The organism is Paenibacillus allorhizosphaerae (genome assembly GCF_042659105.1).
GTDB lineage: Bacteria > Bacillota > Bacilli > Paenibacillales > NBRC-103111 > Paenibacillus_G > Paenibacillus_G allorhizosphaerae.
In genome coordinates this window covers 1,153,427-1,210,451 of record NZ_JBHSRV010000001.1, presented here as the reverse complement: position 1 = coordinate 1,210,451, position 57,025 = coordinate 1,153,427, and the positions used below count along the sequence as shown (strand labels likewise).

The window sequence follows — 57,025 nt, the reverse complement described above, 5'->3', positions numbered from 1 at the left end:
GACGGCTGCCGGCCAATCGCCGCTGGCTTATGTACCGCTCCCTGCGCCAACGCGATGAACGGAGGAATGAACGATGCATACATTTTACCCGGAATCGTACTTTCAGAAGTTGAACGATTACCTGGCTTGGCAGACGGAGCGGATCCGGATGTTGGAAACGCGGCTGAATCAATTGGCGCAAGAGGTGGAGACGCTCAAAAGTCAACGAGCCGTACATATCGACAGAATCGAGTACAATTTCGACCAATTAAAGGTAGATACTCTCGAAGGTACGCTCAATGTAGGTTTGTCTCCTGCGGGTCTCGGCGATAAATCGCTGGACGACCTAAGCGTAGGAGGGCAATTGATTCGGACGAATACGGCAAAGTCCGAAGCGTATGCGAGAATTTATGCGGCGGTAGATGAATACTTGAATACGCAGGGCCCTGAAGAGCTGGAGCAGTTTGAGAATCAGTACCAGATCCAGTTAGGCGATTCGTTCCGGAAGCTGATGATTGAAGATTTGCGCAGGCAGATAGGCGAGCGAATCAAGTACTATATGCAGCATCTGATCGATCCGAATCAGATGGAGCTGACGCAGGAACAGGAGCAGGGAATAACGGCACGCGTTAAAGCCGATATTCGGGAAGGAATGGTAGCGTACATTCGAAATAAGAAAGCGAATGGAGATGAGCTGAATGGACTTACAAGTAACCAATAAAGAGCTTGCGGTTGGGAGTATTCGCGTCACCGGTGTCGCGAGCTCTTCGGTGCTCATTGTCGGAGATACGCAGGTCATTAATCTTTCCTCCGTTTTCGATACGCCGCCGGAATCGCTCATTATCGGGCCGCTCGTGCCGCTTGCAGCGGAAAGGTAAGGCGTAACGCATGCGGGTGTCTGTCGTCGATGTGACGAAAGTTAATGCGGTTATCAGTGCTTCCTCCGTCTTTATTGGGGATATGAAGCAGTTTCAGCCAAAAGCCAACATACTTGCGGTACAGCGTGAAATTCCGATCTATAACGGCAATGAAGGGGATCTTTCCCCTTACCTTGTTTTCCGCAGCCCGATTACGATTCCCTCCGAAGAAAACACAGTGCCGGCCGCCATAACCAACGAGAACGGATATATCCGTGTTGGAGCGATTCGCGTCTTATCCGTATCGACCTCTTCCTTATACCAGATCGGCTCGACGGACTACATTCATGCGGAATCGCGGCTGAAACATATCCGCCAGCTGTTGACCGGCACAAGCCCTTTGCAGTAAACCATCGACCTTTTGTCGCATATTTCGTGCGATGAAAGGTCTTTGTTGCTTTCTAAATGGTATCGTTGTATTGCGAAAATTGGATAAATATAAGAAGATGAGTAATGGAATATGCAATGAATGGGCAGTAACAAAAGAGGAGGAACGGCATTTATGGCACGTAGAAAGATCGAGCATGTAGGCATTATAGTAAAAGATATTGACGCATCCGTACGTTTCTATGAAGAAATCGTGGGACTGAAGCTAAAGGGACAGCTTGATCATACGAACGGGGTGATCAAACTCGCTTTTCTCGGGTTCGATCAATCGGGGGAAACGGAGCTGGAACTGATTCAGGGGTATAGCGGTACGCTTGCGCAAGAAGGCAAAGTTCACCATGTTGCGTTCACGGTCGATGATATTGAGGAAGAATGGGAGCGCATCCGGAAGCTTGACGTTCGGCTGATCGATTCGGAGATTACCACTTTGCCGAACGGTTCGCGTTATTTCTTTTTTTACGGGCCGGATGAAGAATGGATCGAGTTTTTCGAATCGACACGTTGAGGCGCCGATGACGATACGACCGGAGTCACACGGCACAATCAATTGCTTTCACTGCAAACATTTTTATATTACATGGGATCCAAGCTTTCCCAGAGGATGTAAATCGTATGGCATCAAGACGAGCGCTCTGCCGTCGGCCGCCGTCCTTAGCGCCTCGGGGAATCCATGTATGGCTTTCGTTCCGAAAGACCGGACAACCAAGTAAGGCAGCCCTCACATCCGTTCGCACCAGGCAGAGGGACTGCTTTACGGTTGCTCGCTTTTACTTCGTAAACCACCGGATAATATACATGCCGAGCGATAATGCGACGCTGATGACAATACAGGTGACGACGGGGAAATAAAACCGAACGTTTTCTTTTTCTACAACGATGTCGCCGGGCAGCTTTCCGAGATGCAAGAATTTCCCGCCCACAGACCATACTAGGCCGACAATAATCAGGATGACCCCTCCCCAAATCAACAGCTTTGGCACAGAATCCATCGTAACCCCCCGTTCATAGTCTTACATTTTTCTTAAAGTCTATTTTACACGAAAGCGGTACAAACAAAACGTTCCCTGGGAACCTTTTCAATCGGATGATCGTCTATTGTTCAGGATGCCGCTGCAGTGGAAGGAAGGACATCCCAAGATTAGCGTCAGGGGGGGCGGGACGAAGGATGAGAAATCGGCGCTTATGCGGTTGGACCGCATTGGTTATGCTGTTTACTGGGATTGCGTGTCTTGATATCAGTCCTTCCTATGCTTGCGCTTGTGCTGGGGAGAATCCCGGCGGTTCGTTTGCCGACTGGCTGTTCGTAGGCGTCGGGGCAGTTTTATTTTGCGGCACGCTGATCGTTACGCTGCTGCTCACCATTCGCGTATGGGGACATACACACTGAAGCGGGCATAACGAACCGTGAAGCGTTCTGTTATTACCGGCAATTATTCATGGAAATTGCGATTGCAGCCTTGCAAAGGGCGGAGGGAGGAATGCTAGTTGTTGTTTAAGCCATTGAATCCGATGCTTCCGGTCTGGCGCGAAGAGCCTTTTGACGATGAAGCTTATTTATTCGAGCCCAAATGGGACGGTGCCCGCATGCTGCTGCATAAGCAGGGCGGCAGGATCGAGGCTTACACACGCAGCGGCATGAACGTCACCGGCCTTTTTCCGGAGCTGCAGGAAGCGGCGCAATCGATTCGGGCCCATACGGCCATATTGGATTGCGAAGGCATTTGCTTGCGCGGGGATCGATCGGTGTTTGACGATTTCATGCACCGTCTTCGCCTCGGCCGATCCGATAAAATCAAGCAGGCGCGCACTTCGCACCCGGCAGCCTGGATCGCGTTCGACGTCCTCCTAACCACGGGCGGCGAACATATGCAGGAACCTCTGCTTGAGCGTAAGCGACGACTCGACGAGCTGCTGGAGCCGGGACCGGCGCTGCTTAAAACGGTTTGCCTGGAAAGCAAGGGGAACGCGTTGTTCGAACTGACCGCCAAGCAGTGCATGGAAGGCATCGTGGCCAAACGAAAAACTTCCGCGTACAAATTAAATATGCGTAGCCCTGATTGGTTGAAGATCAAACATACGCAGACGATCGATGCGGCGATAGTCGGATACCGGACAAACCCGTTTCAGCTGCTGATCGGTTTGCAATTCCGGACCGTCAAAAATAAGCTTGTCGGAACGGTACAAGCCGGTCTGGAGGCGGAGCATCGGGAATGGTTTTTCGAGCAAATACAACGGGACGGCATACGGCAAGAAGGGGATACATTTTGGGTGGAACCGCGACTATGCTGCCGCATTCAATACAAAGACCGATCCGATACGCATCAATTACGGTATACCCGGTTCGTATCGTTTTTGCCGGATAAACGGGTGGAGGATTGTGTTTGGTCATATGGATTGCAATGACGCAGAAATGATATGAAAAATTGAAAGGTGCTGCACTATGGCTTCAAAAACAAACGCTTGCCGTATATTGGATCAGTTGAGAATACCCTATGCATTGCATGAATACGAGTGGGATGAAGAACAACTGGATGCAGTAACCGTAGCCGCAAAGGTGGGGCTGCCGCCGGAACAGCTGTTCAAGACACTAGTGCTGCGCGGGGACAAAACGGGCATCCTGATGGCCTGCATTCCGGGCGATAAAGAACTTCATCTTAAGAGCCTTGCGACCGCCAGCGGGAATAAAAAAATCGAGATGGTGCCGGTCAAAGAAATTCAATCGCTCACCGGCTATATTCGCGGGGGCGTGTCACCGCTTGGCTCCAAGAAGAAGTACCCGCTGTTTTTGGATCGGTCGGCGGTACATTTGCATCCGATCAGCATCAGCGCAGGGCGCCGAGGATTGCAAATTTTCATGAAAGGCACGGATCTCGAGGTCGCCGCCGAAGCGAAGCTTGCGGATCTTGCCCAGTAGTCGAAGTTCGTTCCGTGTTCAGCAATCTTAAGAGACGGCTTCATTGCTCGGCACGATCGGGGTGCAAGTGACGCTTGCCTCCTTATCGATATCGGTAACGAGAGTTAATACGTTTTTTTCGTATTTGCGCGGGAGGACCATGAACAGCTCTTGACCGCCGGTGCCATGCATTTGTGTCAGTTGATAGCCGCGACCGAACGTTTCGGTTAATTTCTTCTCAATTGCTGCCGAGCGTGTCGATTGGATTCGGATCATCCGGTACCGAAACCGATTCAATGTGTATTCCGTCGATTTAAACGTAGCGTAGTAGGCGATGGCGGAGTACATAGCCTGGTCCCAACCCAACATAAATCCGGCTAAACTGAAGATGGCAATGTTCAACAGCGTAATAATTTCCGCAATGGTAAGGGCAATGCGCATTTTCGCCAAATATCCGGCCACTTGCTGAATCCCATCCGTCAAGCCGCCGTATCGTATAATTAGGCCGACGCCGCAGCCAAGAATCATACCGCCAAATACCGCGGCGGGGAGCGGATTTTCGATCAGAGGCGGGTAAGGGTGGAGGAGGATCGTCAGCCCGGATAAAAGCATTAACCCCCATGCGGCTTTCACGACGCTGCGGTTCTTTCGTTTCTTGCAGCTGTACAGAATGAACGGAAGATTCAACAAAATCAGAAATATCCCCATTTGCATTTCCGTCATATGTGCAAGCAGCCCGGAAATCCCTTTCATTCCGCCGATGATGATCCGGTTCGGCGTAAGAAACATCTCTAGTCCGAATGCGGAAAGCGACGCGCCCAGCATGGGAAGCCATATCTTTTTCCATTTTGCGCTCTCCGTTCCATAACCGCTCAGATCGCCGGCATGCGGTGTCCGCGATTCGATTCTCTCCATATCCGACCCTCCCAGGCACATGATTTGTTAGAACTGCCTTGCGCAACCCGAAATCATTTCGCCTTATCCTTCTTCCTGCGTTTTCAGCTTCGTTTCTTTTGCGGGCGTTTTAAACTTGAAAATGGCATCAAGCGCTTTGTAAATCGTTTTCGATTCCTTCGTGAGCAGCGGGCCGAGGATCGCCAATATGAGCACGTATAGAGCGGCGAACGGCTGCAGCATGGGCAAAAGCCCTCCCGCTTTGCCGAGATTGGCCATAATGATCGAAAATTCGCCGCGGGATACGATGGTCAGTCCAATATTCGAGGAGGCTTTTGGCGATAATCCCGCACTTCGTCCCGCCAGCATGCCGGCAACAAAATTGCCGATTAACGTAATGACGACTGCGCCAAGCGACAGCCAGACCGCTCCTCCAAGCGACAGCGGATCGATCGTGAGCCCGAAGCTGAAGAAGAACAGCGCCCCGAAAAAATCGCGGAACGGTAAAATGAGATGCTCGATGCGCTTCATATGTTCCGTTTCCGCCAGTACCAGACCGACCAACAACGCTCCGATCGCTTCGGCGACATGAATCGTTTCGGAAAATCCGGCGACCGTGAACAGTGCTCCGAAGATGACGAGCGCGAATAATTCGTTCGAACGTATATTAAGCAGCCGATTGAGCAAAGGTACGGCTTTTCTACCCACTATGATTAAGATCAGCATAAAGCCTAATGCAATTAATGCGGAGAGCACGATCCCCCCCACGGAAGTAGATCCGCTAAGGACAAGACCGGACAATATCGAAATGTAAACGGCTAGAAATACATCTTCAAACATAATGATGCCGAGGATCATCTCGGTTTCCGGGTTTGCCGTGCGTTTCAAATCGACAAGCACCTTCGCTACGATGGCGCTCGAAGATATGGTCGTGATGCCGGCGATCACGAGAATCTCCTTGAAGGGAAGCGAGGCAAAGTAGGCGAATAAAATGCCGAGCGTAAAGTTGATTAAAATATAAATCGTCCCGCCGACCGCGATAGAGCGGCCCGATTTGATCAAGCGGCCGACGGAAAATTCTAGGCCAAGGTAAAATAATAAAAACAATACGCCGAGTCTGCCCATGAACTCGATCAGCGGAGCGCTTTCGATAAAGCGGAAATCGAAATGCCATATTTTCGGCGCATGCGGTCCTACGGCCATCCCCATCAAAATATAGAACGGGATGACGGAGAACCGCAGCTTGGCGGACAACAGTCCTGCTATGGCAATCAAAATAATGGCAAGGCCTACTTCAAGTACGATGTGGTCCATAAAGCTCAATCACCACCGTTCAGCAGAATCTCTTTAAGCATTTTCAAATGTCTTCGTTCACCGGCTACGACAAGCGTCGATTCGGCGATGACTTTGGAGTCCGGTCCCGGAGCGATATGCTTGGAACCGTCTTTCCCGACCATGGCGATCACGGTCGCTCCCGTTTTTTGGCGGACGTCGAGTTCCCCGATGGTTTTGCCGATGGATTTGGCATTCGGCTCCACTTTGTACCATTCGATAATCAGATCGTCGAGCGCGACTTCGATCGTTTCGAGCGCTTTCGGTTTATAGGTCATGCCGCCGATCATAGCAGCCACCTGTCTTGCTTCGTCATCGTCCAGCGAGACCATGGAAATGCTGTCGTCCGGATCATCGTTATCGAAATGATACATTTCTCTGCGTCCATCGTCGTGAATAATAATGACGAGCTTATCTCCACCGCGAGATTGAATGACGTATTTTTTGCCAATACCGGGCAAATCGGATTCACGAATATTCATTTTTTTGATATACCTCCACTGTTCTTACTTTCTGCGCCAACTCGTACCATTCAGATTGTTCCTGACCGCCATGCGGCCAATTCTCAGTATGTTAACGGAATAATGAACGAGGATGTGCGCAGGGAAAAATAAGGATGTAGTCTTGTTTTTATCATCCATCGAATGCCAGTACAATATTCGGACAACAGCAAATAAACTCTATACGATCGTTTTTTTTTAAAACGAAAAGTGAGCCTGAGCGTACACACATTTTTTGATCATGTGGCGAAATTGGTTTCATCAAATGAAGACAGCACAAATAATCCGTTCGGATATGCTTAAAAAATAGCAGTCCTGCAGAAAATGATCGGAACGAGAATTTGTTGCTATGGAAGGGGCACTACACGAAATGAGAAGTAAATTTAATAGGGGATAATAACAGGTTGGTCAGACGGCGAGCGATCTGAGGCCGGAATGAAACGTGGGATTCGCGCAATACGCGGCAAAATGCATTCATCAAAAAAAGGACGAGTAGCGATAACGCGGAGAAGAGCGCTGCAAGCAAACCGCTTTTGTGTGCGGAAGCGTGCTTGCGAACCGTTGCTTGCTGCACAAAATAGTCCGTACCTTGAGATACGGAGCGAGTCGTTTCGCCCGTATTGGCTTCTACGGTAGGGGTCGGGGTAGCGAAAACCATAAAGAACATGATCAAAATTAACGAAATCATGCGATTGAAGGAGATATCCCGAGTAAACATTCTAAATACACCCCCTTTTCAGCCAATTATAATAAAATTATACAATAAATCGTTATTTTTATCAAATAGGGGGACAGTCAGACTGATTTTCTTTGTTACATGCAAGAGAGTTTGTATCAAAATAGTCATAAAATAATTCAAATAAATTATAGTTATATGCATAACTACGCAATTTGAATGACGTTATCTTTTTGGTTGAAAATGCTTAATATGTGCGTTTAATAAAATCAACAAATGCTTCCAGAGGTTTTATGTTTGGCGGGCTTATTTTCTGCGGCAAATGCTCAATATCAAACCATTTGAGTTCTAACGTTTCGTCGGTTTCTGATACTAACTTCCCAGAAAAATCATTACACACATAAATGATTCCGATGATGTATACTTCATCGCCGTTGGGGTATGTGTACATCCTATCATCGCCTGAGAAAATCCCTAAAAGCTCAAGTTTATTGGCAATTAAGCCTGTTTCCTCAAATAGCTCACGTTTTGCGGCGTCTTCGACTCTTTCACTCATTTCCACAATACCGCCATGCAATGCCCAACACAAATTATCTTTTCGCTTCTGCAAAAGCACTTTTCGATCTTTATAAACGAAAACACCTGCACCCACAGCAATTAACCTGTCATGACCAATTTTTTTTCGTATGTTTTGTATGTATCCCATCGCAAATCCACCTTTCGACATGCGCATAATATAAATTCACTACATTTATCTTTATCCGGGATAATAGCACAGAAAAGATTTCTTTTCTATATATGAATTTCGAAGAAAAATATAAAATCTGTTGAATTATAGCTAATAAATGTAAAAGTCAGCAGCGGCTTTCATAGTATCTCTTGAACGATTCATAAGAGGCAATTGACCCGGATGCTATTGCGAGGAGATCCTAATTGTTTTATAACGGTTAGAATATGCTGCGGTCGCATCTAAGTGAAGTAAGCAATTTCATGGTCAGATTCAGTTGCTTTAGACACCCAAGAAAAGCAAAAAAGCCTTGATTTCTCAAGGCTTTTGCGTTATGACCTGTAGTGGGCTCGAACCACTGACCCCCACCCTGTCAAGATGGTGCTCTCCCAGCTGAGCTAACAAGTCATGTTATAAAGTGTTTATCGGGAACGTTTTTTATAATACCAAGGATGCATAGGATTGTCAAGCAATTGTCTGAAGTTTTTTTAAAAGAATAGATTGTAAATTTTAGGCCCTTCGTAGATGATGAACTAGCAGAGGCTGACGGTCGAGCGTTGTGCTATAATGTTGTGCAGAAGACATGCTTGGAAAGAGGGGACTTTCATGAAGGAATTTGAACGGCTGATGCAGCCGCTGAACGTCGAGATAGAGCCCAAGGGGGAGAGCTTGGCGCTCGACTGGGGAGAACATGAATACGGCACTCACCGATATCATGTACGCCAACTGGTGGAAGAGTCCGTGCAACGTCTCGCTCGAATGGAGAAAGCGGCGGTCCTGGGCGCAGGAAATCACGGGGAAGTGGATTTGCCGGGGCTTGCGCTGCATTTTCAGCAGGTAACCGTGATGGATAGCGAGGACAATATGCTGCAGGAGTGGCTTGAATCGACAGGCGGCATGGGCCACCAACGGGTAAAGTCGTTGACAGGGGTCGACTATACGGGTTTAGATCAAATCTCGTTCTACGAGACGTACGAAGAGTTGCTTCAGTCCGGGGCAGCCGCTTCGGAGCTTGCAGGATACTTGAGAGACTGCGCCTTTCAAGTTCGTTTGCATGAAACGATGCCGCACTTGAAGAAGACCTTCTCGCTGGTCATTTCATCGGGAGTGCATACGCAGCTGTTTTATTTGTATGCATTGACCCAGTTTTACAGCCATATGGGTCGTTATAGTGAACCTGAGGTGCGGCAGATCGTAGAAGCCCTCGTTTATTTGCGCAACAGTCTGGTGACGGACTACAATCAACTGCTGCTCTCGCTTGTGAAGCCGGACGGCAGAGTTGCGGCGTGGACGGAAATGATCGTACTGGATGAGGAGAAGCGCTGGATCGCGGACGAGCTGTATCAGATGAGGACGGAAGGGGAGCGGAGGCGTTTTTTGTTCGAAGCGTTCGGTAAGTACGGTTTGGAAGCAGCGGTGCTCGGTCTGAAAGACTTATACGATAAGCTCAGACCGGAGCAGCAGCTGTTTCATTGCTGGGTGTGGCATACGGAGAGCGGTAAAGCTTGCATCGCTGCAGGGATATCAGGGCTTCCGCGCCCGTAAAGGCATAAATGCCGCAAGATCCTCGTCGGAGCAAAAAATGCATTCTGCCGGAGTTTTCGACTTGCGGAGCTTGATCGCCACGCTGTTGAGCATGCTGGTCAGCGCGGCCGTTTCCGATTCCTGAAGAGAAAATTCCGAGCTATATTCGTTATGCCCTTCTTCCGGCAGGATGGAACGGACGATCGTACCGAGCGGGTTGTATTGTTTCCCGAGTACGGTAAACTTCATCTCCACAAGCAAACGATGCGCGTCGGGCAGCGGGGTCTCGGTAAAGAAGCGAGCGCCCCCGGCGCCGATATCGACCACTGCGGCTTTGAAGTTTTTGATATCCGGCTCGAAATCGCGGTCTTGAAGGCCGATCAGCTTGATTTCGGCAAGAAGCGGACGTTCAAAATGTACGCGGAAAAACTTGCGTTTATTTTCGGTGACCATGGCATGACAATCCTTTGCTTGAATGTGAAGAAATATGATCAAGCTTACTATAACGCAATAGGATTATGTAGGCAACCCTGATGTGCGCTTGTACACGCGCTCAGAAGAGCGCCAGATGAATTTTTTCGTTATCCGCAGTCGTATGAAGTATGGCTTGGTTTCCGACGACTTCGATCCGCGCGATGGAGTGAACGGAAGAGGAGTGAACTTTTGAGCTTTCCAATACGGTAATGAGCCGAGGGATCGCTTTCTGATCGCTTGAAATGAAGGTTACGGGAATTTTTTTGTCATGAAAATACAGTTCCGTCGTCATTTTCGCAAAGCCTCCTCATAGCATAATTAGACTCTAGTAATATTATACAAGATTCGGACAAACATCGGTTGAATAGTTTCCGGCACAGGCAGACAAAAAACGGGACGATTCGCCTGAAGATCGGCCAACAAAACCATAAACAAGTCGATTTGCGCATCATTTCATTGGGAGGCGATATAACGAGCATGAAAAGATTGTACAGTCAAATGTCCCGTACCGAGCTTGAGGAAGAAATGAAACAGCTTCGCGAGGAAATGGGGCGAGCGGAGTTTCCAAGCCAAAAGGCGATACTGGAGCGCAAATACTACACGGCGATGGCGTATACATTGAACCCTGACGATTTCCCGCCCGGGCTTTATAAAGTGGAGCATGTGCAGCTTCCGTTCGAGGTGCGGTACCTTAACGGAATCATGGCATGGGGTACGGTCGGCAACGACACGGAAGCCAGTTATCTCATTTCGATGCTGACCCGCCTCTGAGTTAGACACACATCGTTGCGCGGAAGCAGCAATCAGGTGGAACCGAGATCAATTTCAGACACAAAAAAGGCAATTGCAAACATTTTCAAAATACCTGCATTTCCTTAGTATGAGGGTAGCGGCAGAAGCTGCATTCAATACTTTGAGGGAGGCGGAAAGTTTGTCGCAAATCCAAGCGCATGAGCCGCGGACGGCGCCACTATCCGAGGAACAAATACGGCAGTATCAAGAATACGGTTATTTAGTTTTACCGCAGGGTTGCAGTGCAGATTTGATTCATGCTTACAACGCGCATATTCATAGCATCCGGTCGGCCGATCCGATTCCGGAATGGGCCTTTCCCCGCAAAAGGGGCCAGGAATTCGTCAGCGAAGAGGAGCGGTTCTCGGTTCGGTTGTTCAATCCGCACAAACATGACGGGTTTTCGGTACAGATGTTGAAGCTGCCGGTTGTCAGAGGTGCGCTCGCGCAGCTGATGGGGGATGAGGCTGTCGGCATTCAGAGCATGTACTTCTACAAAGAGCCGGGATCTCCAGGGCAAGCGGCGCATCAGGACTACTATTATATTCGCAACGAGCCGGACACCATGATCGCCGCGTGGATCGCCATGGAACGGGTCGACGAAGAGAACGGCTGCCTCTGGGTCATTCCAGGGTCGCACAAGCTCGGATTGCTGCCTCACGGCGCTGTGAAAAATGTGCAGGAGCATGAGCCATGGACGAAAGAGACGGAAAACATCGATCTAAGCAAAGAGCTTCCGGTACGGTTGAATAAAGGCGACATCTTGTTTTTTCACAGCCTGTTGATCCATTCCTCCACTCGCAATCGTTCGCTGGATCGGTGGCGGCGCAGCTACGTGTGCCATTATATTCGGCATGACTCGGTGATTGAGCGTGAAGATTTGAAGGTGAAATACCGTCTGGATTAAATCCGGCATCGCAAGGCTCGAACAGCTGCGGAAAGGGGGATCCGTTTGTCACAGTTACAGCCCGGGCTTGGCCCGGGAACGAAGTCTATCGGCATCGACGTGATGAAGGTGACCCCCGGTATCGTACGCTATTCGCCCGGCGGGGCATTCGGACCGAGAATTCAGGGTGACTTTCAACTGGTCATGGTAGATACCGGGGTTGCGGAGGTATGGATCGACGGCATCTGCCATGTCATTCCGCGCGGATATGTCGCGCTGCTTAAGCCGGGACACACGGAACGATTTGCTTTTGCCAAAGAGGAAGAAACGTGGCATCGCTGGATCGCCGTAACATGTACTTCGGCAAACCGCGAGCAGCCTATGCGGCTGCAGGAGCTCCCGTTTCATCTGCCGATTTCAAACGGTATGAACCGGATCACGGAGCTGCTGCTTGCGCTTCAGAAGGGGCCGGACCGCAATGATGAGCTCATGTGCGCATTGGGTTTATCAGCGCTGCTATTATTCGAAAGCGAGAGCAAGCAGGCTTCCGCCCAGCATAGCACGAATGCTTGGCTAATGCTCGCCAAAAAGTATATTGCCGGCCATTATGAGGAGCCGCTGTCATTAGCGCGTATCGCGGCTGCCGTTAATGTTTCGCAGGAGCACCTGATCCGGCTTTTTCGCAAGCATGAAGGCACGACTCCGATGCATTATGTGTGGTCATACCGGATTCGCAATAGCTTGGAGCTGCTTCGTAATACGGGGTTGTCGATACAGGAGATTGCGCTTCGATGCGGGTTCAAAACGTCGTATCATTATGCGCGTCTAGTAAAAAAACAAACCGGCATGACGCCGACCGACATCCGCAAGGAATTGCTTGGAACCATATAGATAGAATTCGTAACCAAGGTGTCTAAAGTTTTGGTAAAGACGCCTTTTTGTCGTGCATATAATGAAGGAGATGTGATAGTATTAGAATATTATGGATATGAAAGCGTTATCATCTTGGGGATTGACGGAGGTGTTGCAGCATCAGAAAAGGAATCGGTCTGTGGTGCATTTTTATGATTTCGTTTTTATTTATTCGTTCCGCTCTGATCGTCTCCGCGGCCGAGGAGAAGCGAACCGTAGAGAGCACATTTACTTCCTCGGAAGGTATTCAATTTATTAGCTACAGTTCGAAATGGGACGAGGTCAGACTTAAAGCGTTATACCGCGTGCTGCTGAATTGCAAGCATGGGGAAGAGCTGGCCCAACTGAAAAAAGTAATTCTCGATCCGCTCAAAAGTACGGGGCAGAGCGGTTACCGCGTAGGCAACTACAATAACAAGGACAAAACCATCCGCCTCTATGAGGTTGACAAAATGCCGGTCGAAGCGACGTTGATTCATGAGTACGGCCATCATTTTACTTATTATTGGCTCAAAAAGAAAGAAGGCATCTATCCGTACGAACTGACGGAAAAGAGCGAATGGTCGAAGCTGCGGCAGCTGGACGGTTATCCGGTTCGATGGAAAAACAGCACCATGCCATATTTGCACAAATGGGACCCCGGCGAAATTATGGCGGAAGATTATGTGATGTTGTTCGGCAATAGCGGCAAATCTTCTCCGCAATCGGCAGAGGAGCTTGTCAACTTTGCGCGGCATGAAAACGAATATATTCCGTTCATTTATTTGCTCCCCGCCGTTCGGGACTATTGGGAGAAGCTGGCGGGATTAAAACCGTCTGGGGGGTTGTCCGTTCCTGAGGTACTCGATACGAGGATCGATTCCGAAACGGATGAGGAGGGCAACGATCAGTCCAATCTGCGGGTGCTGTTCGCTTCGGCTGCAGACTTCAGTGTGGAAATGCTTGGAAGACCGATTCGGTACGCGCTTCAATTATTGTTATTTCCGTCTATCGGCGGCGCGCCGGAGCGAATGACGGCCGAATGGTCGTCCGACTTCATCGATGAAGATATCGAGGCTCACATCGCCTTGCCGGACAACGTGCCAACGAGCGATACGTATTATGGACATTTGTCCATATGGGCATACCATGAAGCGACAAGGCAGTTCGTCCATACGCCGGTGTATGAGAATTGGTTCCAAATGCGGCTTCTTGGCGGCGATTTCCGCAGCCATGTTGCGCTGAGAGATATCCCCCCGCCCTGGGAACAGCAGGGACTGTATGCCATTTTGCGAAAAGAAGGGCTGCAGCGTTGGCCGATCATATATTTGTTTATTAACGGGCGATTGCAAGCGGCAGGTAAGCAATATATGGATTCGGACGGGCAATTGTTTATACCGATCCAATCGTTTCCCGTACGTCACCGCAAGCAGCGTCCGCCAGGGGAAACGATCGTAAGATGGGGAGGGCATGACCTGACGTTTTTTGCGCGGAAAGACGATGAATTGGAATTGGACGGCAACCGGCTCAAACTGAAGGTTAGGCTGCAAACGTTTGGAAGGGATCGGGCGATTGCGGTTAGTGAATTGGGCCGGCTTCTTGGACTAAAGCCCGAATGGAATGACGAGGAAAACAGCGTCGTCATGGAAGGGGACATCACACTTGAAACGCAGGTATAGAATTGCCTGAAGATTAGGAACATAATCTTGAGGTGATGGCTATGAACCGGGCGTTATGGACGTCCATTATCGGCATTGCGGCGGCACAAGCGCTAAAAGTTTCTTTTAACAAGCGTCACAACGGCGGTGAACGAGATTGGCGCCGCTTGGTCGGCTCGGGAGGAATGCCAAGTTCGCATTCGGCCGGTGTCGCTTCGCTGGCTACTTATCTCGGATTACGCAAAGGCGTGTCGTCTACCTCGTTTGCACTGGCGATGATACTTGGCTTGATCGTAATGTACGATGCCATGGGGATCCGCAGGCAAACCGGACTCATTGCGACGGAAGTAAATGAAATCGAGGATACGGTCGCCAAGTTGGCCGAGCAGCATCCGACCTTAGTCCATGAGAAGCGGGATAAGGAATTGGAGGAGCGGCTCGGCCATTTGCCGGCCGAAGTTGCGGCTGGAGCAATGCTAGGTATGCTTACCGGTATGCTCAGCTTTATGACGGAGCCGCGGCGCAAGCCCAGCAAATGGCCAAGACTTATACCGAAACTTTGGTCCCGCCTGATGTAGCGGCTGCCTCCGGTTGCTGCATGCCGACCGTCGGCAGCATGATCGTAAATTTCGTACCTTTATTCACAAAGCTTTCCACCTCAATCGTGCCCTCGTGGTCTTGAACGATTTTGTGGCAAATGGAAAGGCCCAGTCCGGTCCCCGAATCTTTGGTCGTATAGAACGGAATAAATACTTTTTCTAGATCGGATTCGGGAATGCCCTTGCCGTTGTCGGAAATTTCAATAACCGCTTGTTTCTCCAAAGTATATAAGTGAATGTGCACACGGCCCTCCTCCGGCATCGCTTCAAAAGCATTTTTGATCAGGTTGAGCAGGAGCTGAAGCATCTTGTCGTGATCCATCAGCATAAGAACCGGTTCCTCATCGTGATCGAACTGCACGTGATGGCCGAGGCGCGTTGTTTCCGAGTCAAGCAGCGACAAAACCCGAAAGACGCAATTTTGAATGGATTGAATTTTAAACTGGGTGACATGGGGTCTGGAAAACTGCAAAAATTCCACCGTCAACATGCTCATCCGGTTTATTTCGTCCATAATCAAATCATACCACGGTTCAATATTGTAGTTGCCTGCTTTGGAGAGCTGCAAAAATCCTTTTACGGTCGTCAGCGGATTGCGAATTTCATGGGCCATGCCCGATGCCAGCTCGCCAACCACGCGCAATTTCTCAGAACGAAGCATATGCTCCTCGCGCTTCAGCCAGCTTTCCCTTTTCATCATATACAAATTGTGCTCCGCGACCAAAATCAAATCGTCCTTCGCCATGCCGTCGCTCGGGTAACTGGCGATGCCGAAATTGATCTCGATGCCGGTCAGCTTCGGGAATTCGACAGCCATCTGTTGCGTGACCGAGTGGATGGATTGGTCCACATCTTCCGTTTTGAGCACAATGGCGAATTCGTCGCCTCCATAACGGCAAATCAGTTCGGCTTCGGGAAATATAATGCGAAGCAGCTGCGCAACCTGCTTCAATATTTTATTCACGCCTTGAAACCCGTTGGTGGTGTTAAGCGATTTCAAATCCTTGCAATCCATGAGCACGAGGATGACCGGTTCGCCGGAACCGCCAAGCTTTTCCAATTGTTTATGAAATTCTTGAAAGTTGTATAAACCGGTTAGCGCATCGTGTGTACTGAGATGTTTTTTCTCGTTCGTAAGCTGCTGCTTTTGATGCTCGATATCGTAATATATTTTGCGGTACAAACAGGCAAATATAAAGCAGGAAATAATCGAATAAGCCGTCGTCAACGTTGTTTCGGTCATAGCGGGTTGACGGACGAGCGCTACGATAACGCCGGTCAGCATCAGCAGTGTATTGATCCATAAAGCCGTTCGGAAGGAAGGAATGTTGTAGAAGAGGTTGCACATATGAAGCAAATAAAGCGGCAGACACCATAACGTACCGCTCAGCGAGTGCATGGCAATGAGCAGAATGAGCTGTAACGGCAGCCTCGCAGGGATATGCTTCTCGAACGTTTGGGCCAGAACATAGCCGGCCGTTGCCGCCACAAGCCAGAGCGGAGAAGCGGAGGTTCCGAAATATAGGGACGAAGAAAGCACTAGGAAAGAGTAAACGATACAGATCCACTTGCTATTCATAAGAGCGTTTCATCTCCCGGTCTAATCGTTGTCTAGTAGAGATGATTCTGTGTTTGTGTGCGGAATTCCTGCCCTGGGCTCCCAGTTTAAGTAAAAATTTTTGATATAAGCTGTGCTGCTCGATCTTAACTGGTCGGATCAAATGCTTTTATTTATGCAAAAAAACCAAGCCGGATAGATGATTCGGCTTGGTTTTCATAGGAAAACGGTATGAACGGCACGGGTCAAAATCCGGGCAAATTATCGAAATTGTTGGAAGGGTCGCCATCAGGGTTGGAGCGAAGGTGTTCTTCGCCGTCGCGTCCTTTAAATACGTTTGCATTGGCGATCTGGCCGTTCTTGACCATTTGCTGCGCTTCCTGATAATCCACGACTTGGCCGGAAGACAGCTTTAATTCGACAATGTCGCCTTCGCCGTTTTTGCGTACCGCAACAACGTGCTCTTTGTTTTGTTCCATTGTACATCGCCTCCTTGACCATAGCATGTGCCAGAAAGCGGGAAATTATTTATGAGGAACAGAAGGGCACAGCGTTTCGCGGATTCGCTCGAATGCCCATTTCAATTGCGGACGTGTGATAGTTAAAGGCGGGGTCAAGCGGATCACCCGATCATGCGTTTCTTTGCAGAGCAGACCGGCTTCCATTAATTTCTCGCACCACGGTCTGGCCGGTTCGTCCAACTCGAGCCCGACAAACAGTCCCCGTCCGCGAATATCCCGGATCAACGGCGTATGAAGCTGTCTCAGCATGCGCAGGAAGTAAGCGCCTAACTGATCGGAACGTTCGGGCAGCCGTTCCCGCAAGGTCACTTCGAGCGCGGCTGCCGCCACGGCGCAGGCAAGCGGGTTGCCTCCGAACGTGGAGCCGTGAGAGCCGGGCTCGAACACCTCTAGTACTTCCCGGTCCGCAGCAACGGCCGATACCGGGAATACGCCGCCGCCGAGCGCCTTGCCGAGCACGTATACATCGGGAACGACTTGCTCGTGATCGCAAGCAAAACGCCGTCCGGTGCGGCCGAAGCCGGTTTGGATCTCGTCTGCTATGAGAAGCACCCGATGCCGCTTGCACACTTCGGCAATGTCGCGCAAATAGCCGGCGGGAGGGAGAATGACGCCCGCCTCGCCTTGGATCGGCTCTACGAGAAAAGCGGCCGTGTTCGGCGTGATGGCCCGCTCAAGGGCTTCCGCATCCCCGAAAGGGATGATGCGAAAGCCCGGTGTAAACGGGCCGAAGCCTTGCCGGTACGCCTCATCCGAGGAGAAGGAGGTCACCGTAACGGTTCGGCCGTGAAAATTGCCGCTGCATACGATGATTTCCGCTTCGCCGTCGGGGACGCCTTTACGGCGATACGCCCATCTGCGTGCCGCCTTTATTGCCGTTTCCACCGCCTCGGCGCCCGTATTCATCGGAAGAATCATCGGCTTACCGGTGAATCCGGCCAGTTCGCGGTAAAATTGTCCGAGCATATCGGTATGAAACGCTCTGGACGCGATAGTGATCCGGTCAGCCTGGCGTTTTAGCGCAGCGATAATTTTCGGGTGGCGATGGCCTTGATTCAGCGCCGAATAAGCACTCAGCATATCCATATACGGCCGCCCCTCGATATCCCACACCCAGACGCCTTTGGCGCGGGCAATGGCGACAGGCAGAGGATTATAGTTGCGCGCTCCGAATTGTTCGGCGGTGCGGATCGCCTCGCTTGAAGAGGAGAATGGAGCGAAGCTGTTGTCCATCGGAACATCCCCTTTTCAAAGTATGGTCTCGCCGAGAAGCGAGGAGATCAGGTCGACGGCGAGCTTCGCCGTACGGCCGTCCGATTCTAGCGTCGGGTTCACTTCGACGAATTCGGCCGAGGTGACGATCCGGGCTTCCGCCAGCAGCTCCAGTGCAAGATGCGCTTCGCGGTAACTGAGACCCCCGCGCACAGGCGTCCCGGTTCCGGGCGCCTCTACCGGATCGACGCTGTCGATATCGAAACTGACATGCACACCGTCGGTGTCGCGGCTCACGATACGAATCGCTTCCTCCATCACCTTGGCCATGCCAAGCATGTCGATGTCGTGCATCGTGAAGCAGCGAATGCCTTCGGCGGCAATGAGCGCTTTTTCGCCCGGATCGAGATCGCGCAAGCCGATCAGCACCACGTGTTCGGGGCGCACCTTCGGCGCGGCGCCGCCTAGCTGCGTCAGCCGTTCATGGCCTTTGCCAAGCAGCGCGGAGAGCGACATTCCGTGAATGTTGCCGGACGGGCTCGTTTCCGCCGTATTCAGGTCGGAATGCGCGTCAAACCATAGGACGCCGAGCCGGCGGTGAACCTGGGCGAGTCCGGAAATCGTGCCGATCGCCAAGCTGTGATCGCCGCCGAGCACGAGCGGAAACCGGCCTCCTGCGGCGCTGGCTGCGACCTGATGAGCCAGTTCGCGATTGATTGCGGCGACTTCGTCCAGATGCTTTAACCGGGAGGCCGGCGGTACCAATGCATTCGCATTGGTATCGGGCTGTGTGGAAGCTTGCCCGGGAAGAAGTGGCTGCGCGGTAGCGGGGGCTGCGGGAGGAGTCGGCTTGCGCCCCCGAGTCGGAGGTAGCGGCAGACGGACGAAATCGGCTGCTTCGACGGCATGCCCGATTTGTTGGAGTCTCCGGGCTAACCCGGCCTGCAGTATCGCATCCGGCCCAAGGCTAGCTCCCCGGAGGCCAGCGCCCAAATCGAAGGGGACGCTGATCACGGTAAGAAGGTACGGTTTATTCATACAGATCGGTCCTTTCTTCCTTGTTCACGGGTGGAGTGGATTCGAACTCTGATGAACGGAATGAGGCATTCGCTCACCAATTTTTTAAAATAAACCATACATTGGCCGGCCGCTCGGCCAGCCGCCTCACGAAATATGGATACCAAGATCGTCCGTATGGAACATAGCAGCGCACACCGTAACCTTCCAGCGCAAGCCGCTCCTGAAGGGTCGAAGCAACGCCGTAAAGCATTTGGAATTCATAGGCGGACCGTGCGATGCCTTTCTTGGCGGCGTAAGCACACGTCCAATCGATGATTGCGGGATCATGTGTGGCGATAGCGGTGAACACTCCGGAGTCGAGCCGGTGCTCGATCAGTTTCTTGAAATGATCATCGACCTCTTGCTTGCGGGGATAGGCAATGGAGTCGGCTTCCTTATAAGCACCCTTCACAAGCCTCAAGACAACCCGTTCTTTCGTCAACCGGCGGCAATCGTTCATGCTTCGCCGCAAGTAAGCCTGGATGACCGTCCCTACACCCGTGAGTCCTTCGGCCTGTAGCTTGCGAACGATAGCGATGGTAGCGTCGGTGTACGGGGAATTCTCCATATCAATGCAGACGAAGAGGTGGTGGGCGTTGGCTTGGCGCACGATACCTCGAATATGTTCGTAGGTTGTTTCCGGGTCCAACGCCAGTCCCATTTGCGTCGGTTTAAGCGATACGCCGGCATCGACGCGGTTTTCGTGAACATCGGCAAGCAGCCGCACATACTCATCTGCAAACACTTTTGCTTCGGTAAGCTCACGTATGCCTTCGCCAAGATGATCGACGGTAACGGAAATACCTTTGCGGTTAAGCCCGGCGATTTCCTTCAGAGCTTCCTCCCTCGTCAAACCCGCGACGAAGCGTTTGGCTCCAAGCTTCAGTCCGTACCGCTGAGCCGCCGCCGCTGCGACCCGGTTGCCCGCGAGCAGCAGCAGCGCCCGGCGGAACAGTTTTGTTCCGAGATCCATGATGTGACCTCCTCTCGATGCTCCCACGCCCGCTTGTCTGCGTATGTCACTGCCTGCAGTCGCATACACATCAATAGAAGCGTGTCTCTTTGCTATATCTTATTCCGCTGCCGCCCGGAAGGAGACCCGAAATTTTTGAACAAGGAGGCGCCCGACTATGTTGGAGCCGTTTCGCAATGAACCGCTGACGAATTTTTCCGATCCGCAAGAAAAGCAATCGTTTGAAGCATCGATACGAAAGGTGGAATCGGAAGGAGGACGGGTGTACCCGATTCGAATCGGTTCGGAACGAATCGTCACCGCCCGCAAATTGGACTCCGTCAATCCGGCATCCCCCGCGGAGGTGGTAGGGACCGTTGCCCAGGTGGATATGGCACTCGCGAACAAGGCGGTGCTGGCGTCGGCAGCGGCGTTCGAAAGCTGGCGGAAAATTGCCGCGCCGCAGCGGGCCCGCTACTTGTACAAGACGGCGGCGCTGCTGCGCCGGCGCAAGCATGAGTTCTCCGCTTGGATGGTTTTGGAAGCGGGGAAAAGCTGGAGCGAAGCGGATGCGGATACGGCAGAGGCGATTGATTTTCTGGAATATTATGGGAGAGAAATGGAGCGGCTTACCGAGCGGCAACCGCTCGTCCGCATTCCCGGAGAAGATAACGAGTGGACCTATATCCCTCTCGGCGTTGGCATCATTATTCCGCCTTGGAATTTTCCGCTTGCGATTATGGCCGGCATGACGGCAGCTGCAATCGTCGCAGGCAATACGGTTGTATTGAAGCCGGCAAGCGCAACCCCGGTCGTTGCGGCCAAGTTTGTCGAACTGCTCGAAGAGGCCGGACTACCGGACGGCGTCGTCTGTTTCGTCCCCGGTTCGGGAAGCGAAGTAGGGGACGTGCTCGTCGACCATCCGTTGACGCGGTTCATTTCGTTTACCGGCTCGAGGGAGGTCGGCTTGCGTATTAACGAACGAGCGGCCTTAACGGCACCAGGGCAAAAATGGATCAAACGGGTCGTAGCTGAGATGGGCGGCAAGGACGCGATTATTGTTGACAGCGATGCCGACCTTGAACTGGCGGCGGAAGCGATCGCGGCTTCGGCTTTCGGATTCGCCGGACAAAAATGCTCCGCTTGCTCGAGGGCAATCGTTGTAGGACCGGTCTACAACGACATCCTCCGACGCGTCGTAGAACGGACGAAGTCCCTTGTGACCGGAGATCCGAAGCGTGCGGGTGTATATATAGGCCCGGTGATCGATAAGAAAGCGTACGACAAAATTTCGGAGTACATTGAGATCGGCAAGTCGGAAGGCAAACTGGTCGCCGGCGGCAAAGCAAACGATCCGTCCCAAGGTTTTTTTATCGAGCCTACGATATTTGCCGATGTGGCGCCGAATGCGCGGATTGCGCAGGAAGAAATATTCGGTCCGGTGCTGGCTTTCCTTCGGGCGGCCACGTTCGAGGAGGCGCTCGAGATCGCCAACGGTACCGACTACGGCTTGACGGGCTCGGTTATTTCCAATAACCGGGCTCATCTGGAGGCGGCGCGCGAATCGTTTCATGTAGGGAATCTGTACTTCAACCGCAAATGCACCGGGGCGCTAGTCGGGGTGCATCCATTCGGCGGATTCAATATGTCGGGAACGGATTCGAAAGCGGGGGGACGCGATTATTTGCTGCTGTTTACCCAGCCGAAAGTGGTTTCCGAACGTCTTTGACTAGCAGGATAGCCCGGCACACGATGGTTGTGCCGGGTTTTGTATGTCCTGAGGTCGTTCCATCCTTCGTCCCATTTCCCGGGCAAGCGCACGAAACGCCTCTTCTCGCCACTATTTCACACGTTTCGCCAGGCGGATGTCAACAATTAAATAATACCATATTTTGTATATATTTTTGCTTTAAACCCAGTTATTGCACTATATGTAGAAGCGTTTGAGAAAAAAATATTTTCTTTTCATAAAAAGACCGCAACTCTTGGCCGACAGCGGAGTATAAAATAGCATAAGAACAGAGCAAAGAAAGTACATGATGGAGGTTGCTGAAATGAAAGTGCCGCGTTTGCTGACATTGGCGCTGTCGCTCTCCCTGTTTGGGACAGCAGGGGCTTATGCGAACTCTCTGTGGGGCGAATATGAAGGGTTTGCCAAAGCAAAATTGATGATCAACAATGAAGAGAAGACGTTCGGTGAAACCGATACGCCCGCTTTTCTGGTAAAAGGCAGCGCTGTACTTCCTGTTCGTGTGCTGTCCGAGTCTTTACAAGCGCTGGTCAAATGGGACGATGCCAAAAAGACGGTCTCCATTCAGAAGCCGAACGTACATATGTTCGTAGCCAAAAAGGTCGATAACGATTATTCGATCAAGCAGCCGTTTGGCGTTGTGAAGAAAGGAGACAGGCTTGATTTTGCCGTCTTCGCACAAGTGGATAATTTGCAAACGCCGATTTATTCGTTCCAGATTTCGATCGATTCGCCTAGCGGCGAACGGGTAGCGACCCACGAGAAGGTCGTGAACGGACAGCGGGAAAGCTTCTGGTATCCGTGGCCGTTCAACGTGTCGTTTAATGAATCCGGCAAGTATGTCGTTAAATTTTCCGTTAAACTTGATGAAGGCAGCGCTTATTCCGTCGTTTCCGAAAAAGTCATCGTTTCGGAGTAAATAAACGCGCCCGGCTCATTTCGTCATTCATTGACTCCGCTCCACCGTCATGTTACGATACGGGGAGCAATTTATTTTAAGACGAAATGAGGTTTTCCCATGAGCGATCACATCCATGATGCTTCCTGTGACCACGATCATGATGAAGATATTTTTATCGTGACCGACGAGAACGGCGTGGAGCATGAGATGGTGATGGTATACACCTTCGAAGTAAGCGATCAAGCTTACGCAGTGCTGCTGGACCGTAACGATATGGAAGCGGACGGCGTTATTTTCCGTATAGAGGAAGAAGACGGCGAAGCGATGCTCGCAAGTATTGAGGACGAAGACGAGTGGAATCGCGTCGTTCAGATTTATAACGAGATTGTGGAAGAGCAAGAACAATAAATCATGCATTCCAAACCCTTCTTTCGCGAGAAGGGTTTTTCGCTGCGCAGCGGGATGCATTGCCAAAAAAAAACAACCGCCCGCTCCTTTCGTCAGGATCGCGTGCGGTCAGCTTATAAGGCAATTCTACCGTCGTTTCGTACGATAACGGCAATTGATTTCTGTTGGAATAATAAGTACAAGTCCGCTTCCATGCCATGCTGTAACTTATTTGCGCGGGTTAAAATACATAATACGGCCGTTGAACAAATGAAGCTCGGCTTTCCACAACTTGCCTAAATATTTGCAAAACTCGTTGCCTTTGCTTTTGTCCCCGCCTGTCGCATCCTCGGGAAGGACGACCTGCACGAAGTGACGCTCGGTTTCATTGTTCGTTTCCGTGCCTACCCCCATGACAATATATTTGTATTGCGGGTATTTGCCTTTTAAATAAAACCAAGTTCCTTCGGCTCCGGGCTTCGACTCTATCGAATAGGGGAACCCTGCGTCATCGTATTCCCAACCGAGCTGTTTGCCGGTTAGCGCGAGTTGTTCCTTGTAATGCAGAAGTTGGTTTTTCAGTTCATCGAGCGATAGCGACGGTACTGCGGATCCCTCTACAAATTTGATATATGCGCTTTGCGCCATGACGTTTGCACCTGCCTGCTTATAGACTGGAAAAGGGGAATTGTCTGGTGCGAGCACCAAAACCATCATAGCATTAAGAAAATGGAAATACAATATTTGCTCTTATTGAAAAAAGAAGGAGACATGAAGCGCATGGAACGTATTTTTGAAGGTTGCTTGCTCGTAACGGATATGGACGGGACATTGCTGGACCGGGACAAAAAGATCAGCCTCGAGAATCGGGAAGCGATAGAGCGCTTTGTCGCGCAGGGCGGCTTGTTTACGATCGCCACGGGACGGATTGCCGTATCCGCGCGTCCGTATGTGGAGCAGCTTCCGGTCGGCGCGCCGGCGATATTGTATAACGGCGCCGTCATCTACGATTTTGCGCAGGGCGAGCGGACATGGTCCAAAAATTTGCCTGCCAGCGCAAAAGAAGTCGTAGAACGGGTCATTCGCCGGTTTCCCGGCATAGGCGTTGAAGTATACGAGACGACCAACGATTATCCCACGATTGCGCAGAATAACGAAATTACGCTTCGACACCAGCAAATCGAAAGCGTCCCGTTTCAAAAAGCGGATCGTTTGGAGCTTGTACCGGAACCATGGATTAAAGTGTTGTTCGCGTGGGAACCCGAACGGATCGACGAAGTTTCGGCCGCGGTTGGCGAGCTTACGGGAGATGCGGACGTGCTGTGGGTCCGTTCGGACGACAAATATTTGGAACTGTTGTCTTCCGGCGCCTCCAAGGGACACGCGCTTGAGCGGCTGATGCAGCAGCTCGGCATTTCACGGGATCGGTGTTTGGCCATGGGCGATCACTTGAACGATCTGGAAATGATTCGTCGTGCGGGCGTCGGCGTCGCCGTAGCGAATGCGCACCCGGAGCTGCTCGGAGCGGCGGTTCATTGCTGCAAGCACCATGAGGAGCACGCCGTAGCGGATGCGATTGGCTGGTGGGAGGCACAGCTGCGCAGTGCGATAAGCAAGCCATGACAAGCGGAGCAGCTTGGTTTAAGCACACAAGCGAAGCAGGGCAGAGCGCAGCGGCAATTGGGAATTTGCAGTAACATATTAGAAGAGCAAGCAACAAACGGTAGAACAACCTTTAGCCGCAGCAAAAAGCCTGGCAACCGAGCCGCCAGGCTTTTTGTTTTGCGCCGCATTTTAAAAAATGGCCGGCGTTTCGACGATCACTTTCACATATTCGATGCTGCGGTCTTCCGGTCCTTTGACCGGTAGGCCTACTTCGATATGCTCCGTAATGTAGTCGATCAAGTCTTGGGAAATGACTTCGCCGGGCAGCAAAATCGGAATTCCCGGCGGGTATACATAAATAAACTCGGCAATGATCCGGTCTGCGGACTCCTTGAACGGGATCGTTTCCGTATCGCCGTAGAAGGCATCCCGCGGCGTCAATGTAAGCTGCGGAATTTTCGGAATTTTGATGACCAGCTCATTGGCGGTGCGCACATTGTAATTTTCATCCGAAAGCTGGCGCAGTGCGGTAAGCAGCGTATCGATATTGTCGCGGGTATCACCCGGCGTAACGAGACAGAGAATATTGTACATATCGCTGAGCTCCACCTCGATGTTGTAATGCTCCCGCAGCCAATTTTCCGCATCGTATCCCGTGATGCCCAAGTGGCGCACGTGGATATTGACCTTGGTCGGATCGTAATCGAAAGTCGCTTCCGTACCGAGGATGTCTTCGCCGAAGCATTCCAATCCCGCCATGCGATTGATTTCAGTACGGGCATAGCCCGCAAGCTCAATAGCGCGTTCAGCCATACTGCTGCCGTTCAAGGCCAAATTGCGGCGTGCGCAATCGAGAGACGCGAGCAATATATAGGACGTCGACGTTGTGGTAAGCATGCTGATAATCGTTTTCGCCCGTCTCACATTGACCCGGTTGCCGCGGATATTCAACACGGAGCTCTGCGTCATGGAACCGCCGAGCTTATGAACGCTGGTAGCCGCCATATCGGCTCCGGCTTGCATCGCCGACATCGGCAGCTTGTCGCTGAAATGAACAAGCACGCCATGCGCTTCGTCGACGAGCACAGGAATGTTGTAGCTGTGCACAATATCGACGATTTCCTGCAGATTGGCGCATACCCCGTAATACGTCGGGTTAATGACAAGCACCGCTTTCGCGTCCGGATGTCGCTCCAGCGCCCGGCGCACGGAGCTGGTCGTTACCCCGTGATCGATACCCAAGTTTTCGTCTCGCACCGGCTTCAAGAAAACAGGTTTGGCGCCGGCAAAAATGATCGCCGACATGACCGATTTATGTACGTTGCGCGGTACGATGATTTTATCGCCCTGGGAGCAAACGGTCAAAATCATTGTCATGATCGCACCGCTTGTCCCTTGTACGGAAAAGAACGTATGATCTGCGCCGAAAGCTTCGGCCGCAAGCTGCTGGGATTGCTCGATTACGCCTGTCGGCTGATGAAGATCGTCCAGCGGCGCTATATTGATCAGGTCGATGGAGAGCGCGTTATCTCCGATAAACTCCCTGAACTCCGGGTCCATCCCGACTCCTTTCTTATGTCCAGGAATATGAAACTGCACCGGATTGCGTGCCGCGTGTTCCTTCAGTGCGGTAAACAGGGGCGTTTTCGTTTGATCCACGGTCATCCCTACCTTTCGTATGTCGTAATATGGCGGTTCTTGATAAAAATCAAACAAAATTGAGTATAACAAAAAGTGACACGGATGCAAGCGTATTTTAAGCCTAGTGTGTCCATTTTGTAACACTTATTTTACGGCCGTTTCCATCGGCAAAAAAGTTGTGGTACGATAAGAGAGATTTCGCACAGGTAGACATGTTTGTGCGGAACGGATTTGCGATATGACCAGGAGGCCCTCATACATATGAAAAAACAGCTTGCCATCATCATGGTACTGCTGATGACGATATTTATCGGCTTCGGCATCATCATTCCCGTTCTACCCGATGCGGTGACAGGATCGGGTCGCGACAGCTTCCATCTCGGCATGCTGCTGTCGGTATACTCGCTCGCATCGTTCCTGATGTCGCCGATATGGGGCGCATTATCGGACCGCATCGGCCGCCGCCCGCTCATTATGATCGGCACGCTCGGCTTCAGCGTCAGCTTCTTTATATTCGGCCTCGCGGGTGACAACTTGCTGATGATGTACGCCTCGCGCATCTTAGGCGGCTTGTTCTCCGGAGCGGCGACGGCATGCGCCGTTGCGTATGTGGCCGACATTACGACCGAAGAAAACCGGACGAAAGGTATGGGGCTGGTCGGTATGTCGATCGGACTCGGCTTCATTTTCGGACCGGCGGTTGGCGGCCTGTTAAGCCATTTCGGCACCGAAGTGCCGTTCTTCGTCTCGTCCGCACTGGCGCTGGCTACATTCGTATTCGCGCTGTTCATGCTTCCGGAATCGCTTACGCCGGAAAAGCGCCGTTTGCCGAAGGAAGCGAAAGTTTCACGTTGGGCCGCGTTTGTCGGCTCACTGAAATATTTGTACGTGCTGTCGTTCTTCGTCTCGTTCTCGCTTGCCGGACTCGAAGCGACGCTCCTGCTTTTCGAAGGGGATAAAATCGGGGCGGATGCGACCCAGCTCGGCATCATGTTCGCGGTCAGCGGCGTGGTCGGCGCGCTCATTCAGGGCGGCGTTGTGCGCCGGTTGATCAAGAAAGGGCAGGAAGCCCGCGTGATCGGCATCGGGCTCGTGCTCTCGGCGATCGGCTTCGTGCTGATTTTGTTCTCCAGCAACTTGCTGACCGCTTCCATTTACTTGAGCGTGTTTGCGGCCGGCAACGCACTGATTCGTCCGTGCGTCACATCGCTCATTACGCAAAAGACGAAGGTCGGGCAGGGCGTTGCCTCCGGCCTGAGCTCCTCGATGGACAGCCTCGGCCGCATTACCGGACCGCTGCTCGGTGCCGGCATATACGACTACAGCCGCAGCATGCCGTTCCTGATCGGCGCAGCTTTGTCGATAGCGGCGATTTACTTGCTGGCACGCTTCATCGCCATCGACCGGGAAGATATGCAAAAGGCAAGCCGTCCCGCCGTATAGTCGCCACGTTAGAAAAGGTCTAACTTCAAAAGTATCGGCTTAGACGCGACGGAAGATGAAAAAAGCGCTTGCCGCGACTAGATAAAAAGCTGCCGTTTGCGATCCAATTCATCGCTAACGGCAGCTTTTTTTGTATTTGTTCAAACGCAAAGAGCAGCTGTGATCCTGCGCTTGTTCGATGATATACCGGCGGATGCTTTGCTTTACGGCATCCAACGAAAACGATTCATCGGATTGAACCTTGTTAAGCGTCGATCCCGTAATGGGTTGCGCAGAAGCCGGAGAACCGGCTGCTAGCTGACGCACTATAACATAAGAGCGGAGCGGTCGAGATGGAGCCGCGATTACGGATTGAGCAGCCGGTAAATAACGGCAACCGCTTCGGCACGCGTAATTTTGCGCTCGGGACCGAATGTCCCGTCTTCATAACCGCCGAATAGCCCGGATTCCTGCACGGCGGCTATGACGTCCGCCGCCCAGAAGCCGGGACTGACGTCGCGGAAGCCTGACGGCACGGACGCTTTCAGCATTTCGCTGCGGGCGAGGATCGCCGATATTTCCGCGCGTGTCATATTCCCTCGCGGCTTGAACGTTTGATCGGGGTATCCCTCGATGATGCCGTACTCGATCGCTGTCAAAATGTACGCCCTGTCGTTATTTTTCGGTAGGTCGGTCAAATCGGATTCCGTATTGTTCGTCAGGAACCATTCTTTCGCTTTCACGAAATAGCGGACAAATTCCGCGCGCGTAATGTATTGATCCGGCTTGAACAGCAGCTTTCCGTTCTCCGTGTAACCGTCGATGAAGCGAAGGTCCTGCAGCGCCGTAATTTCTTTGGCCGCCCAATGCCCGGCAATATCGTTGAAATCGGTTGGAATCCCGTTCAAGCCCAGCACGTATTTCGTAACGGCTTTGTATTCTTCCTCCCGCATCGAGCCGGGATTATCCCCGGGCATGTTGCGGCTAATGTAGGCATACGCCTTGTCGTAATTCGCAAGCCTTCCTTTCTTGGCTTTGTCGCCGACAAGCGCGGGATATTTGCCGTTGCCTTGCCCGTCCGCGGCGTGGCAAGCCATACAGTGCTGCATATAGATGGCTTCGCCGCTTTCCTCGGCGGTATCCGCTGCGGCGGAGACGGTAGACGTCCCCCGGAGACGGCTTTGCAGAGCGGTGCCTCCGGCAAGAACGGCTGCAGCGGTCAGGAGAATCAACCAACGTTTCGAAGATGAGTGTGGGATCATGTAGCACCGCCTTATAATTAGGAGATAAGTTATCTCCAGTATAGCAGGCAAATTTTACATTACTATGGCAAAGCGGGCCGGGAACAACAAAAAATCACTTTGAAGCTTTATCGGCCATTTCCGTACGAAGCCGTTCCTTCAGCGACGCGAGCGATAGTGTACCGAGATCGCCGGCGCTTCGGCTGCGCACGGAAACACTGCCGCTTTGCATCTCCTGGTCGCCGATAATGAGCATATACGGAATTTTTTGCAGCTGCGCCTCGCGAATTTTATAGCCGATCTTCTCGCTGCGGTCGTCCAGTTCGACCCGGATGCCGGCCGCTTGCAGCTCCGACTCGACCTGTTTGGCATACGCAACATGCGCGGCTGCGATTGGAAGCACGATCGCCTGCGTAGGAGCGAGCCACAGCGGGAAGGCGCCGCCGTAATGTTCGGTGATCATGCCGATAAAGCGGTCGATGGAGCCGTATACGGCTCTGTGAATGACGACGGGACGAAGCTTTTGATTCGATTCGTTCACATACGTCAGATCAAATTTTTCCGGGAACTGGAAGTCGAGTTGGATCGTGGCGCACTGCCAGCTCCGCTTAAGCGAGTCCTGAATGTGGAAGTCGATTTTCGGTCCGTAAAAAGCGCCGTCGCCTTCGTTCAGCCGGTACGGGATATTGAGCGACTCCAGCACCGATTTCAAAGCGTTCTCGGCTTGTTCCCACAGCTCATCCGAACCCATCGAATCGTCCGGCCTTGTCGACAACTCCATATTGTAGGAGAAGCCGAAGGTAGCGTACATCTCGCGAATCAATTCGATGATGCCGACAATTTCGGCTTCGATTTGGTCCGGGCGGCAGAAAATGTGCGTGTCATCTTGCGTAAAAGTGCGGACGCGCAGCATGCCGTTCAGCGCTCCCGACAGCTCGTGCCGGTGAACTTGACCGTTCTCCGCCATCCGGATCGGCAGGTCGCGGTAGGAGCGAAGCTTGTTCCCGTAAATCAGCATGTGTCCGGGACAGTTCATCGGCTTTAGCGCGTAAGCGACCCCGTCGACTTCGCTGAAGTACATGTTGTCGCGGTAATGGTCGTAATGTCCCGACCGTTCCCACAACTGCCGGTTCATCAGCAGCGGCGTGCGCACTTCCTGATACCCTCGAGCCTGCTGAAGCCTTCGTTCGTAGCTTTCCAGCTCGCTGCGAAGGAGTGCGCCCTTCGGCAAATAGAACGGCATGCCCGGCGCTTCCTCGGAGAACATGAACAGTTCGAGCTCTTTGCCCAGCTTGCGGTGATCGCGCTTCTTGGCTTCCTCCAACAAATGCAAATGCTCTTCAAGCTGCTGCACGTTCGGGAAGGCCGTTCCGTAAATGCGCTGAAGCATCTTGTTGCTTGCATCCCCGCGCCAATAGGCACCGGCGACCGACAACAGCTTAAACGCCTTGATGAAGCCGGTGGACGGAAGATGGGGACCGCGGCACAAGTCTGTGAATTCACCTTGATGGTAAACGGAAATGACGGCGTCCTCCGGCAAATCCCGGATCAGTTCCAGCTTGAGCGGATCGCCGATCCGCTCGAACAGCCGCACCGCTTCCGCTCGCGGCAGCGTTTGCCGCCGAATGACCAAATTTTCCTGCATGATCTGGAGCATCGTCCGCTCGATGGCCGGAAGATCGGCGGGGGATAGCGTAACAGGCAAATCGATATCGTAATAAAAGCCGTCCGCCGTCACGGGGCCAACGCCGAGCGAGACTTGGTCCGCGCCGTAGATCCGCTTCAGCGCTTGCGCCATGAGATGAGCGGTGCTATGCCGCAGCAAATGCAGCCCTTCGGGCGAATCCAGCGTAATGATTTGCACCGACGCGTTTTCTTTCAGCGGCGTGTCTAGATCGACCAGCACATCGTTCACTTTGCCGCCGACGGCGCTTTTTTTCAGGCTCATGCTGATAGAAGCGGCCAGATCGGCGACGGTCGCTCCTTTCCCCAGCAGTTTCACGGATCGGTCAGGCAGCTTGATTTGGACTTGTTCCATTTGAATCACTCCTCAGCATGTTTTGTAAATAAAAAAGAGCACTATCGCCGTTGCAGCGGTAACATCGGTACATTCCGATTTCCGCTCTCAACAGGGACGATTGTGCTCGTGGTTCCACCCTTATTCGACGGATGCCGCTCAGGCGTGCGAGGGGATCCGTCCTTGTCGCCCGGTAACGGGGGCTAATCCGGCAGGCGTTACTGAAATCCGGGCCGTGGTTCAAGGCCGTAAGATTCGTTCCCGACTGCAGCTGCAAGGGGGTAAGCGACGTGAACGCATCGGAAAGCCTTTCAGCCGGGGGCTTTCTCTCTGGGCGAGCGTATCAACGTCCTCATGTCCTTGGTCGTTGCCTTGGTGTATGAATCGTCGTGAAAAACAAAAAAGAGCAATCGCCGCTGCAACGGTAACATCGGTGCATTCCGATGTCCGTTATCAACAGGGACGATGTGCTCGTGGTTCCACCCTTATTAAACGGTCTGTCAGCATTGGTGCGCGCTGATGAATAGACCGTACTTTGCCTTGGATAACGGGAGCGGTCTCCCGACAGGCGTTACTGGAATCCGGACCGTGGCTCAATGCCGTAAGGATTCGTTCCCGACTGCGGCTACAAGGGGGTAAGCGACGTGAACGCATCGGGAAGCCTTTCAGCCGGGGGCTTCTTCTCTGGGCGCGCGTCTTACGTGCTCATGTCCTTGGTCATTGCCTTTGAATCGTAAATAATGGTTCAAATTATAGCCCGCCATTTCGGCAAATGTCAATAGGCAAAAATGGAGCGGCTTCATTTCCGGATGCGGCGCAAACGAAAACCATACACGCGCAAACGGCAAAAAAACGGGACGGCGGTTCCGTCCCGTTCATTGCCTAGCGTTGCTTCGGCCTGCCAAGTAAGCAAGCGCCGCTCCCGTGCGGCGTCCATTCGCGCGTTTCCCGCAAAGTCCATCGACCGGGAAAGCCATTGGCGGTAAGTATTATTTTTTCGGCTTTTCTTCCTTCATGTGCTTCAGGTCAACCATTTTCTCGATCCACGGCGTCATGCCGTCTTTGATTTTGCTCACCAGCTGCTCTTTGGTCATTCCTTTGCTTTGCGCGATTTCGGCAAGCGATTTGCCGGAATTTAGCTGCGTCTTCAGCTCTTCCTCGGAGATGCCCAGGATGCCCGCAAGCTTGTCCGGCGCCGGCATCATGCGGTGCTTCGCGCTGCGCATGGGATGCTTGCCCTCGCCGTCAAATTTATGGTTAACCATAAATTTTAAATGTCCCGCCATGTTTTGCTTGATGCGTTCGGCCTTCTCCGCTGTCAGCTTGCCGGCGGCGACCGCTTCGTCGATCTTTTTGCCGCGCTGCGCCTCAAGCTTGGCGATCAAATCGGCTTCGCTGATGTTTTTCTCGGAAGCGAGCTGCGCCAATGTTTTATCTTTGAGCGCCGTGCGCAGCGCCTCCGGATCCATGCCGAGAATGGCAGCCGCTTCCTCGATAATCGGCATGCCTTTCATAGGCGCTGCCTGCTTTTTGTCGCCATTGCCTGCTTCCTTCTGCTTTTCGCCGCGCTTGCCAAACCATTCCTTCAGCCGGTTCGTTTTGCCGCTTTGCTCTTTGGCGTCGTCGCTGCCCGGAACGTCGGACTGCACGGAGGCGTCCGAAGGCTCGGCGTGAACGAGCTGCCGCGAGCCGTACAGCGCGCCGCCGCCAAGCACAAGAGCTAACGTGAGCGTGGTGACGATGACTTTCTTCGCGTACGTCTTGTTCAACTTCATTTCACCTTCCTGTCGCTTTTATTCGGTTTGCACCAACTATAGCTTGTGCAGGTTCGCTGAATACTAGCTTAAAGGGAGCTTAGAATTACATAAATTTTTCATGAGCCGGTATGGTTACCGCTTACAACGATCTGGCAAGACGGTACATCGGCATCAAAGCCTCGAATGTTTCTCCGGCCGCCCGCAGGAAGGCGTCCCCGTCACGCAGCAGCGGATCGTCCGCGAGCAAATTGCGTCCCACCAGCAGCTCCACGCTTTTCACGTCGCGAAACCGTTCGATCGCTTGCTTGAGTCCCGCTTCGCCGAGCGACTTTACCGGGACGGCGTCTTTTTTCATATGGTCGAAAGACACGACGAAATCACCCGGCAGGCTTTTATAAATTTGCTTCGTCTTCTTCAAATAGGCAGCGGCAATCGCCTTCTTATCCGGCAGTTCATAAATCAGCGCAAGCCAGAGGAATACCCGGTCGTCGAACATGCCGATTTGAAAGTGAGGGTGCTGCTTGTACCCGCGCTTGTTGTTTGCGAATGCCAGCCATGTATCGACGGGCGCATTCACCTTACGCCTGGCATGCTGGGCGATATGCAGATACATTTCCTCGCCCGCCTGCGCGCTGACCGCCGGGAGAAGAGCTTCGCTGATTTCACGGAATTTCGGCTGAATCCGGCCGCGGATCGCCTCCATCCGGGCTTCCAGCCCATCGATGCGAAATGTGTCGAAATCGGTTTCTCGAAAGCCTTCGAATGCTGTTTTCATTGCTCAGTTTCTCTCCCTTTTGCATATGAGCCGGCCGTACCGGTTTTAGAACAATATACCATATTCGTCTTACGGTGTGCACGGCAAGCGGCTTTATCCGACAAATAACGACAATTCTCTTAACTAACCTAAAAAAAACACAAACAAGTGAAAAGGCATTCCATAGTTGACCTGACGGCTTCCATGTAAGATAAAACTACAAACGAAAAGACGCAATAAGGAGGGACCAGCATATGGCGGCAAACATGCAAGCAGCAGAGTCCGTCGGCACGAACGAAACGTCCGATAAAAGAAGCTTGCTGCGTTTTATGTGGAAATATAAAGCGCTTTATTTCTTATCGTTGCCCGGCATTATTTATTTCATCATCTTTAAGTACGTACCGCTCTTCGGGTCGATTATCGCATTTCAGGATTACAACATTTTTAACGGGATTACCGGCAGCAAATGGGTCGGTTTGGAGCATTTCCGACGAATGTTCGCGCACTACGATTTTTTGAACATTTTGAAGAACACATTGCTGATCGGTTTGTATGATCTGGTGCTTGCGTTTCCGGCGCCGATCGTGCTCGCGCTTTTGCTTAACGAGCTTCGTCTCGTTGTGTACAAGCGGTTGCTTCAAACGGTCGTATATATGCCTCACTTTTTGTCCTGGGTCATTGTCGGCGGTATCGCGGTCGGCGTATTGTCTCCTTCCACCGGGGTTGTGAATCAGCTGCTGACGGCGCTCGGGTTTGACCCGATCTATTTTCTCGGGGAAGAATCGTGGATTCGCACGGTGCTGATCGGAACGGGCATTTGGCGCGATTCCGGTTACGGCACGATCATATACTTGGCCGCTTTGGCCGGCATTAATCCGGATTTGTACGAAGCGGCGGAAGTCGACGGCGCAAGCCGCTGGCGGCAGACGCTCTCCATTACGATTCCTGCGCTGCTGCCGACCATTATGATTTTGTTCCTGCTGCATATCGGCAAGTTTTTGGACTTCGGGTTCGAGCGCGTGTTCGTATTCCTGAATCCGCTTAACAAAAATAACGGTGAAATTCTGGATACTTATATTTACTCGGTCGGCTTGCTTGGCCAGCAATTTAGCTACACGACGGCGATCGGCTTGTTCAAGTCGGTTGTAGGCCTCATGCTCGTCGTGATCGGCAACTATTTAAGCAAAAAGACAACAGGGGAAAGCCTGTATTAATTCAAGAGGCAGTTCAATGGAGGTGAATCCATAATGAAAAGAGCATCTGCCGGCTGGCAAACGTTCAATGTCATTAACATCTTGTTTTTAACCGCGCTTGCGCTCGCCATGTTCCTGCCGTTCCTCAACGTGCTGGCGCAATCGTTCAGCAGTTCCGAAGCAGTCGTGAGCGGGAAAGTATTGTTTTTGCCGGTTGATTTTACCTGGATTAACTATCAATACGTATTCAGCGATGCGGCCATGTGGCGGTCGCTGGGCGTAACGGTGTACATTACGGTTTTCGGGACGCTGATCAATCTGGCCGCTACCGCTTCTCTGGCTTATCCGGTATCGAGGCAGGAGTATGTAGGCCGTCAAACGGTCGTGATGATGGTACTGATCACCATGGTATTCAGCGCGCCGCTTATCCCGAACTTTATCCTGATGAAGGAGCTGCATTTGACCAACTCGCTTTGGGCGCTGCTCATTCCGGGCGCGATCAGCGCGTTCAACTTCTTCGTCATGCGGTCGTTTTTCATGCAAATCCCGGGCGAAATTATCGACTCGGGCCGAATCGACGGCTGCACCGAGATGCGGATGCTGTGGAGCATCGTATTGCCGCTGTCCAAGCCGGTCATGGCGTCGCTCGGCATCTTTTATGCGGTAAACCATTGGAACACGTACATGAACGCGCTGTACTATATCAACAAGCCTACGCTTTGGCCGTTGCAAGTGAAGCTGCGCCAGCTCATCGTATCCGATGAAATCAATATCGATCCGTCGGCATCCCAGTTCAGCGGGCTTGCGCATATGGACCCGGAAGGCATCAAGATGGCTACGATCATTATCGCCACCATTCCGATCATATTGGTTTATCCGTTCCTGCAGCGTCATTTTGTCAAAGGGATGATGGTCGGTTCGGTCAAATCGTAATGGTAAAGTTTGCATGTAAACGAAGTAAGGCGGGCACCCTAAAAAAAAGACAATCGGAACCAAAGCCATTCCCTGTTCGGTTTGTCGGTGCCCCTTTACAATGGATCTAGGGTGAAAGCGCTTATCCGTTTTTGCGACAACGACAAAAATTCGACTAGAGAAGAGGGGCATGACAATGAAAAAATGGGTCAAGGTCGGAATGGCTTCCGTGCTCGCTACCAGCATGCTGGCCGGCTGTGCAAAATCTTCGGACAAACAGGCTGCGGAAGGCGGCAATTCGGGCGGAAAAGCGAAATTTTCCATATCGATGCGAACGCTTGCATTCAACTACGTAGAGAAATCGCCGAACATTAACGAAGACAAATGGGTTAAAAAGCTGGAAGAGAAGACAAACACCGATTTGGATATCGTCCTTGTGCCGCATAAGGAATTCGAGCAGAAGATGATCCAAATGTTCGCCACCAACGATATTCCGGACGTCGTGCAGGGGAGCGGCGGCGTGGCCGGCAAAGAAATGGCGGGCTCCGTGCAGGCCGGCGTATTCATGCCGCTGGACGACTTGTTGCAGAAATACGGGCAAAACCTGTTGAAAAAAATTCCAAAGGAAGCATGGCAGAAGGAAACGTATCAAGGTAAAATTTACGCGATTCCGGAGTTTCTGTCGAACCCATCCCGCCGCGCGACGGCGATCCGTAAAGATTTGCTGGACAAAGCGGGCTTGCCGGTACCGAAGACGGTCGACGAATATTTGAACGTGCTTCGCAAGTTTAAAGAAATGGGCGTCGAGCAGCCGTACCAAGGCCGCGAAAACTTCAAGTACGCCGATACGTTCTTCGGCGCGTACGACGTATTCCCGTACTTGTCCCAGTCCATGCTGAAGGACAACCAGGTCGTTCCGAAGTTCTTTAACGTAGACGGCATGCAAAAAGCGCTGCAAACGTACAAAACGATGTTTGACGAAGGCTTGATCTCCAAAGAATTCGCAACGATCAATCCGACGGTTTACAAAAACAACATCCTGGCGGGCAAAGCAGGCGTGTGGTCCATGAACGCGAACGAATTGCTGCAATGGGAGCAGCAGTTGAAAGCGAGTGTGCCTACGGCGAAGATCGAACTAATTCCTTCCCCGGTAGGTCCGGACGGCAAAGGCGGCTACTACTTGTACAACTCCGTAACCCGCGCATGGTTTATTAACAAGAATGTGAAAGATCCGGCTGCGATCATCAAGTTCTTCGATTGGATGGTGTCGGATGAAGCGGAGAAATTCTTTACCTTCGGTGTTGAAGGGGAAAACTATACGGCTAAAGACGGCAAGATCGATTATAAAGCTCCGACGGACCCGCAAGGCGTCGACGAAGAGCGTTACCGTCAAGCGTTCCTGTGGATGGTGCAAGACACGACATATAATAAAGGCACACTCAGCCTGACCGAAGACGGCAAAAAATTAATGAACATTTATGATACAATGTTGTCGAAAGAAGGGCGCGACGGCATCCAGTTTGAGCCTCGACTAGATGCTTATATCAAAAATCCGGACATCTCGCCGGAATCCGATTTCGCAGCGCCGGTGCTGATGGCCCATATGGTGAAAATGGTGTACGGCAAGGAACCGATTTCCGATTGGCCGAAAGTCATCGAGGAATGGAAGTCCAAAGGCGGTAACGATGTGATCAAGGAAGCGACGGAGAAGTACAACAAGAAAGATCCGAACGTGACGATCTCCATGCCGCGCCGTTAATAATTGAATGTAAGCCATAAGATCTCCTCACGCCGCACAGCCGGTGTGGGGAGTGATTGTTATACACCGCTTTGGCGCAAGCCAACTGGAAAGGAGCGCCCGCTGATGTACCGAATATTGATTGCCGACGATGAACCGATGATCCGCAAAGGGCTGCAAAAGCTGGTGGAGCAGTCCGGTCTGCCGATCGCATCGATCCGAACGGCGGATAACGGCGTCACGGCGCTGCAGCAAATACGAGAGGAACGGCCCGATTTTCTGCTGACCGATATTCGGATGCCGAAGATGGACGGGCTGGAATTGTGCCGCGAAGTGGCCGAACTGGATGAAGACATTCAAATGGTCGTCATTTCGGGGTTCGGCGATTTTGAGTACGCGCAGAAGTGCGTCTCCTATGGCATCAAAGAGTACTTGCTCAAGCCGGTGAACAAGAAGAAATTCCAGGAAACGCTGGAGAAGCTGATCCGGCTCAAAACGAGGCAGCAATCGGAAACGTTCGTTCCGGTGACGAAGCTGGAAGAATGGGTCCAGGAGATGGATGCGGCCATCTGGGAGCTGCGGGAAGCGGACATGCATGATCAATTGCAGCGCATGAAAAGCGAGCTCGATTCGTACCGGCTGAAGCCCGGTCGTTTGAACGATGTGCTCACGGAGCTGCATGCGCTGCTCGGCAAACGGCTGAACACCCGCGACGTGTTTGCTTTTCACGCGGAACTGGCGCTGTCCGGTACCGCGAACGAGAGCGAGTCGTGGGAGCGGTTCAATGCAAGCATCCGCAGCTTGTTCGAAGCGCTGAAGGCGAAGCGCCGCGGCAAGCCGAAAGACGCGGTCGAGGAAGCGAAGCAATATATCGAGCATCACTTGGCCGAGGAAGTGTCGCTGGAGGAAGTGGCCGAGCATATCGGCCTCAATGCGTCGTACTTCAGCCAATTGTTCAAGCAATCGACGAACGAAACATTCGTGCAATATCGGACGCGTCGGCGAATGGAAAAAGCGAAAAAGCTGCTGCAGCAGCCGCAGTACCGCATCACGGACATTTCGGGCGAGGTCGGCTACGCGGATCATCCGCATTTTACGAAGACGTTCAAGAAGTATACGGGCTTCCTGCCGTCGGAGTACAGACAAAAGATGGGCATTGAATAATGAAAAAACAGATGCTGTCGCAGCAAATTTACCGCTACTTTCTGATCGTCATTGTCATTTCGCTGTCTACGGTAGGCATCGTCACTTATTTTCAGTCCTCGCGCGCGCTGGACCGGCAAGTGCAGCAGTATATGAATCAGATGATCGATAGCGCTGCGTATCAGACCGATACGTATTTGCAAACGTATGAGTTGTTCAGCAATTCGTTTTCTTCCAACTCCGACGTGCGTGCTTTCCTGGAGATTCACCCGAACGACGCATACGAATATTACTATTACTCGGAACTAATTAAGAAGTTTGCGCAGGAATCGGTCGCCTCCATTACGACAATCTACAGGCAGCTGAACATGGTTTACGTCGTCGGGAGGCACGGCCGGTCCGTCATCTACGACAACCAGAACCTGCTGTTTCTCGACCCGTCGCTCATCAACAAACAGTTCGACTATTTGATGGAATCGACACCTGAGAAAGGCGAGATTAAGCTGCTGACGATGAGCATCCGAAAGGAAGATCAAGGTACCGTGGCGACGATGGCGCGCAAAGTACGCGGCTCGCAATACAGCGAAATTTTCAAAGGCGTCGTGGCCATCGAATTCAAACTTTCGGAGCTTGCAAAAATTTGGGATCGCATTAATCTGGGAAGAGACGGATATTTTTTTATCGTCGACAACGAAGGAAATTACATTTATCACCCGAATATAGGAATGAACGAGCAAAAGCTGGATCCGTCGCTCGCGGGCCGTATTTTGGCAAGCGGCAACGGGCCGTTGATTGAATCGTACAATGGGGAGAAACGCATGTTCGTTTCCCGCAAATCGGGATATTCCGACTGGAATCTCGTTGCCTCCATGCCGATGAAAGAGCTGCGCCGCCCTGTTTCCGTCATCCGTACGACGACGCTGGCCGTCGGGCTCATTACGCTGGCCGCCGCGCTGTGGCTCGCTTCCCGCTTCGGACGCTCCATTGTCGCGCCGTTCCGGGATTTGAAAGAAAGCATGCGGGAGACGGAGAAAGGCAATTGGCAGCACATCGACGAGAAAGGCCGGAACGACGAAATCGGCGATCTCATTCACAGCTACAATCTGATGGTGACGCGGCTGTCGGAGATGATCGAGAAAGTGTACGAAGCGGAGCTGCAGCAGCAAAAAAACGCGCTCGAGCTTGGGGAAGCGGAGCTGGAGCGGCAGCGTGCCGAATTCCAGTCGCTGCAGCTGCAAATTAATCCGCACTTTTTATACAATACGCTGGAGACGATCAATTGTTATGCCATCGTGCAGGATTCCGACGAAATAACGGAGATGGTCGAAGCGATGTCGTTCATGCTGCGGTACTCGATCCAGACGAATCTGGAAGAAATTACGGTTGCCAACGAGCTGAACCATGTACGCAATTACATGATCATTCTCGAGCATCGCATCGGCCGTGAATTTGAGATCGATGTCATTATTCCTCCGGCACTTCTCCTTGAAAAGATGGTGAGGTTGACCCTGCAGCCGCTGATCGAAAATATTTTTCAGCATGCGTTCTGGGGCGGTATCGAACCGCATCATTACATCCGCATCGACGCCCGCAAGGAAGGCGGATTATTTCAAGTCATTGTCGAGGATAACGGCGAGGGCATTCACGAGGGCCGGCTTGCGGAGCTGCGCAGGCGGCTGGAGCTGAATCGGCTTGCCGAGCAGGAACAATCCGGCGGGCAGAAGCGCAGCGGCGGCATCGGACTGATGAATGTGCACCGCCGTATTCAGATGGTGTTCGGCGAGCAATACGGACTGACGATTGAAAGTGAATGGGGCCAGGGGACCCGCATTACGATGAATATGCCGGAAACGGTGAGACCTGCGCTTCGTTCGAAAGAATAGCAAACCACGAATACAAACTTGGGGAGGATGTTTACAATGAACATCGAATTAACAGGGAAAATTGCACTGGTGACCGGATCGAATGCCGGAATCGGCCGCGCGATTGCGATCGCGCTTGCGTCGCAAGGGGCGAAAGTGGGCGTGAACTGCCTTCGCAATGTCGCGCAAGGCGAAGAAACGGTGGCCGCCATCCGCGAAGCCGGTGGAGAAGCAGTGCTTGTGCAGGCCGATGTCACCGATCCGGTGCAAATCGACCGGCTGGTCGGCGAGGTGGAGCGCGCCTTCGGCGGCACGGTGGACATTTTGGTGAACAATGCAGGTCATATGGTGCGCCGTCTGCCGAACAGCGAGATGACGGAGGAGCACTATGCACAGGTAATGGACGTCAACATGAAAAGCACCGTATTCATGTGTAAAAGAGTGATCGACGGCATGAAGGCCAAAGGAGCGGGCCGCATCATCAACATGTCTTCCATCGCGGCGCAAAACGGCGGCGGTCCGGGAGCAAGCATTTATGCGGCGAGCAAAGCGGCCGTATCCGCTTATTCCAAAGGGCTGGCCAAAGAGCTTGCAGCCAGCGGCATTACCGTCAATATCGTGTCGCCGGGCTTTATCGGCAGCACCATGTTCCACGCGACGTTTACGACCGACGCTGCGCGCCAGGCGACGATAAGCGGTATCCCGCTTCAGCGTGAAGGCACGCCGGAAGACGTAGCCGGAGCGGTGCTGTATTTGGCCTCGGATCTCGCCGCGTATGTAACCGGCGAAACGATCGAAATTAACGGCGGGATGATGATGAGATGAGTATGGGGATCGGGGAGAAACAGAAATTGACGACGTGGGCGGACACGGTTCTGCTTCGGATGAAGGAAGAGCTTGACGGCATGGTGGAGGCGCAGAGCCTCGTGATACCGGCAGAGCCCGGCGGATGGTGGCATCAATACGTATGCCCGGTACATCATACGGAGCTGCTTTTCAATCCGCTGGAACGGGATGCGCATACCTTCGTGTGTCCGCATGGCTGCCGAATCAACGAGGAAGTATACCGGGGCGCTTGGCTTGTATTTAAGCATCAGTCGCTCGCCCGGGCTGCGCTGCAGTCGGCGGCGGTATACGCCGGTCTTCGGGAACCGTCCTATGCCGAGCTGGCCAAGCGGCTGCTCGTCGAGTACGCCCGCCAGTTCCCGCGCTACCCTGTGCACCCGGACGCGCAGCCGTGGATGCTCAAGGGCAGGGCGTTTCATCAGGCGTTGACCGAAGCGATCTGGTCGACGACGCTGCTCCGCGCCTGCTTGCTTCTGCAGGATGAAGGCGTCGAATTTACAGAAGACGAACGTACGGCGCTGAACGAATTTGTATCGATGCTCGAATCGAGCATGACGGAATATCGGCATATTCTCATCTACGAGCGCAAAAATCCGGAGAACAACTATACGGCGTGGCTGAATGCTTCGTTATCTTGCGTCTACGCCGTTCAGGGCAATAAGGAGGCGCTCGCCGGATTGATCGAAGGCGAAGGCGGCTGGAAGCATCATCTGTCGATCGGCGTAAAGCGGGATCAGCTGGAGTTCGAAGGCTCGGTTTATTATCATATTTTTGTGCTGAGGGCTTATTTGATCACCGCGGAAATGGCGGAACGGTTTGGCATGGACCTTTACGCCGAACAGGGGAGCGAAGGCCAATCGATGGCCGGCATGTTTGGCGTCCTGGCGGCACTTGCGGACGACACGGGCGTGCTTCCCGCACTGCATGACGGACCGGTGGAGCGTTTGCCGTACGCCAGGGAAATCGCGGAAATCATGGAGATTGGCCTTGCGAAGTACAACAAGCGCGAGTTGATTCCGCTTCTTGCGGAAGCTTACAGGCAGATGGGAAGCGAGACGGGAGAGCGAAGCGAGCTTGAAGCGCTCTTATACGGCGAAGGCGGCTATTTTGTTTCGTTGTCGGCAGTTCAGCAAAGGGACAAGCGTGCTTCATGCCTTCTGCCCGATTCCGGGTTTGTCGTCGGCCGTCATGAAGGGAACGCACTCTCGTTTCTTGCCGATTTCGGCCCGCACGGCGGTTCGCACGGTCATTACGATAAGCTGCATTTGTCGATTATGCACAAGAGCGGCGCATGGACGCCGGATTTCGGGATGGTGCCTTACGGCTCGACGCTGCGCAAGCAGTGGTTCGCCGAAACCGCAAGCCATAATACGGTTTCCATCGACGGAATGTCGCAAGCGAAGCATGAAGGCCGCTGCGTCTCATTTGCCGAGACGGCTGCCGCAACGTCGGTGTGGCTGCAGTCGGATGCGGCATATCCCGGCTGCCGGTTGGATCGCCGACTGTTGTTAACCGAGGGCTGGCTGCTCGATTGGTTCGAAGTTCGGCTGGACCGGAATGCTTCCGTAGAATGGTGGATGCACCCGGTGATGGAGCCGGAGCAGGCGCCGTCCGTTTCGATCGGGGAGGCGAAGGGCACTTATCCGCTGAGGATCGAGGATGCGATGCGGGAGCTGCCGATCATCGGACGATACGAGGAGGCCGGCGAATCGGGTACGGCGCAGCAATTGGCGTTCGTCTATCCGCAGCATGACGGCTCGAAGCTGTATCACACGGCGCTGCTGCTGCCGGAACAAGAGGCGTTTGCCGTGCGTACCCCCGGTACGACGGTTGACCCCAGCAGTCCATTAACCGCATTGCTGCATCGGCAGACAGGGGAACGCTGTCGATTCGTCCATGTATACAGCGTCAGCGGGCCTATCCGCGTCGAGCTGCATGGAGAGGATGAACTGCGCCTTGCGTGCGGTTCCGAAGTTACGATTTGCAAGCTAAAGGATGAACAAGGTTTGACGATCGGATAGGGAGAGGGGACGGACAATGAGCGAGCATTCACCATTATACGAGCCGCAAAGCGGCGTACTGACCGTACAATACGAACCTGACGAAACCACGGTGCTGATCGAAAACCCGCCGCGTTTCACTTGGATTTCCGCGCAGCTGGAGAACGATCGTTACGTACTGCAGATTTCGGATGACGAGCGGTTCTCCGAGGAGAGGACGACGACGATTCAGCCGATTCCTTACAACCTTTATACGCCCGCAGAAGCTTTGGCTCCGGGTACTTATTATTGGCGCTACGCTCTTCTGACGGACGAACCCGCCGGTCGTACGGCCTGGAGCCGGGTACGCCGCTTTGCCGTGCCCGAAGGCTTGCCGGAGACGCCGCTGCCTGCTAGGGAAGGGCGCTACGCGTCCACAGCGGAGGCGCATCCGCGCCTGTGGTTGCAAGCCGGCGAGTTGGCGAACTTTCGCGCGAGGGTGAAAGACGATCCGGCGGGAACCGGCTGGGAGGTCTTTTACGAGCGTTCGGTCAAGCCGTGGATCGATCGTGAGCTGATCGCCGAGCCGCAGCCGTACCCGAATAACAAAAAAGTCGCCAAGCTGTGGCGGCAAATGTACATCGACTGCCAGGAAGTACTGTACGCGATCCGACATCTCGCCGTAGCCGGCGTCGTGCTCGAAGACGCGGCTCTCATCGGGCGCGCCAAGACATGGCTGCTGCATGTGGCAAGCTGGAACCCCGAGGGCCCGACTTCTCGCGATTACAACGACGAAGCGGCTTTCCGGACGGCCGGGGCGCTGGCCTGGGGCTATGACTGGCTGTACGGCCATCTGTCGCAGGAAGAGCGCGACACCGTGCGCAGGCAGCTTCTCGTTCGCACCGGACAAGTGGCGTTTCACGTGATCGAGCGTTCCAAAATTCATCATGTGCCGTTCGACAGCCATGCGGTCCGCTCGCTCTCCAGCGTGCTGGTGCCCTGCGGCATCGCAATGCTTGGGGAAGAACCGAAGGCGCAGGAATGGCTGGACTATACGCTGGAATATTATGCCGCGCTGTATACGCCATGGGGCGGCGTCGACGGCGGCTGGGCGGAAGGCCCGATGTACTGGACGACAGGCATGGCTTTCGTGACGGAAGCGATGAACCTGTTGAAAAAGTATACGGGAATCGACTTTTACCGGCGTCCGTTTTTCAGCAAGACGGGAGATTTTCCACTGTACTGCTTTAGCCCGGACACCTTGCGGGCGAGCTTCGGAGACCAGTCGACGCTTGGCGATCCGGTCAGCCTGAAAACCGGCTTCAACGTTCGCCAGTTCGCGGGAGTGACGGGGAGCGGGCTGTACCAATGGTATTACGAACGGGTGAAGGAAACCGACACCGATTCGGAAATGAAGTTCTACAATTACGGCTGGTGGGATTTCCGCTTCGACGAAATGGTATACCGCAACGATTACCCGATCGTGGAGCAGGTCGTTCCGGACGACGGCAAGATCGAGCCGGTCAAATGGTTCCGCGACGTGGGCTGGGTCGCCTTCCATGCGAATATGGCCGATCCGGAGCGTCATATGATGCTGTTGACGAAGAGCAGCAAATACGGCTCGGTCAGCCACAGCCATGGCGATCAGAACGGCTTCTTGCTGCATGCCTACGGCGAACCGCTGGCGATCGAGAGCGGACATTACGTCGCGTTCGGGAGCACGATGCATATGAACTGGCGCAAGCAGACGCGAAGCACGAACAATATTTTGGTCGACGGGAAGGGGCAGTATGCCGGTACGAACAAAGTGTTGAACATGGCGGCCACCGGCACGGTGGAAATCGCGGAGCAGAGGGACGGATACGGCTACAGCCGAAGCGACGCAACCGCCGCCTACAAGGAAAACGTGCCATACCTGGAGCGGTATGTCCGCGAATTGTACTTCATGGATAACGCGTATGTGGTTGTTGTCGATCATATCGATCTGACGCAGCCGGCCCGCATCGACTGGCTGTTCCAGACATTGCATGAAATGAATCTGAACGGACAATCGTTCAAAGTACAGGGGACGAAGGCGGACATGGACGGAAGATTCGTGTACTGCTCGTCCGGGGAGCTTACGCTGTCGCAACACAACGAGTTCACCGACGTGGATTTGAGCGAGATCGAAGGGCTGCCGATTCATTGGCACCTGAAGGCGACGACGGGTGTCGCCCGCAACCACCGGATCGCTACGCTGCTCGTACCGGTTAAGAAAGGCGAACCGAAGTACGTTTCGTTCTTCATGGACGATCAAGGGCACGGCGTTAACATTTATTTCACGCTGGACGGAACTACACGCAAAGTGGATGTGCCGAACGCGTACTGAGAAACGAACGACGACAAACCGCAGATCGCTTATGATCTGCGGTTTATTTGAGTTTCAACGAAGTTATTTCCAATAAAAAATCGCAATCTGCGTCCGGTCGCGCAGCCCGAGCTTGCTCAATATTTCGGAAATATAGTTTTTGACCGTGCCTTCGCTCAGGAACAATTGCTGGGCGATTTCTTTGTTGGAGAGACCTTCGGCGATTTTCTCCACCACCTGCTTTTCCGTCGCGGTCACCCCGAACGCTTCCAGTCTTGTCGATGGGTCTTCTTTGGCGGCTGTTTCCTTTGCCGGTGCCGACGCGGAAGCAGGCTGAATCCAATCGGTCAACTTGCGGGCAATATCGGGATGGATCAGCCAATTGCCCTGATGAACCGTTTTGATGCCCTGGACGATCCGGTCGGGCGGAATATTTTTGAGCAAATACCCGCTGGCTCCGTTGCGCAGCGCCTCTACGATATATTCGTCGTCGTCGAATGTCGTCAAAATAAGGATGCGCGTATCCGGCGCCTGCTGCTTGATGCGAAGCGTTCCTTCCACGCCCGATACGTTCGGCATGCGAATGTCCATCAGGACGACGTCCGCGGTGCCGCCTCCGGTAAAATGGGCAAACGCCTCGCTCCCGTCCCCGCACGTACCGACAACGGTGAGCTCCGGGTCCAGCTCGAGAATCAATTTCATGCTTTCGCGGATAAACGGATCGTCATCGACGATCAATACTTGAATCATGGCGAAGGATCCTCGCTTTCCAGTAAAATGAATCAGTATCGTATCTTCTTATTCCATCGGCGAGACAACGCTGCAGAGCAGATCCCGGACGCGCGGTTCGATGCTGCGTGGCGCACGGACGAGATTTACGCGGAGTTCGGAACGATCGTCGTAACCGAAAAATAATCGTCGCAGGCCCACTGCAGATCGCCTCCGACCAGTTGTGTCCGCTCCTCCATTCCGCTCAGGCCGAAACCTTTGCGCAGGACGGAAACATCCGGCTTTACCCCGTTGTTCCATACGGTCATCCGGACGAAGGCCGGCTCGTACTGCATATGGATTCGAACTTCCGTCGCCTGTCCGTGACGAAGCGCATTCGTCACCGCTTCCTGCGCGTTACGGTACAAGACGATTTCCAGACTAGGATAAAGCGGGCGCGGGATGCCGTTCATTTCATATTTGACATCAAGTCCGGTCTCGGCAGTCAGCCCCTCGATTAAACGGCTCAAAGAATAAGACTGTACGCTATCGTTGTCCGGCTTCATGCGCCGAACGGTCAGCCGCAGCGTCTCCATACTTTCGGCAAGCTGGCCGCACACCTGCTTCGTCATGTCCAGCCCTTTTTCCGGCTGATCCGGCGTAATGCGCACGGCCGCTTCCAGCATCATTTTCAACCGGATCAATTTATGGCCCAGATCGTCGTGGATTTCCCGCGCAATGCGGTTGCGTTCCTCCGCTTGCACGAGCTGCTCCACTTTTCCGGCATATTCCAGCACCCGGGTGCGCGCGGCATCAAGCTCGTATGCTTTGCGGCGAAGTTCGTCGTATACTTGCTCCAACTCCGCTTTGCTCTTGCCCGTATCGGCAAGCAAGTACAGAAGCAGCGCACCGGTCGCAAACAACAGATTCGCGGTCAGCTTGAGCTCCATGTCCGCATGTCCCAGCAAGGCGGCATTGAGCATCGCAGTTTGAAGTGCAAGCAGAAACCAGCGCAGATTGCTTTTTTCCTGCAGCATGTACGTGAGAAGAATGGAATAATGGCAGGCGAACATCATGTTCTGATACCGAACGCTCAGCCAGGTGACGTAGGCCGTTTCCGCCGCCGCCGCAAAGCGCTGCGCCCGTTCCGGAAGCCAAGCGCGCCGGGTCTCGACCAAGGCGAGAAGCAGCAGCGTATGGAGCGTGAACAGCCCGATGCTTTCTTTGGGAAGAACGGTCATCGTGCTGAATACCGGAAACAGGATCAGCACATAGCGCAAGCTCAATAACATCAGTTATCCGCCTCCCATGACGCATTCGTTTTTATGGAAAAATAATGCACCGCTTTTGCACAAAGGATTATAACACAACCGGCTTGAAATGACTTTAGTCATTTGCTAAAGGTGACGATGGCTACTGAGCGCGAGATGCGCCATGATATACAATGAATTTACATAGGGGAAGGCGTAAGGGGGAAGTGGAAAGTGGGCTTTGTAGAAATCAGCAATGTCGTAAAGCGTTACGGAAATAAGCTTTCCGTCGATCATTTGAACTTGTCGGTACGTCAAGGAGAAATATTCGGCCTGCTCGGACCGAACGGCGCAGGCAAGAGCACGACCATTAAGATGGTGTGCGGGCTGCTCGGAATCGATCAGGGGGAGATCAAGGTGGGAGGGATATCCGTCGCTTCTGGGCCGCTTGAGGTCAAGCGGCGGATCGGTCTCGTTCCGCAGGATCTTGCGATCTACGATAATTTGTCTGCGCGCGAAAACGTATCGTTCTTCGGCCGCTTGTACGGCCTTCGCGGCAAGCTGCTGCAGGAGCGGGTACAGGAAGCGCTTGCGTTCACGGGCCTCTCGGACCGGCAAAGCGATAAGCCTGCCGCTTTTTCCGGCGGCATGAAGCGGCGGCTCAACATAGCCTGCGCCATTATGCACAGGCCGGAGCTGATCATCATGGACGAGCCGACGGTAGGGATCGACCCGCAGTCGCGCAATCGTATTCTTGAGTCGGTGCGGCAGCTGAACCGGATGGGCTCGACGATCATCTATACAAGTCATTACATGGAAGAAGTGGCGGCAATCAGCGGCAGGGTCGGCATTATGGATCACGGTCATCTGATCGCCTGCGGTACCCTGGAGGAGCTGCGGGGGCTTGTATCCGAGGCGGAGAGGCTGACGATCCGAACGGTCAATCCGGCGGAAGACGCAGTGAAGGAATTGCGGAATCATCCGCGCATCCGCGAGGTCCGGGCGGCGGATCAGACGCTTGAAATCGACCTTGCGCCGCTCGCCAACGCCCTGCAGGACATCTTGTTCATTTTATCCAAGCACGGCGTCGTGATCCAATCGTTGAGCCGCTCGGAACCCGACCTGGAGGACCTCTTCTTGTCGTTGACCGGCCGCACGCTGCGGGATTAAGGAGCTGACGACAGATGAGCAACGTTTGGATTATCACCATGTATGAGCTGCGGAGAATGAGCAGGCTTCGCTCGGTCATGTTTGTCTTGTTTTTGCTGCCCCTGATCTTAATTTTTATTTTGGGCGCTGCGCTTTCCGGCGAGTTCCGGACGGAGGATGTCAAGCTGAAGCCGGTCAAAACCGTTCTCGTCAACCTGGACCAAAGCGGGTGGAACGGCCAGTTGATGCAGTATTTGGATAGCCCGGTTATGAAAAAGGCGCTCGATCTTTCACAAGCGGAAAGCCGGGAACTGGCGGTGCGGGCGATCCGCAGCGGATCGGCCGAATTCGGCGTCGTCGTACCCGCAGGGTTCGGCGACAAGCTGATGCGGGGGGAACCGGCGGAGTGGGAGCTGCTGAAGGGCAGCGAGCATGGGCAAAATTTGATCGCACAAACCGTATTCCAAAGCTACATCGACTATGTCAACGGGCTGCAGGCCGCGGTGCTGGCGACCGGAGCTCAGGCGGCTCCATCGTTTGCGGCCGTGCAAGATAAGTTCCTGAACGAGCCGCAGCCGGACTACGTGAAGAGCGGTTCATTCATCGGAGAACAAAAACAGTTCTCGGCGGTTCAGTATTACGCCGCCGCCATGACGGTCATGTTCATCCTGTACTCCGGGATGGCCGCTGCAATCAGCATGGTTTACGAACGGAACAACCATACGCTTGCCAGACTCGGAGCGATGCCGGTGAAGATGGATCAGATCATGGCGGGCAAAGTGCTTGGCAACGGATTGCTATCGCTTGTACAATCCGCCGTTATAGTGCTGCTGTCCCATTTTGCGCTCGGCGTCGACTGGGGCAGCCGGCTCGATCTGCTGCTGCTCGTCTGCATGCTGCTGATTGTCGCTGCGATGAGCATGGCTGCGCTAGTCGGCGTAATTGCGACAAGCGTGAGAACCGTCACGACGCTGTTTCAAATCGTGATCATTTTAATGACGTTTCTGAGCGGAGGCTTCGGCCGCGATATGGGGGAATTCATCGCGAGCTTGGCCCCGTTTACGCTCAGTCATTGGGGCATGCAGAGCATACTGCGGCTGATGCTGGATAACGGGACGGCAACGGCTGTGCAGCATGTCGGAATGCTGGCGGCCATCGCGGTAGTGCTGGCCGTCGTCGCAACGACCGTTTATCGGAAGGTGGGTTATCGTGAATAGTCTTATCATCGCGCTTGGTATTATCAAACGGACGATCGGGAACCGCAAAGGGATATTGCTGCATATCCTCGTTCCGGCGCTGGTCATCTCGGCCTTAATCGGCTTGATGGGCGACGGGGGGGACGACACCGCCCAGGTCTTATACATGAATCGCGATACTGGCGCCGCCGGCAGCCATCTGATCAAGGAGCTGGGCCGCAACGACAGCTACCGTTTGTCGGAAGCGGCGTCGGAAAGCGACATAAAGGAGGCGCTGCTGCAGCGCAAAGCGGCTGCCGCATTTATCATTCCGCCCGAATTTACCGACCGTCTGCTGAAAGGCAGCCCGGCGCCGGTCGAACTGAGCGAGCTGACCATGAGCGAGGCTTCGTTCGCTCTTAGGATGAACATTGATCATCAAGTCGGTCTTGCCGCCATGCAGACGGCTATGCTCAAGACGGCGGGAGAGCCGCTGGAACGCATGCCTCGCGTGTTCGAGCAGACGGAGAAGCATCAGGTCACGACGAAGACGAGCGACCTCGGTTTGTATAGCAATGCGTCGCTTGGGTTCGTAACCGGGTTCCTGCTTATGTTTTTGATGGGGCTTGTCAATACGTCTGTCTCCGCCGTAATCGAAGATCGAAAACGCAATACGATGACCCGCATGTTCGCCGCCCCGGTTCGTTCCGGCGAAATCGCGCTCGGCAACTTTCTCGGCAGCTTCCTATTAGGTACGCTGCAAATCGTCGTCGTACTTGCCGTTACGAAATATGCGATCGGCTATCGTTACGGGCTGCCGTTCTGGGAACATTTGCTGCTGCTTGAATTTTTTTTGCTCGCCGTCATCGGAATATCCAGCAGCGTGGCCGGATTTGTCCGGAATTCCGAGAATCTGAGCGCCATCAATGCCATGATCGCAACGCCGACCTGCATGCTCGGGGGTTGTTTCTGGCCGGTGGCTATCATGCCGGAATTTATGCAAAAGCTATCGCATTTCGTACCGCAAAGCTGGGCGATTGAAGGCATCAAGCGGCTTGCATCCGGGCAATCCATCGAAGAGCTTTGGATGCATCTGACCGTACTCGCTTTGTTTGCTGTCGTTTTGCTCGGGCTTGGCTCGGTCGTGCTGAAGCCGGGGGAAACGGACTCGGCTTAATGCGGCATCCATGCCGTCAAGAACCGTCTCCATTGCCAAGGGAAGGCGGTTCTTTTGGCTGTCGGCGGGGAAATAAACCATGCCGCCATAAAAATTAGGTTCAAAAATGAGTAAAAAAAGACAATAAACCAAGTTGCTAAAACATATGAATCATAATAAGATAGAATCAAGAAATGCGAATAGTCAGAAAATTCTATCAAAGGGGCTGGGGCATTTCGAAGTTCGGTCATCCGACGATCCTAAGCCGTTCGCGGAGCACCGCATGCTATAGTACCGGAATCCAAGTCGCTACGAGTCCGATGCCCGTTTTTTTGAAATATGAGGAGGGGATTGCCGTGAGTAAGAGTCATGAAGTGGAATATTGCAACCTTGAGTTACGATTTGACCGTCGGCTAATCCGTAACTTCATCAAAACGCTCATTCAAGAAGGGTATTCGCTTTACTGGAACGAGAACGACCAGCAATTCATCGTATCCATCCGTACGGGTCGGAAGCTGGTGAAGCTCAAATTTCAACGCATCGGCGAACGTTACAAAATTGTCGGCAATTATTCCTTCAAAGATGAGAAATTGGCGGAGCTGATGGAAAAAATGATCGGAGATACGCGCGGACACGCCGTAGTGAAACGGTTTAAGGACCGGCAAATTCTGATCGAGAATATCATGTTCGGGGAAATCATTCGTATGGTTGAAATTTCTGGCGTTGAGCATAAAGTTTTGTTTCAGAAGGAACCGGTGGTGACCGTGGAAGAAATGATGCAGGCTTTCCGCTCCAAACGGCCGGATGAACGCATTCCGGTGCTGCGGCTGGAGCTCGATTACGAGCTGGCTACGCTGCACGATGCTATTCAAACGGGCGACCTTGCGACGGTGCAAAAGTGCAAAGAAAAGCTGAGGGAGTTGCGGCATGAAATGCTATTGCTTGAAATGTAAGGGCATACGGGCTTGGCTGAGTAAGTAGACGGTCTGTGAAACGTTCACAGGCCGTTTTTCTTTTGGTTCGAGACGGACTCGCTTTTTGTCGCAAAAAAGGTTAATATTTCGTTATAATGGGCAAGAAAAGAGCATTGTTAACGTGTGCAGCACTATGCTATGATGACAGTTAGAGGGTGGTAGGTAAAGGATGAGCAGCGTTACAATTAAGGACATCGCGAAATTGGCCGGTGTCTCGCATACGACCGTTTCCCGGGCGCTTAACGACAGTCCGCTCATCAATCCGGAAACAAAGGATCGAATCAAGTCGATTGCGGGCAGCCTGAACTATACGCCTAACTACAGCGCAAGAAGTTTGGTTCTGGACCGGTCGTACAATCTGGGGCTATTTTTTTCGACGCTGCATACGGGTACCTCATCCGGCTTTTTGTACGAAGCCATCAAAGGCGTCAACGATGTAATCAAGGACCAATTCAATTTAATTGTGCGCGGGATCGACGATTACAAGAGCTATCATAACGTCAATCGGAAAAGTTTCGACGGACTCATCGTTATGAGTCAAAGCGCAAGCGACCAGTCGTTTATCGAATACGCGGCGGACAAGGAAATTCCGATCGTGGTGCTCAATCGGCCGATCGATAAAGTCAAGGTGATGAATTTGGTGCCCGACGATCAGCGCGGGGCTTACCGTGTGGCGGAGCATTTGATCGAGAAAGGCCACCGGCGCATCGCCATTATCGAAGGCAAGCAAGGGTTCAAATCGACGCAAGCGCGCCGGGACGGTTACCGTGAAGCGCTGGAGAAGCACGGGGTGCCGCTGCGAAACGAGTGGATCGTACCGGGTAATTACGACCTGGAAAGCGGCTATGCCGGAATGAACCGTCTGCTGGACTTGAAGGAGCGTCCCACCGCAGTGTTTTGCTCCAACGACGATATGGCCCTCGGCGCCATCAAGGCCGTAACCGAGCGCGGACTTCGCGTGCCGGACGATTTGTCGGTAGTCGGCTTTGACGATCATTTGTTCTCGGCCTTTATGTCGCCGGCGCTGACGACCGTTCGCAGGCCGATCGAGGAGATCAGCAGGGCCGGTGCGGAAAAGCTGCTTTCTTTTATCGAGAAAAAACAAGTCGAGAAATCGACGGTTTACTTTCATACGGAGCTCGTTATAAGGGATTCCGTCAAAACGATTGCAGGAGGAAACTAAAATGAGCGTATTAAGAACGCTGCTGCAAGATATTCCGATACCGCAAATGGTTCGCATCCGTCAAAAATTCGACGGCACGAAGCTGGACAACCCGGCTGAGGTGCTTGAACGCGAACTGCAGAAGCCGGGTGCGATCGATCAAATCAAGCCGGGCCAACAGGTCGCGGTCGCCGTCGGCAGCCGTGGGGTAGCGAACATCGCCGCTTTTACGAAAACGACGATCAATGCGATCAAAAAAGCCGGCGCGCACCCGTTCATCGTTCCTTGCATGGGAAGTCACGGCGGGGCGACGGCCGATGGGCAAAAAGAGGTGCTGCACCATCTGGGCGTGACGGAAGAGGCGATGGGCGCCGAAATCCGCTCCTCGATGGAAGTGATACAGATCGACCAGCTTCCGAACGGGCTGCCGGTCTATGTGGATAAATACGCTTCGGAAGCGGACGCGATCGTCGTCATTAACCGCGTGAAGCCGCATACGGCGTTCCGCGGCCGAATCGAGAGCGGCATTATGAAAATGATCTCCATCGGCCTCGGCAAACAGAAGGGCGCGGAAGCGTGCCATCAGCTCGGCTTCAAATACATGGCGGAGAACGTGCCGGCGATGGCGAACATCATGCTGGAGAAGCTGCCGATCGTATTCGGCGTAGCGCTGGTCGAGAACGCCTTCGACGAAACCTGCATCGTGGAAGTGCTGCCGGCCGCGCAAATCGAGGAGCGGGAAGAAAAGCTGCTCGAGATCGCCAAATCGCGTCTGCCGAAAATTTTGTTCGACCAGATCGATGTTCTGGTGATCGATTACATCGGCAAAAACATTAGCGGTGACGGGATGGACCCGAACATTACCGGACGTTATCCGACGCCTTATGCGCACGGCGGACCGGAAGTGTCCAAGATGGTCGTGCTCGATTTGACGCCGGAAACGCAAGGGAACGCGAACGGTGTAGGAACCGCCGATTTCACGACGAAGCGGCTGGTGGATAAGACGAATTGGGCGGCCACGTATGCCAACGGCCTCACTTCCACCGTTTGCGCACCGACGAAGCAGGCGACGACGCTGGAGAACGATATGTATACGATCAAGGCGGCAGTGAAAACATGCAATATTTTGGACTATACGACATGCCGTCTCGTTCGGATACAAGATACGCTGCATCTGGGCGAAATCGAAATATCCGTCAATTTGCTCGAGGAAGCGAAGCGTAATCCGGATATTAAAATTTTGTCCGAACCTTACGACCTGGCATTCAACAGTGAAGGGAACTTGAGATAACATGGCTGGTATGACGGGAACAAAACGATACATTATCGCAGCGGATATCGGGACGACGAGCACGAAGACGCTCGTCATCGACACCGTGGGCGGCCGGGTGCTCGGCTCGCACGCCGTCGAATATCCGCTGCATACGCCACGGCCCGATATGGCCGAGCAGGACCCGGATGAAATTTTCCAGGCGGTGCTGACGGCGATTCGCACCGTGATCGGCAAAGCGAGCATTTTGCCGAGCCAAGTGCTGGGCGTTTCGTTCAGCTCCGCGATGCACAGCGTTATCGCCATCGACCGCGATCTTCATCCGCTTACCCGATGCATCACTTGGGCGGACAACCGAAGCGTAGGCTACGTCAAGACGCTGAAGGAGGAGCTGAACGGGCTGCAAATTTATCGCAACACGGGCACGCCGATCCACCCGATGTCCCCGCTGCTCAAGCTGATGTGGTTCCGCGACAATCGTCCGGACCTGTTCGAGCAGGCGTACAAATTCATCGGGATCAAAGAATACGTATTCGCCAAGCTGTTCGGCAAGCTCGTCATCGACTATTCCATCGCGAGCGCGACGGGGTTGTTCAACCTGAAGCAGCTTGATTGGGACCAGCAGGCGCTCGAAACGTGCGGCGTACGGAGAGAGCAGCTGTCCGATCCGGTTTCGACCACGCACGTGCTGCAGGGCATCAACAGCGAATACCTGACCGCTATCGGGCTGCATGCGGACACCCCGTTCGTCGTCGGAGCATCGGACGGCGTGCTGGCGAATCTCGGTGTCGGCGCGATCGATACCGGTGTGTACGCAGTCACGATCGGTACGAGCGGTGCGGTACGCGGCGTCGTGCGCGAGCCGGTCACCGATCCGCAAGGTAGGCTGTTCTGCTACGCGCTGAACGAGGACTTCTGGGTCGTCGGCGGCGCGATCAACAACGGCGGCATCATGTTCCGCTGGGTTCGCGATCAGCTCGCGACGCTGGAAGCGGAAGAAGGGCGCCGCCGCGGGATGGACCCTTACGATTACTTGACCGAGCTCGCTCAAGGCGTGGCGCCGGGTTCCGACGGCCTGATCTTCCTGCCGCTGCTCGCCGGAGAACGCGCCCCTTATTGGAACGCGAACGCACGCGGCGTATTTTTCGGCTTGTCACTGTACCACCAAAAGCAGCATATGATCCGTTCCGTTCTGGAAGGCGTCGTTTACCGCATTCACTCGGTCGTTACGGCGCTCGAAGAGCTCAGCGGACCGACCAAAGAAGTTCGCGCTTCCGGCGGCTTCGCCCGCTCGCCGTTCTGGCTGCAGATGATGTCCGATGTGCTCGGAACGACGGTTGCCGTACCGAACACGATCGAAAGCTCCGGACTCGGGGCGGCGCAGCTTGCGATGCTGGCGCTTGGAGAGATCAAAGATTTCAGTTCCGTTCACGATTGGATGCAGGTGGAACAGTCGCTTCGGACGAATGAACACAATCATGAAACGTATATGCAGTTGACAAAAATTTATAATCGTGTGTACCATCAGTTGAAGGACGAGTTTGACGCAATCGCAGCCTTTCAGCAGTCGCACACTATCGTATAGGGGGATGCACTTCATGGCTATGAATTTGTTCGATTTAACGGGAAAAACCGCTGTCATTATCGGTGGGAACAGTACGCTCGGCGGGGCAATGGCGGTTGCGCTCGGCGGGCATGGGGCCGATGTGGCGGTCGTAGGCCGCAATGAAGAGAAGTCGGAAGCGGTCGTGAAACGGATTCAAGAAGTAGGCGGCAAAGCGAAGAGCTTCTCGGCTGACGCGACAAGCGCGGACGATCTGCAGCGTGTGCTGACTGATGTGCTGGCGTGGACAGGCCGCTGCGATGTGCTGATGAACTGTCCGGGGAAAAATAGCGCGACGCCTTTCTTCGAAATTACGATGGAAGAATGGGATTCCATCATGGAAGTCAATTTGAAGAGCGTAGTGCTAGCGTGCCAAGTATTTGGGAAACATATGGTGGAGAAAGGCGAGGGGGGAAGCATCATCAACATTTCCTCCGTATCGTCGGAACCGCCGCTTTCCCGCGTATTTACGTACTCCGCCTCCAAAGCGGCGGTCAACAACGTGACGAAGTTCCTTGCGCGTGAGTTTGCTCCTGCGCGGGTACGCGTCAATGCGATCATTCCGGGCTTTTTCCCGGCGGAGCAAAACCGCAAGATCCTATCTCCCGAACGCGTTCAATCGATTTTGGGCCATACGCCGATGAACCGTTTC

The 57,025-nt window shown here is 53.2% G+C and carries 56 protein-coding genes and 1 tRNA gene (2 of these 57 cut by a window edge); 35 read left to right on the top strand and 22 right to left on the bottom strand.

What is annotated here, in order from left to right:
- From ACFQI7_RS05340 to ACFQI7_RS05320, 5 genes are all read left to right on the top strand, one after another.
- Positions 1–58, top strand: partial view of a spore germination protein GerPB gene (locus ACFQI7_RS05340; RefSeq protein WP_218097507.1) — the 3' end only. It extends 182 nt beyond the left edge of the window; only the last 58 of its 240 coding nucleotides appear in the window; the start codon falls outside the window, past its left edge; the stop codon is at positions 56–58.
- Positions 59–73: 15 nt separating this feature from the next.
- On the top strand, positions 74–700 hold the full coding sequence (gene gerPC / locus ACFQI7_RS05335; protein WP_218097129.1) for a spore germination protein GerPC: 627 nt from the start codon (positions 74–76) through the stop codon (positions 698–700).
- Positions 678–857, top strand: coding sequence for a spore gernimation protein GerPD (locus tag ACFQI7_RS05330; protein ID WP_218097130.1), 180 nt, complete (start codon positions 678–680; stop codon positions 855–857). The genes gerPC and ACFQI7_RS05330 overlap by 23 nt, the downstream gene beginning before the upstream one ends.
- A 10-nt stretch (positions 858–867) precedes the next feature.
- Complete coding sequence (locus tag ACFQI7_RS05325) at positions 868–1,245, top strand: spore germination protein GerPE (protein ID WP_268966804.1); 378 nt, start codon at positions 868–870, stop codon at positions 1,243–1,245.
- A gap of 153 nt (positions 1,246–1,398) precedes the next feature.
- Positions 1,399–1,788: a VOC family protein gene (locus ACFQI7_RS05320; protein ID WP_218097132.1), complete on the top strand. Its 390-nt coding sequence runs from the start codon at positions 1,399–1,401 to the stop codon at positions 1,786–1,788.
- Positions 1,789–2,050: 262 nt separating this feature from the next.
- On the opposite strand, the gene ACFQI7_RS05315 is transcribed toward ACFQI7_RS05320, so the two are convergent.
- Positions 2,051–2,272: a DUF2905 domain-containing protein gene (locus ACFQI7_RS05315; protein WP_218097133.1), complete on the bottom strand. Its 222-nt coding sequence runs from the start codon at positions 2,270–2,272 to the stop codon at positions 2,051–2,053.
- 176 nt (positions 2,273–2,448) lie between these two features.
- Between ACFQI7_RS05315 and ACFQI7_RS05310 the strand changes: the two genes are divergently transcribed.
- From ACFQI7_RS05310 to ybaK, 3 genes are all read left to right on the top strand, one after another.
- A complete protein-coding gene (locus ACFQI7_RS05310; RefSeq protein ID WP_218097134.1) occupies positions 2,449–2,670 on the top strand; it encodes a hypothetical protein in 222 nt (73 codons plus the stop codon).
- A gap of 98 nt (positions 2,671–2,768) precedes the next feature.
- Complete coding sequence (locus tag ACFQI7_RS05305; protein WP_230414626.1) at positions 2,769–3,686, top strand: ATP-dependent DNA ligase; 918 nt, start codon at positions 2,769–2,771, stop codon at positions 3,684–3,686.
- Positions 3,687–3,723: 37 nt separating this feature from the next.
- On the top strand, positions 3,724–4,197 hold the full coding sequence (ybaK, locus tag ACFQI7_RS05300) for a Cys-tRNA(Pro) deacylase (protein ID WP_218097135.1): 474 nt from the start codon (positions 3,724–3,726) through the stop codon (positions 4,195–4,197).
- Between the two features lie 27 nt (positions 4,198–4,224).
- On the opposite strand, the gene ACFQI7_RS05295 is transcribed toward ybaK, so the two are convergent.
- The 6 genes from ACFQI7_RS05295 to ACFQI7_RS05270 all read right to left on the bottom strand — a co-directional run bounded on the left by ACFQI7_RS05295 (position 4,225) and on the right by ACFQI7_RS05270 (position 8,713).
- A complete protein-coding gene (locus ACFQI7_RS05295) occupies positions 4,225–5,091 on the bottom strand; it encodes a YitT family protein (protein ID WP_218097136.1) in 867 nt (288 codons plus the stop codon).
- Between the two features lie 63 nt (positions 5,092–5,154).
- Complete coding sequence (locus ACFQI7_RS05290) at positions 5,155–6,384, bottom strand: cation:proton antiporter (RefSeq protein ID WP_218097137.1); 1,230 nt, start codon at positions 6,382–6,384, stop codon at positions 5,155–5,157.
- A 5-nt stretch (positions 6,385–6,389) separates the two neighbouring features.
- Positions 6,390–6,884 carry a cation:proton antiporter regulatory subunit gene (locus tag ACFQI7_RS05285; protein WP_218097138.1) on the bottom strand — a complete coding sequence of 165 codons (495 nt, stop codon included), beginning with the start codon at positions 6,882–6,884 and terminating at the stop codon, positions 6,390–6,392.
- A gap of 379 nt (positions 6,885–7,263) precedes the next feature.
- Positions 7,264–7,620: a hypothetical protein gene (locus ACFQI7_RS05280; RefSeq protein ID WP_218097139.1), complete on the bottom strand. Its 357-nt coding sequence runs from the start codon at positions 7,618–7,620 to the stop codon at positions 7,264–7,266.
- Positions 7,621–7,825: 205 nt separating this feature from the next.
- A complete protein-coding gene (locus ACFQI7_RS05275) occupies positions 7,826–8,284 on the bottom strand; it encodes an NUDIX hydrolase (protein ID WP_218097140.1) in 459 nt (152 codons plus the stop codon).
- A gap of 356 nt (positions 8,285–8,640) precedes the next feature.
- Positions 8,641–8,713 (bottom strand) — tRNA-Val (locus ACFQI7_RS05270).
- Positions 8,714–8,911: 198 nt separating this feature from the next.
- Between ACFQI7_RS05270 and ACFQI7_RS05265 the strand changes: the two genes are divergently transcribed.
- Positions 8,912–9,850 (top strand): hypothetical protein, encoded by a 939-nt coding sequence (locus tag ACFQI7_RS05265; protein ID WP_230414627.1) that lies wholly within the window; start codon positions 8,912–8,914, stop codon positions 9,848–9,850.
- Here the strand turns inward: ACFQI7_RS05265 and ACFQI7_RS05260 are convergent.
- Together ACFQI7_RS05260 and ACFQI7_RS05255 are read right to left on the bottom strand one after the other, a co-directional pair.
- The gene (locus ACFQI7_RS05260) at positions 9,830–10,282 is read right to left on the bottom strand and encodes a PilZ domain-containing protein (RefSeq protein WP_218097141.1); all 453 of its coding nucleotides are present in this window, start codon (positions 10,280–10,282) and stop codon (positions 9,830–9,832) included. The two genes, ACFQI7_RS05265 and ACFQI7_RS05260, sit on opposite strands and share 21 nt — an antisense overlap.
- Positions 10,283–10,382: 100 nt before the next feature.
- Positions 10,383–10,595 carry a hypothetical protein gene (locus ACFQI7_RS05255; RefSeq protein WP_218097142.1) on the bottom strand — a complete coding sequence of 71 codons (213 nt, stop codon included), beginning with the start codon at positions 10,593–10,595 and terminating at the stop codon, positions 10,383–10,385.
- A 185-nt stretch (positions 10,596–10,780) separates the two neighbouring features.
- Between ACFQI7_RS05255 and ACFQI7_RS05250 the strand changes: the two genes are divergently transcribed.
- From ACFQI7_RS05250 to ACFQI7_RS05230, 5 genes are all read left to right on the top strand, one after another.
- Complete coding sequence (locus ACFQI7_RS05250) at positions 10,781–11,074, top strand: DUF1811 family protein (protein ID WP_218097143.1); 294 nt, start codon at positions 10,781–10,783, stop codon at positions 11,072–11,074.
- Between the two features lie 160 nt (positions 11,075–11,234).
- Entirely contained in the window at positions 11,235–12,002 is a 768-nt protein-coding gene (locus ACFQI7_RS05245; RefSeq protein ID WP_230414628.1) for a phytanoyl-CoA dioxygenase family protein, read from the top strand.
- Between the two features lie 45 nt (positions 12,003–12,047).
- Positions 12,048–12,872, top strand: coding sequence for a helix-turn-helix transcriptional regulator (locus ACFQI7_RS05240; RefSeq protein WP_218097145.1), 825 nt, complete (start codon positions 12,048–12,050; stop codon positions 12,870–12,872).
- 173 nt (positions 12,873–13,045) lie between these two features.
- A complete protein-coding gene (locus ACFQI7_RS05235) occupies positions 13,046–14,551 on the top strand; it encodes a hypothetical protein (RefSeq protein WP_218097146.1) in 1,506 nt (501 codons plus the stop codon).
- Between the two features lie 41 nt (positions 14,552–14,592).
- Entirely contained in the window at positions 14,593–15,108 is a 516-nt protein-coding gene (locus tag ACFQI7_RS05230; RefSeq protein ID WP_218097147.1) for a divergent PAP2 family protein, read from the top strand.
- Here the strand turns inward: ACFQI7_RS05230 and ACFQI7_RS05225 are convergent.
- From ACFQI7_RS05225 to ACFQI7_RS05205, 5 genes are all read right to left on the bottom strand, one after another.
- Positions 15,077–16,708: an ATP-binding protein gene (locus tag ACFQI7_RS05225; protein ID WP_218097148.1), complete on the bottom strand. Its 1,632-nt coding sequence runs from the start codon at positions 16,706–16,708 to the stop codon at positions 15,077–15,079. The two genes, ACFQI7_RS05230 and ACFQI7_RS05225, sit on opposite strands and share 32 nt — an antisense overlap.
- Positions 16,709–16,932: 224 nt before the next feature.
- Entirely contained in the window at positions 16,933–17,166 is a 234-nt protein-coding gene (locus ACFQI7_RS05220; protein WP_218097149.1) for a DUF3892 domain-containing protein, read from the bottom strand.
- Between the two features lie 45 nt (positions 17,167–17,211).
- Positions 17,212–18,441 (bottom strand): ornithine--oxo-acid transaminase, encoded by a 1,230-nt coding sequence (gene rocD / locus ACFQI7_RS05215; protein WP_218097150.1) that lies wholly within the window; start codon positions 18,439–18,441, stop codon positions 17,212–17,214.
- A 15-nt stretch (positions 18,442–18,456) separates the two neighbouring features.
- A complete protein-coding gene (rocF, locus tag ACFQI7_RS05210) occupies positions 18,457–19,458 on the bottom strand; it encodes an arginase (protein WP_218097151.1) in 1,002 nt (333 codons plus the stop codon).
- A 73-nt stretch (positions 19,459–19,531) separates the two neighbouring features.
- Positions 19,532–20,452: a proline dehydrogenase family protein gene (locus ACFQI7_RS05205; protein ID WP_218097152.1), complete on the bottom strand. Its 921-nt coding sequence runs from the start codon at positions 20,450–20,452 to the stop codon at positions 19,532–19,534.
- A 157-nt stretch (positions 20,453–20,609) separates the two neighbouring features.
- Between ACFQI7_RS05205 and pruA the strand changes: the two genes are divergently transcribed.
- The 3 genes from pruA (at position 20,610) to ACFQI7_RS05190 (ending at position 23,490) form a co-directional block, all read left to right on the top strand.
- Positions 20,610–22,160: an L-glutamate gamma-semialdehyde dehydrogenase gene (gene pruA / locus ACFQI7_RS05200; protein WP_218097153.1), complete on the top strand. Its 1,551-nt coding sequence runs from the start codon at positions 20,610–20,612 to the stop codon at positions 22,158–22,160.
- Positions 22,161–22,485: 325 nt separating this feature from the next.
- Positions 22,486–23,100, top strand: coding sequence for a stalk domain-containing protein (locus ACFQI7_RS05195; RefSeq protein ID WP_218097154.1), 615 nt, complete (start codon positions 22,486–22,488; stop codon positions 23,098–23,100).
- Between the two features lie 99 nt (positions 23,101–23,199).
- The gene (locus tag ACFQI7_RS05190) at positions 23,200–23,490 is read left to right on the top strand and encodes a DUF1292 domain-containing protein (protein WP_218097155.1); all 291 of its coding nucleotides are present in this window, start codon (positions 23,200–23,202) and stop codon (positions 23,488–23,490) included.
- A 207-nt stretch (positions 23,491–23,697) separates the two neighbouring features.
- Here the strand turns inward: ACFQI7_RS05190 and ACFQI7_RS05185 are convergent, their stop codons facing one another.
- Positions 23,698–24,117, bottom strand: coding sequence for a DUF1885 family protein (locus ACFQI7_RS05185; protein ID WP_218097156.1), 420 nt, complete (start codon positions 24,115–24,117; stop codon positions 23,698–23,700).
- Between the two features lie 132 nt (positions 24,118–24,249).
- On the opposite strand from ACFQI7_RS05185, the gene ACFQI7_RS05180 reads away from it, so the two are divergent.
- Positions 24,250–25,092 carry a Cof-type HAD-IIB family hydrolase gene (locus tag ACFQI7_RS05180; RefSeq protein ID WP_218097157.1) on the top strand — a complete coding sequence of 281 codons (843 nt, stop codon included), beginning with the start codon at positions 24,250–24,252 and terminating at the stop codon, positions 25,090–25,092.
- A gap of 171 nt (positions 25,093–25,263) precedes the next feature.
- Here ACFQI7_RS05180 and ACFQI7_RS05175 read toward each other — a convergent pair whose 3' ends face one another.
- Positions 25,264–26,733, bottom strand: coding sequence for an aminotransferase class I/II-fold pyridoxal phosphate-dependent enzyme (locus ACFQI7_RS05175; RefSeq protein WP_452457339.1), 1,470 nt, complete (start codon positions 26,731–26,733; stop codon positions 25,264–25,266).
- Between the two features lie 243 nt (positions 26,734–26,976).
- Between ACFQI7_RS05175 and ACFQI7_RS05170 the strand changes: the two genes are divergently transcribed.
- Entirely contained in the window at positions 26,977–28,158 is a 1,182-nt protein-coding gene (locus ACFQI7_RS05170; protein WP_218097159.1) for an MFS transporter, read from the top strand.
- A 344-nt stretch (positions 28,159–28,502) separates the two neighbouring features.
- Here ACFQI7_RS05170 and ACFQI7_RS05165 read toward each other — a convergent pair whose 3' ends face one another.
- The 4 genes from ACFQI7_RS05165 to ACFQI7_RS05150 all read right to left on the bottom strand — a co-directional run bounded on the left by ACFQI7_RS05165 (position 28,503) and on the right by ACFQI7_RS05150 (position 33,927).
- Complete coding sequence (locus ACFQI7_RS05165) at positions 28,503–29,399, bottom strand: S-layer homology domain-containing protein (RefSeq protein ID WP_218097160.1); 897 nt, start codon at positions 29,397–29,399, stop codon at positions 28,503–28,505.
- A 94-nt stretch (positions 29,400–29,493) separates the two neighbouring features.
- The gene (gene thrS / locus ACFQI7_RS05160; RefSeq protein ID WP_218097161.1) at positions 29,494–31,416 is read right to left on the bottom strand and encodes a threonine--tRNA ligase; all 1,923 of its coding nucleotides are present in this window, start codon (positions 31,414–31,416) and stop codon (positions 29,494–29,496) included.
- Positions 31,417–32,384: 968 nt separating this feature from the next.
- A complete protein-coding gene (locus tag ACFQI7_RS05155) occupies positions 32,385–33,170 on the bottom strand; it encodes a hypothetical protein (protein WP_230414629.1) in 786 nt (261 codons plus the stop codon).
- 121 nt (positions 33,171–33,291) lie between these two features.
- The gene (locus ACFQI7_RS05150) at positions 33,292–33,927 is read right to left on the bottom strand and encodes a YktB family protein (protein WP_218097163.1); all 636 of its coding nucleotides are present in this window, start codon (positions 33,925–33,927) and stop codon (positions 33,292–33,294) included.
- A 233-nt stretch (positions 33,928–34,160) separates the two neighbouring features.
- Here ACFQI7_RS05150 and ACFQI7_RS05145 point away from each other — a divergent pair, with 233 nt between their 5' ends.
- The 8 genes from ACFQI7_RS05145 to ACFQI7_RS05110 all read left to right on the top strand — a co-directional run bounded on the left by ACFQI7_RS05145 (position 34,161) and on the right by ACFQI7_RS05110 (position 45,947).
- Entirely contained in the window at positions 34,161–35,120 is a 960-nt protein-coding gene (locus tag ACFQI7_RS05145) for an ABC transporter permease (RefSeq protein WP_218097164.1), read from the top strand.
- A 33-nt stretch (positions 35,121–35,153) separates the two neighbouring features.
- A complete protein-coding gene (locus tag ACFQI7_RS05140; RefSeq protein WP_218097165.1) occupies positions 35,154–36,032 on the top strand; it encodes a carbohydrate ABC transporter permease in 879 nt (292 codons plus the stop codon).
- 175 nt (positions 36,033–36,207) lie between these two features.
- Positions 36,208–37,770 carry an extracellular solute-binding protein gene (locus ACFQI7_RS05135; protein ID WP_218097166.1) on the top strand — a complete coding sequence of 521 codons (1,563 nt, stop codon included), beginning with the start codon at positions 36,208–36,210 and terminating at the stop codon, positions 37,768–37,770.
- 105 nt (positions 37,771–37,875) lie between these two features.
- Positions 37,876–38,913, top strand: a complete 1,038-nt coding sequence (locus ACFQI7_RS05130; protein WP_218097167.1) for a response regulator — start codon at positions 37,876–37,878, stop codon at positions 38,911–38,913.
- Complete coding sequence (locus ACFQI7_RS05125) at positions 38,913–40,775, top strand: cache domain-containing sensor histidine kinase (protein WP_218097168.1); 1,863 nt, start codon at positions 38,913–38,915, stop codon at positions 40,773–40,775. The genes ACFQI7_RS05130 and ACFQI7_RS05125 overlap by 1 nt, the downstream gene beginning before the upstream one ends.
- Positions 40,776–40,811: 36 nt before the next feature.
- A complete protein-coding gene (locus ACFQI7_RS05120; RefSeq protein WP_218097169.1) occupies positions 40,812–41,579 on the top strand; it encodes an SDR family NAD(P)-dependent oxidoreductase in 768 nt (255 codons plus the stop codon).
- Positions 41,576–43,621, top strand: a complete 2,046-nt coding sequence (locus tag ACFQI7_RS05115) for a heparinase II/III domain-containing protein (protein ID WP_218097170.1) — start codon at positions 41,576–41,578, stop codon at positions 43,619–43,621. Before ACFQI7_RS05120 ends, ACFQI7_RS05115 begins: the two co-directional genes overlap by 4 nt.
- Before the next feature lie 16 nt (positions 43,622–43,637).
- Positions 43,638–45,947, top strand: coding sequence for a DUF4962 domain-containing protein (locus ACFQI7_RS05110; RefSeq protein ID WP_218097171.1), 2,310 nt, complete (start codon positions 43,638–43,640; stop codon positions 45,945–45,947).
- Between the two features lie 63 nt (positions 45,948–46,010).
- On the opposite strand, the gene ACFQI7_RS05105 is transcribed toward ACFQI7_RS05110, so the two are convergent.
- Positions 46,011–46,676 (bottom strand): response regulator transcription factor, encoded by a 666-nt coding sequence (locus tag ACFQI7_RS05105; RefSeq protein WP_218097172.1) that lies wholly within the window; start codon positions 46,674–46,676, stop codon positions 46,011–46,013.
- Positions 46,677–46,801: 125 nt separating this feature from the next.
- Positions 46,802–47,926, bottom strand: coding sequence for a sensor histidine kinase (locus ACFQI7_RS05100; RefSeq protein WP_218097173.1), 1,125 nt, complete (start codon positions 47,924–47,926; stop codon positions 46,802–46,804).
- 192 nt (positions 47,927–48,118) lie between these two features.
- Here ACFQI7_RS05100 and ACFQI7_RS05095 point away from each other — a divergent pair, with 192 nt between their 5' ends.
- The 8 genes from ACFQI7_RS05095 to ACFQI7_RS05060 form a co-directional block, all read left to right on the top strand.
- Positions 48,119–49,054, top strand: a complete 936-nt coding sequence (locus tag ACFQI7_RS05095) for an ABC transporter ATP-binding protein (protein WP_218097174.1) — start codon at positions 48,119–48,121, stop codon at positions 49,052–49,054.
- Between the two features lie 14 nt (positions 49,055–49,068).
- A complete protein-coding gene (locus tag ACFQI7_RS05090) occupies positions 49,069–50,250 on the top strand; it encodes an ABC transporter permease (protein ID WP_218097175.1) in 1,182 nt (393 codons plus the stop codon).
- A complete protein-coding gene (locus tag ACFQI7_RS05085; protein ID WP_218097176.1) occupies positions 50,243–51,385 on the top strand; it encodes an ABC transporter permease in 1,143 nt (380 codons plus the stop codon). Before ACFQI7_RS05090 ends, ACFQI7_RS05085 begins: the two co-directional genes overlap by 8 nt.
- Before the next feature lie 335 nt (positions 51,386–51,720).
- The gene (locus ACFQI7_RS05080) at positions 51,721–52,317 is read left to right on the top strand and encodes a hypothetical protein (RefSeq protein WP_218097177.1); all 597 of its coding nucleotides are present in this window, start codon (positions 51,721–51,723) and stop codon (positions 52,315–52,317) included.
- Positions 52,318–52,507: 190 nt separating this feature from the next.
- On the top strand, positions 52,508–53,521 hold the full coding sequence (locus tag ACFQI7_RS05075; protein WP_218097178.1) for a LacI family DNA-binding transcriptional regulator: 1,014 nt from the start codon (positions 52,508–52,510) through the stop codon (positions 53,519–53,521).
- A 1-nt stretch (position 53,522) separates the two neighbouring features.
- The gene (locus tag ACFQI7_RS05070; protein WP_218097179.1) at positions 53,523–54,791 is read left to right on the top strand and encodes a lactate racemase domain-containing protein; all 1,269 of its coding nucleotides are present in this window, start codon (positions 53,523–53,525) and stop codon (positions 54,789–54,791) included.
- A 10-nt stretch (positions 54,792–54,801) separates the two neighbouring features.
- On the top strand, positions 54,802–56,355 hold the full coding sequence (locus ACFQI7_RS05065; RefSeq protein WP_218097511.1) for a gluconokinase: 1,554 nt from the start codon (positions 54,802–54,804) through the stop codon (positions 56,353–56,355).
- Between the two features lie 19 nt (positions 56,356–56,374).
- Positions 56,375–57,025, top strand: partial view of an SDR family oxidoreductase gene (locus tag ACFQI7_RS05060; protein WP_218097512.1) — the 5' portion only. It continues 117 nt past the right edge of the window; the window shows 651 of its 768 coding nt (coding positions 1–651); it begins with the start codon at positions 56,375–56,377; its stop codon lies off the right edge, out of view.

Bases quoted from the DNA above. Each gene is read 5' to 3' on its own strand.
- ACFQI7_RS05220 (WP_218097149.1), bottom strand. From the start codon at position 17,166: ATGGAACAAAACAAAGAGCACGTTGTTGCGGTACGCAAAAACGGCGAA.
- ACFQI7_RS05125 (WP_218097168.1), top strand. From the start codon at position 38,913: ATGAAAAAACAGATGCTGTCGCAGCAAATTTACCGCTACTTTCTGATC.
- ACFQI7_RS05320 (WP_218097132.1), top strand. From the start codon at position 1,399: ATGGCACGTAGAAAGATCGAGCATGTAGGCATTATAGTAAAAGATATT.
- ACFQI7_RS05070 (WP_218097179.1), top strand. From the start codon at position 53,523: ATGAGCGTATTAAGAACGCTGCTGCAAGATATTCCGATACCGCAAATG.
- ACFQI7_RS05255 (WP_218097142.1), bottom strand. From the start codon at position 10,595: ATGACGACGGAACTGTATTTTCATGACAAAAAAATTCCCGTAACCTTC.
- ACFQI7_RS05170 (WP_218097159.1), top strand. From the start codon at position 26,977: ATGAAAAAACAGCTTGCCATCATCATGGTACTGCTGATGACGATATTT.
- ACFQI7_RS05135 (WP_218097166.1), top strand. From the start codon at position 36,208: ATGAAAAAATGGGTCAAGGTCGGAATGGCTTCCGTGCTCGCTACCAGC.
- ACFQI7_RS05120 (WP_218097169.1), top strand. From the start codon at position 40,812: ATGAACATCGAATTAACAGGGAAAATTGCACTGGTGACCGGATCGAAT.
- ybaK (WP_218097135.1), top strand. From the start codon at position 3,724: ATGGCTTCAAAAACAAACGCTTGCCGTATATTGGATCAGTTGAGAATA.
- ACFQI7_RS05195 (WP_218097154.1), top strand. From the start codon at position 22,486: ATGAAAGTGCCGCGTTTGCTGACATTGGCGCTGTCGCTCTCCCTGTTT.
- ACFQI7_RS05280 (WP_218097139.1), bottom strand. From the start codon at position 7,620: ATGTTTACTCGGGATATCTCCTTCAATCGCATGATTTCGTTAATTTTG.
- ACFQI7_RS05110 (WP_218097171.1), top strand. From the start codon at position 43,638: ATGAGCGAGCATTCACCATTATACGAGCCGCAAAGCGGCGTACTGACC.
- ACFQI7_RS05150 (WP_218097163.1), bottom strand. From the start codon at position 33,927: ATGAAAACAGCATTCGAAGGCTTTCGAGAAACCGATTTCGACACATTT.
- ACFQI7_RS05330 (WP_218097130.1), top strand. From the start codon at position 678: ATGGACTTACAAGTAACCAATAAAGAGCTTGCGGTTGGGAGTATTCGC.
- pruA (WP_218097153.1), top strand. From the start codon at position 20,610: ATGTTGGAGCCGTTTCGCAATGAACCGCTGACGAATTTTTCCGATCCG.
- ACFQI7_RS05230 (WP_218097147.1), top strand. From the start codon at position 14,593: ATGAACCGGGCGTTATGGACGTCCATTATCGGCATTGCGGCGGCACAA.
- ACFQI7_RS05325 (WP_268966804.1), top strand. From the start codon at position 868: ATGCGGGTGTCTGTCGTCGATGTGACGAAAGTTAATGCGGTTATCAGT.
- ACFQI7_RS05130 (WP_218097167.1), top strand. From the start codon at position 37,876: ATGTACCGAATATTGATTGCCGACGATGAACCGATGATCCGCAAAGGG.
- ACFQI7_RS05190 (WP_218097155.1), top strand. From the start codon at position 23,200: ATGAGCGATCACATCCATGATGCTTCCTGTGACCACGATCATGATGAA.
- thrS (WP_218097161.1), bottom strand. From the start codon at position 31,416: ATGGAACAAGTCCAAATCAAGCTGCCTGACCGATCCGTGAAACTGCTG.
- ACFQI7_RS05105 (WP_218097172.1), bottom strand. From the start codon at position 46,676: ATGATTCAAGTATTGATCGTCGATGACGATCCGTTTATCCGCGAAAGC.
- ACFQI7_RS05180 (WP_218097157.1), top strand. From the start codon at position 24,250: ATGGAACGTATTTTTGAAGGTTGCTTGCTCGTAACGGATATGGACGGG.
- ACFQI7_RS05145 (WP_218097164.1), top strand. From the start codon at position 34,161: ATGGCGGCAAACATGCAAGCAGCAGAGTCCGTCGGCACGAACGAAACG.
- ACFQI7_RS05115 (WP_218097170.1), top strand. From the start codon at position 41,576: ATGAGTATGGGGATCGGGGAGAAACAGAAATTGACGACGTGGGCGGAC.
- ACFQI7_RS05260 (WP_218097141.1), bottom strand. From the start codon at position 10,282: ATGGTCACCGAAAATAAACGCAAGTTTTTCCGCGTACATTTTGAACGT.
- ACFQI7_RS05290 (WP_218097137.1), bottom strand. From the start codon at position 6,384: ATGGACCACATCGTACTTGAAGTAGGCCTTGCCATTATTTTGATTGCC.
- ACFQI7_RS05185 (WP_218097156.1), bottom strand. From the start codon at position 24,117: ATGGCGCAAAGCGCATATATCAAATTTGTAGAGGGATCCGCAGTACCG.
- ACFQI7_RS05310 (WP_218097134.1), top strand. From the start codon at position 2,449: ATGAGAAATCGGCGCTTATGCGGTTGGACCGCATTGGTTATGCTGTTT.
- ACFQI7_RS05250 (WP_218097143.1), top strand. From the start codon at position 10,781: ATGAAAAGATTGTACAGTCAAATGTCCCGTACCGAGCTTGAGGAAGAA.
- ACFQI7_RS05155 (WP_230414629.1), bottom strand. From the start codon at position 33,170: ATGAAGTTGAACAAGACGTACGCGAAGAAAGTCATCGTCACCACGCTC.
- ACFQI7_RS05295 (WP_218097136.1), bottom strand. From the start codon at position 5,091: ATGGAGAGAATCGAATCGCGGACACCGCATGCCGGCGATCTGAGCGGT.
- gerPC (WP_218097129.1), top strand. From the start codon at position 74: ATGCATACATTTTACCCGGAATCGTACTTTCAGAAGTTGAACGATTAC.
- ACFQI7_RS05225 (WP_218097148.1), bottom strand. From the start codon at position 16,708: ATGAATAGCAAGTGGATCTGTATCGTTTACTCTTTCCTAGTGCTTTCT.
- ACFQI7_RS05265 (WP_230414627.1), top strand. From the start codon at position 8,912: ATGAAGGAATTTGAACGGCTGATGCAGCCGCTGAACGTCGAGATAGAG.
- ACFQI7_RS05090 (WP_218097175.1), top strand. From the start codon at position 49,069: ATGAGCAACGTTTGGATTATCACCATGTATGAGCTGCGGAGAATGAGC.
- ACFQI7_RS05235 (WP_218097146.1), top strand. From the start codon at position 13,046: ATGATTTCGTTTTTATTTATTCGTTCCGCTCTGATCGTCTCCGCGGCC.
- ACFQI7_RS05075 (WP_218097178.1), top strand. From the start codon at position 52,508: ATGAGCAGCGTTACAATTAAGGACATCGCGAAATTGGCCGGTGTCTCG.
- ACFQI7_RS05100 (WP_218097173.1), bottom strand. From the start codon at position 47,926: ATGTTATTGAGCTTGCGCTATGTGCTGATCCTGTTTCCGGTATTCAGC.
- rocF (WP_218097151.1), bottom strand. From the start codon at position 19,458: ATGAATAAACCGTACCTTCTTACCGTGATCAGCGTCCCCTTCGATTTG.
- ACFQI7_RS05315 (WP_218097133.1), bottom strand. From the start codon at position 2,272: ATGGATTCTGTGCCAAAGCTGTTGATTTGGGGAGGGGTCATCCTGATT.
- ACFQI7_RS05065 (WP_218097511.1), top strand. From the start codon at position 54,802: ATGACGGGAACAAAACGATACATTATCGCAGCGGATATCGGGACGACG.
- ACFQI7_RS05165 (WP_218097160.1), bottom strand. From the start codon at position 29,399: ATGATCCCACACTCATCTTCGAAACGTTGGTTGATTCTCCTGACCGCT.
- rocD (WP_218097150.1), bottom strand. From the start codon at position 18,441: ATGGACAACAGCTTCGCTCCATTCTCCTCTTCAAGCGAGGCGATCCGC.
- ACFQI7_RS05275 (WP_218097140.1), bottom strand. From the start codon at position 8,284: ATGGGATACATACAAAACATACGAAAAAAAATTGGTCATGACAGGTTA.
- ACFQI7_RS05285 (WP_218097138.1), bottom strand. From the start codon at position 6,884: ATGAATATTCGTGAATCCGATTTGCCCGGTATTGGCAAAAAATACGTC.
- ACFQI7_RS05205 (WP_218097152.1), bottom strand. From the start codon at position 20,452: ATGGATCTCGGAACAAAACTGTTCCGCCGGGCGCTGCTGCTGCTCGCG.
- ACFQI7_RS05140 (WP_218097165.1), top strand. From the start codon at position 35,154: ATGAAAAGAGCATCTGCCGGCTGGCAAACGTTCAATGTCATTAACATC.